This is a genomic window from Streptomyces sp. NPDC030814, from assembly GCF_055572155.1.
The window spans coordinates 176569-232515 of sequence record NZ_JBVIDX010000010.1 but is presented as its reverse complement, the minus strand read 5'-3'; the positions used below and the strand labels follow the sequence as shown (position 1 = coordinate 232515).

At 71.5% G+C, this 55947-nt stretch carries 54 protein-coding genes, 1 tRNA gene and 1 pseudogene; 31 read left to right on the top strand and 25 right to left on the bottom strand.

Annotated features, from left to right (window positions below; genetic code table 11):
- Window positions 1-155 precede the first annotated feature (155 nt).
- The 3 genes from ACZ43N_RS22675 to ACZ43N_RS22665 all read left to right on the top strand — a co-directional run bounded on the left by ACZ43N_RS22675 (window position 156) and on the right by ACZ43N_RS22665 (window position 1966).
- Window positions 156-698: a sigma-70 family RNA polymerase sigma factor gene (locus tag ACZ43N_RS22675; protein ID WP_468099816.1), complete on the top strand. Its 543-nt coding sequence runs from the start codon at window positions 156-158 to the stop codon at window positions 696-698.
- Window positions 699-780: 82 nt separating this feature from the next.
- Window positions 781-1584 (top strand): anti-sigma factor, encoded by an 804-nt coding sequence (locus ACZ43N_RS22670; RefSeq protein WP_468099814.1) that lies wholly within the window; start codon window positions 781-783, stop codon window positions 1582-1584.
- Window positions 1585-1699: 115 nt separating this feature from the next.
- Entirely contained in the window at window positions 1700-1966 is a 267-nt protein-coding gene (locus tag ACZ43N_RS22665) for a hypothetical protein (protein ID WP_468099812.1), read from the top strand.
- Between the two features lie 30 nt (window positions 1967-1996).
- Here ACZ43N_RS22665 and ACZ43N_RS22660 read toward each other — a convergent pair whose 3' ends face one another.
- The 3 genes from ACZ43N_RS22660 to ACZ43N_RS22650 form a co-directional block, all read right to left on the bottom strand.
- Window positions 1997-3220 (bottom strand): CaiB/BaiF CoA transferase family protein, encoded by a 1224-nt coding sequence (locus ACZ43N_RS22660; RefSeq protein WP_468099810.1) that lies wholly within the window; start codon window positions 3218-3220, stop codon window positions 1997-1999.
- 98 nt (window positions 3221-3318) lie between these two features.
- Entirely contained in the window at window positions 3319-4101 is a 783-nt protein-coding gene (locus ACZ43N_RS22655; RefSeq protein WP_468099809.1) for an ABC transporter permease, read from the bottom strand.
- The gene (locus ACZ43N_RS22650) at window positions 4098-5066 is read right to left on the bottom strand and encodes an ATP-binding cassette domain-containing protein (RefSeq protein WP_468099807.1); all 969 of its coding nucleotides are present in this window, start codon (window positions 5064-5066) and stop codon (window positions 4098-4100) included. The genes ACZ43N_RS22655 and ACZ43N_RS22650 overlap by 4 nt, the downstream gene beginning before the upstream one ends.
- Before the next feature lie 63 nt (window positions 5067-5129).
- On the opposite strand from ACZ43N_RS22650, the gene ACZ43N_RS22645 reads away from it, so the two are divergent.
- Complete coding sequence (locus ACZ43N_RS22645; RefSeq protein ID WP_468099805.1) at window positions 5130-5837, top strand: TetR/AcrR family transcriptional regulator; 708 nt, start codon at window positions 5130-5132, stop codon at window positions 5835-5837.
- A 12-nt stretch (window positions 5838-5849) separates the two neighbouring features.
- Here ACZ43N_RS22645 and ACZ43N_RS22640 read toward each other — a convergent pair whose 3' ends face one another.
- From ACZ43N_RS22640 to hmgA, 3 genes are read right to left on the bottom strand one after another with little or no spacing between them, the layout of a single operon-like run.
- Window positions 5850-7043: a type ISP restriction/modification enzyme gene (locus tag ACZ43N_RS22640; RefSeq protein WP_468099804.1), complete on the bottom strand. Its 1194-nt coding sequence runs from the start codon at window positions 7041-7043 to the stop codon at window positions 5850-5852.
- Between the two features lie 33 nt (window positions 7044-7076).
- Window positions 7077-7826 carry a GntR family transcriptional regulator gene (locus ACZ43N_RS22635; protein WP_468099803.1) on the bottom strand — a complete coding sequence of 250 codons (750 nt, stop codon included), beginning with the start codon at window positions 7824-7826 and terminating at the stop codon, window positions 7077-7079.
- A gap of 28 nt (window positions 7827-7854) precedes the next feature.
- Window positions 7855-9180, bottom strand: a complete 1326-nt coding sequence (gene hmgA / locus ACZ43N_RS22630) for a homogentisate 1,2-dioxygenase (protein ID WP_468099802.1) — start codon at window positions 9178-9180, stop codon at window positions 7855-7857.
- A gap of 303 nt (window positions 9181-9483) precedes the next feature.
- Here hmgA and ACZ43N_RS22625 point away from each other — a divergent pair, with 303 nt between their 5' ends.
- The 10 genes from ACZ43N_RS22625 (at window position 9484) to ACZ43N_RS22580 (ending at window position 22056) form a co-directional block, all read left to right on the top strand.
- Window positions 9484-10101: a TetR/AcrR family transcriptional regulator gene (locus ACZ43N_RS22625; RefSeq protein WP_468099800.1), complete on the top strand. Its 618-nt coding sequence runs from the start codon at window positions 9484-9486 to the stop codon at window positions 10099-10101.
- Between the two features lie 131 nt (window positions 10102-10232).
- Window positions 10233-12488, top strand: coding sequence for a molybdopterin oxidoreductase family protein (locus ACZ43N_RS22620; protein ID WP_468099799.1), 2256 nt, complete (start codon window positions 10233-10235; stop codon window positions 12486-12488).
- A gap of 121 nt (window positions 12489-12609) precedes the next feature.
- Window positions 12610-14070 (top strand): CitMHS family transporter, encoded by a 1461-nt coding sequence (locus tag ACZ43N_RS22615; RefSeq protein WP_468099797.1) that lies wholly within the window; start codon window positions 12610-12612, stop codon window positions 14068-14070.
- A gap of 19 nt (window positions 14071-14089) precedes the next feature.
- On the top strand, window positions 14090-15343 hold the full coding sequence (locus ACZ43N_RS22610) for an MFS transporter (RefSeq protein WP_468099795.1): 1254 nt from the start codon (window positions 14090-14092) through the stop codon (window positions 15341-15343).
- 100 nt (window positions 15344-15443) lie between these two features.
- Window positions 15444-16034, top strand: a complete 591-nt coding sequence (locus ACZ43N_RS22605) for a hypothetical protein (RefSeq protein WP_468099794.1) — start codon at window positions 15444-15446, stop codon at window positions 16032-16034.
- On the top strand, window positions 16021-17004 hold the full coding sequence (locus tag ACZ43N_RS22600) for a class F sortase (RefSeq protein WP_468099793.1): 984 nt from the start codon (window positions 16021-16023) through the stop codon (window positions 17002-17004). The genes ACZ43N_RS22605 and ACZ43N_RS22600 overlap by 14 nt, the downstream gene beginning before the upstream one ends.
- 121 nt (window positions 17005-17125) lie before the next feature.
- Window positions 17126-17608: a DUF3574 domain-containing protein gene (locus tag ACZ43N_RS22595; protein ID WP_468099792.1), complete on the top strand. Its 483-nt coding sequence runs from the start codon at window positions 17126-17128 to the stop codon at window positions 17606-17608.
- A gap of 147 nt (window positions 17609-17755) precedes the next feature.
- On the top strand, window positions 17756-19144 hold the full coding sequence (locus ACZ43N_RS22590) for an aldehyde dehydrogenase family protein (protein WP_468099791.1): 1389 nt from the start codon (window positions 17756-17758) through the stop codon (window positions 19142-19144).
- Window positions 19145-19254: 110 nt separating this feature from the next.
- A complete protein-coding gene (locus tag ACZ43N_RS22585; protein WP_468099789.1) occupies window positions 19255-20340 on the top strand; it encodes a Zn-dependent alcohol dehydrogenase in 1086 nt (361 codons plus the stop codon).
- 360 nt (window positions 20341-20700) lie between these two features.
- On the top strand, window positions 20701-22056 hold the full coding sequence (locus tag ACZ43N_RS22580) for an MFS transporter (RefSeq protein WP_468099787.1): 1356 nt from the start codon (window positions 20701-20703) through the stop codon (window positions 22054-22056).
- 93 nt (window positions 22057-22149) lie between these two features.
- On the opposite strand, the gene ACZ43N_RS22575 is transcribed toward ACZ43N_RS22580, so the two are convergent.
- Entirely contained in the window at window positions 22150-23169 is a 1020-nt protein-coding gene (locus tag ACZ43N_RS22575; RefSeq protein ID WP_468099785.1) for a DMT family transporter, read from the bottom strand.
- 113 nt (window positions 23170-23282) lie between these two features.
- Window positions 23283-23927, bottom strand: a complete 645-nt coding sequence (locus ACZ43N_RS22570; protein ID WP_468099783.1) for a TetR/AcrR family transcriptional regulator — start codon at window positions 23925-23927, stop codon at window positions 23283-23285.
- Window positions 23928-23989: 62 nt separating this feature from the next.
- On the opposite strand from ACZ43N_RS22570, the gene ACZ43N_RS22565 reads away from it, so the two are divergent.
- The 5 genes from ACZ43N_RS22565 to ACZ43N_RS22545 all read left to right on the top strand — a co-directional run bounded on the left by ACZ43N_RS22565 (window position 23990) and on the right by ACZ43N_RS22545 (window position 28107).
- Entirely contained in the window at window positions 23990-25141 is a 1152-nt protein-coding gene (locus ACZ43N_RS22565; RefSeq protein ID WP_468099782.1) for an acyl-CoA dehydrogenase family protein, read from the top strand.
- A gap of 72 nt (window positions 25142-25213) precedes the next feature.
- Window positions 25214-25501 carry a YiaA/YiaB family inner membrane protein gene (locus tag ACZ43N_RS22560; RefSeq protein WP_055521519.1) on the top strand — a complete coding sequence of 96 codons (288 nt, stop codon included), beginning with the start codon at window positions 25214-25216 and terminating at the stop codon, window positions 25499-25501.
- Between the two features lie 161 nt (window positions 25502-25662).
- Window positions 25663-26289 carry a TetR/AcrR family transcriptional regulator gene (locus ACZ43N_RS22555; protein ID WP_468099781.1) on the top strand — a complete coding sequence of 209 codons (627 nt, stop codon included), beginning with the start codon at window positions 25663-25665 and terminating at the stop codon, window positions 26287-26289.
- 424 nt (window positions 26290-26713) lie between these two features.
- Window positions 26714-27409, top strand: a complete 696-nt coding sequence (locus tag ACZ43N_RS22550) for a glycoside hydrolase family 11 protein (protein WP_468099779.1) — start codon at window positions 26714-26716, stop codon at window positions 27407-27409.
- A complete protein-coding gene (locus ACZ43N_RS22545) occupies window positions 27406-28107 on the top strand; it encodes a polysaccharide deacetylase family protein (RefSeq protein ID WP_468099778.1) in 702 nt (233 codons plus the stop codon). The genes ACZ43N_RS22550 and ACZ43N_RS22545 overlap by 4 nt, the downstream gene beginning before the upstream one ends.
- Window positions 28108-28210: 103 nt before the next feature.
- On the opposite strand, the gene ACZ43N_RS22540 is transcribed toward ACZ43N_RS22545, so the two are convergent.
- Window positions 28211-28672 carry a MaoC family dehydratase gene (locus ACZ43N_RS22540; RefSeq protein WP_468099776.1) on the bottom strand — a complete coding sequence of 154 codons (462 nt, stop codon included), beginning with the start codon at window positions 28670-28672 and terminating at the stop codon, window positions 28211-28213.
- A gap of 140 nt (window positions 28673-28812) precedes the next feature.
- Between ACZ43N_RS22540 and soxR the strand changes: the two genes are divergently transcribed.
- Entirely contained in the window at window positions 28813-29313 is a 501-nt protein-coding gene (gene soxR / locus ACZ43N_RS22535; RefSeq protein WP_468099774.1) for a redox-sensitive transcriptional activator SoxR, read from the top strand.
- Between the two features lie 125 nt (window positions 29314-29438).
- On the opposite strand, the gene ACZ43N_RS22530 is transcribed toward soxR, so the two are convergent.
- A complete protein-coding gene (locus tag ACZ43N_RS22530; RefSeq protein ID WP_468099772.1) occupies window positions 29439-30515 on the bottom strand; it encodes an RNA ligase (ATP) in 1077 nt (358 codons plus the stop codon).
- Window positions 30516-30650: 135 nt separating this feature from the next.
- Here ACZ43N_RS22530 and ACZ43N_RS22525 point away from each other — a divergent pair, with 135 nt between their 5' ends.
- The gene (locus ACZ43N_RS22525; protein WP_468099770.1) at window positions 30651-31172 is read left to right on the top strand and encodes a hypothetical protein; all 522 of its coding nucleotides are present in this window, start codon (window positions 30651-30653) and stop codon (window positions 31170-31172) included.
- Between the two features lie 110 nt (window positions 31173-31282).
- On the opposite strand, the gene ACZ43N_RS22520 is transcribed toward ACZ43N_RS22525, so the two are convergent.
- On the bottom strand, window positions 31283-31885 hold the full coding sequence (locus tag ACZ43N_RS22520; RefSeq protein ID WP_468099768.1) for a hypothetical protein: 603 nt from the start codon (window positions 31883-31885) through the stop codon (window positions 31283-31285).
- Between the two features lie 344 nt (window positions 31886-32229).
- On the opposite strand from ACZ43N_RS22520, the gene ACZ43N_RS22515 reads away from it, so the two are divergent.
- Complete coding sequence (locus tag ACZ43N_RS22515; RefSeq protein WP_468099766.1) at window positions 32230-35085, top strand: penicillin acylase family protein; 2856 nt, start codon at window positions 32230-32232, stop codon at window positions 35083-35085.
- 42 nt (window positions 35086-35127) lie between these two features.
- On the opposite strand, the gene ACZ43N_RS22510 is transcribed toward ACZ43N_RS22515, so the two are convergent.
- Both ACZ43N_RS22510 and ACZ43N_RS22505 read right to left on the bottom strand, forming a co-directional pair.
- Window positions 35128-36474: a serine-threonine protein kinase gene (locus ACZ43N_RS22510; RefSeq protein ID WP_468099765.1), complete on the bottom strand. Its 1347-nt coding sequence runs from the start codon at window positions 36472-36474 to the stop codon at window positions 35128-35130.
- A 130-nt stretch (window positions 36475-36604) separates the two neighbouring features.
- Window positions 36605-37867: an exo-beta-N-acetylmuramidase NamZ family protein gene (locus ACZ43N_RS22505; protein WP_468099764.1), complete on the bottom strand. Its 1263-nt coding sequence runs from the start codon at window positions 37865-37867 to the stop codon at window positions 36605-36607.
- Between the two features lie 264 nt (window positions 37868-38131).
- Between ACZ43N_RS22505 and ACZ43N_RS22500 the strand changes: the two genes are divergently transcribed.
- Both ACZ43N_RS22500 and ACZ43N_RS22495 read left to right on the top strand, forming a co-directional pair.
- Window positions 38132-38893, top strand: a complete 762-nt coding sequence (locus ACZ43N_RS22500; protein ID WP_468099763.1) for an SDR family oxidoreductase — start codon at window positions 38132-38134, stop codon at window positions 38891-38893.
- Between the two features lie 140 nt (window positions 38894-39033).
- Entirely contained in the window at window positions 39034-39627 is a 594-nt protein-coding gene (locus ACZ43N_RS22495; protein ID WP_468099761.1) for a TetR/AcrR family transcriptional regulator, read from the top strand.
- Between the two features lie 243 nt (window positions 39628-39870).
- Here ACZ43N_RS22495 and ACZ43N_RS22490 read toward each other — a convergent pair whose 3' ends face one another.
- From ACZ43N_RS22490 to ACZ43N_RS22455, 8 genes and pseudogenes are all read right to left on the bottom strand, one after another.
- Window positions 39871-41085 carry an acyl-CoA dehydrogenase family protein gene (locus ACZ43N_RS22490; protein ID WP_468099760.1) on the bottom strand — a complete coding sequence of 405 codons (1215 nt, stop codon included), beginning with the start codon at window positions 41083-41085 and terminating at the stop codon, window positions 39871-39873.
- 6 nt (window positions 41086-41091) lie between these two features.
- Window positions 41092-42132, bottom strand: a complete 1041-nt coding sequence (locus tag ACZ43N_RS22485) for a phosphotransferase family protein (RefSeq protein ID WP_468099954.1) — start codon at window positions 42130-42132, stop codon at window positions 41092-41094.
- A gap of 187 nt (window positions 42133-42319) precedes the next feature.
- Complete coding sequence (locus tag ACZ43N_RS22480; protein ID WP_468099758.1) at window positions 42320-43231, bottom strand: MBL fold metallo-hydrolase; 912 nt, start codon at window positions 43229-43231, stop codon at window positions 42320-42322.
- Window positions 43232-43385: 154 nt separating this feature from the next.
- Window positions 43386-43705: pseudogene (locus ACZ43N_RS22475) on the bottom strand (hypothetical protein); the annotation flags it as partial.
- Between the two features lie 135 nt (window positions 43706-43840).
- On the bottom strand, window positions 43841-44164 hold the full coding sequence (locus ACZ43N_RS22470; protein WP_468099757.1) for a DUF202 domain-containing protein: 324 nt from the start codon (window positions 44162-44164) through the stop codon (window positions 43841-43843).
- A complete protein-coding gene (locus ACZ43N_RS22465; RefSeq protein WP_468099755.1) occupies window positions 44161-44553 on the bottom strand; it encodes a YidH family protein in 393 nt (130 codons plus the stop codon). Before ACZ43N_RS22465 ends, ACZ43N_RS22470 begins: the two co-directional genes overlap by 4 nt.
- A gap of 10 nt (window positions 44554-44563) precedes the next feature.
- Window positions 44564-45109 carry an NUDIX domain-containing protein gene (locus ACZ43N_RS22460; RefSeq protein WP_468099754.1) on the bottom strand — a complete coding sequence of 182 codons (546 nt, stop codon included), beginning with the start codon at window positions 45107-45109 and terminating at the stop codon, window positions 44564-44566.
- 55 nt (window positions 45110-45164) lie between these two features.
- The gene (locus tag ACZ43N_RS22455) at window positions 45165-46058 is read right to left on the bottom strand and encodes a DMT family transporter (protein ID WP_468099752.1); all 894 of its coding nucleotides are present in this window, start codon (window positions 46056-46058) and stop codon (window positions 45165-45167) included.
- 305 nt (window positions 46059-46363) lie between these two features.
- On the opposite strand from ACZ43N_RS22455, the gene ACZ43N_RS22450 reads away from it, so the two are divergent.
- The 3 genes from ACZ43N_RS22450 (at window position 46364) to ACZ43N_RS22440 (ending at window position 49641) form a co-directional block, all read left to right on the top strand.
- Window positions 46364-48019, top strand: coding sequence for an FAD-binding dehydrogenase (locus ACZ43N_RS22450; RefSeq protein WP_468099750.1), 1656 nt, complete (start codon window positions 46364-46366; stop codon window positions 48017-48019).
- A 205-nt stretch (window positions 48020-48224) separates the two neighbouring features.
- Entirely contained in the window at window positions 48225-49010 is a 786-nt protein-coding gene (locus ACZ43N_RS22445) for a molybdopterin-dependent oxidoreductase (protein ID WP_468099749.1), read from the top strand.
- Window positions 48994-49641 carry a cytochrome b/b6 domain-containing protein gene (locus ACZ43N_RS22440; protein ID WP_468099747.1) on the top strand — a complete coding sequence of 216 codons (648 nt, stop codon included), beginning with the start codon at window positions 48994-48996 and terminating at the stop codon, window positions 49639-49641. The genes ACZ43N_RS22445 and ACZ43N_RS22440 overlap by 17 nt, the downstream gene beginning before the upstream one ends.
- A 199-nt stretch (window positions 49642-49840) precedes the next feature.
- Here the strand turns inward: ACZ43N_RS22440 and ACZ43N_RS22435 are convergent, their stop codons facing one another.
- A complete protein-coding gene (locus ACZ43N_RS22435; protein ID WP_468099745.1) occupies window positions 49841-51238 on the bottom strand; it encodes a GntP family permease in 1398 nt (465 codons plus the stop codon).
- A 151-nt stretch (window positions 51239-51389) separates the two neighbouring features.
- Entirely contained in the window at window positions 51390-51908 is a 519-nt protein-coding gene (locus ACZ43N_RS22430; RefSeq protein WP_468099744.1) for a gluconokinase, read from the bottom strand.
- 143 nt (window positions 51909-52051) lie between these two features.
- Between ACZ43N_RS22430 and ACZ43N_RS22425 the strand changes: the two genes are divergently transcribed.
- On the top strand, window positions 52052-52777 hold the full coding sequence (locus tag ACZ43N_RS22425) for a FadR/GntR family transcriptional regulator (RefSeq protein WP_468099743.1): 726 nt from the start codon (window positions 52052-52054) through the stop codon (window positions 52775-52777).
- 14 nt (window positions 52778-52791) lie between these two features.
- Here ACZ43N_RS22425 and ACZ43N_RS22420 read toward each other — a convergent pair whose 3' ends face one another.
- On the bottom strand, window positions 52792-53256 hold the full coding sequence (locus ACZ43N_RS22420; RefSeq protein ID WP_468099742.1) for a YchJ family protein: 465 nt from the start codon (window positions 53254-53256) through the stop codon (window positions 52792-52794).
- 234 nt (window positions 53257-53490) lie between these two features.
- A tRNA-Leu gene (locus ACZ43N_RS22415) sits at window positions 53491-53575 on the bottom strand.
- Between the two features lie 199 nt (window positions 53576-53774).
- On the opposite strand from ACZ43N_RS22415, the gene ACZ43N_RS22410 reads away from it, so the two are divergent.
- From ACZ43N_RS22410 to ACZ43N_RS22400, 3 genes are all read left to right on the top strand, one after another.
- Window positions 53775-55100, top strand: a complete 1326-nt coding sequence (locus ACZ43N_RS22410; protein ID WP_468099740.1) for a M20/M25/M40 family metallo-hydrolase — start codon at window positions 53775-53777, stop codon at window positions 55098-55100.
- A 203-nt stretch (window positions 55101-55303) separates the two neighbouring features.
- Window positions 55304-55537, top strand: a complete 234-nt coding sequence (locus tag ACZ43N_RS22405) for a chaplin (RefSeq protein ID WP_468099738.1) — start codon at window positions 55304-55306, stop codon at window positions 55535-55537.
- Between the two features lie 130 nt (window positions 55538-55667).
- Window positions 55668-55947: chaplin (locus tag ACZ43N_RS22400; RefSeq protein ID WP_468099737.1), on the top strand; the 280-nt coding region annotated here is incomplete at its 3' end.

Sequence of the window (55947 nt, the reverse complement as noted above, 5' to 3'; positions counted from 1 at the left end):
CCGTCAGGACCCGATCCGGCCGGATCCGATCGGATTCGTCGACGCGGGACCCGCGTTTTGGGCACGCTGATCCGTAACCCCATCCGGAGGTGGGGCGGTTGCGAATGCCTTACGCGCGGGGATGGCCGTGCTCGGCCGGAGACGAGGGGGAGCGAGTGGAGGCGGACAAACTTCTGGTCCGTGTGGCCGGAGGTGACCAGCGGGCCTTCGAGGAGCTGTACGCCCTGGTGTCCGGCCCGGTGTTCGGTCTGGTGCGCCGGGTCGTACGCGATCCCGCGCAGTCGGAGGAGGTGTCCCAGGAGGTGCTGCTCGAACTCTGGCGCTGCGCCGCCCGCTTCGACCCCGCCCGGGGCAGCGCCCTGTCCTGGATCCTCACGCTCGCGCACCGGCGCGCGGTGGACCGGGTGCGCAGCGCCCGCGCGGCCACCGAACGCGAGCAGCGCGAGGGGCGGCGCGCCCACGACACCGCTTTCGACCAGGTCGCCGAGGAGGTCGAGGCGGGACTCGAACGCCAGTGGGTTCGCCACTGCCTGGATCGGCTCACCACTCTCCAGCGCGAGTCGGTCACCCTCGCCTACTACGACGGCTACACCTACCGTGAAGTGGCCGAGCGGCTCTCGCTGCCCCTCGGCACGGTCAAGACCCGTATGCGCGACGGACTCACACGGCTGCGCGAATGCCTGGGAGGAGTCGCATGAGCGCCCTGATCGGCCTCGTGGCACACGAGGTCCCGTTCGGTTCCACCGCGTCCCGCGCCCGGGTGCCCGAGGGAGGCGCGGCATGAGCCTGTTCCGCCGCGAGGACCTCCACTCGCTCGCCGCCCCCTACGCGCTCGACGCCCTGGAACCCGATGAGCGCCGCCGCTTCGAGAAGCACCTGGAACGCTGCGACCGCTGCCCCGCCGAGGTGCGCGCCCTGGCGGAGGACGCGGTCCGCCTCGCCTGGTCGACGGCCGTCCCCGCGCCGGCCGCGATGCGCGACCGGGTCCTCGCCGCGGTACGGAGCACGCCCCAGGAGGCCCCGGCGCAGGCGCGGCCCCAGCAGCATCTGCCCGCGCATGTCTGGGGCACCGAGCCGCCGCCGAAGGCGCGCGCCCGTGCGCCCCGGATGCGCCCTTTGTTCGTGCCGCTGGCCACCGCGACGGCCGCCGCCGCGCTCGTCGTGGCGTCGCTCTTCGCCGTCCAGGTGAACCGGACGCAGGAACAGCTGGACGCGGAACGCGCGCAGTCACGTGAGATCGCCCACGTTCTCACCGCGCCGGACGCCCGTGCGACCAGTGAACGGGACGCGGACGGCAGGGGAATCGGAGTAATCGCTTCCGCCGAGGAGGGGAGTGCGATCGTCACCCTCACCGGATTCGAGGACCTCCCGCGCGATCGGGTGCATCAGCTCTGGCTCATGCGCCCCGACGTGCAACCACGCTCCCTGGGCCTCTTCGACGGCGACACGCCCTTGGTCACCAGCGGATTGGACACCGATGCGATGTCACTCGCCGTGACCGTCGAACCCGATGGGGGGTCATCGCAACCCACCAGCCAGCCAATTGTCCAACTCGCCCTGGAATCAGTCGGATTCGGAGAGTAATCGACAACGCCCTTACGGGGTAGGTGTTTACCGGGACCATGATTCCCGAGTGCTCGGATGGGGCGATATGGTTACGCTGCCCGGGCCGGGTGGACTCGTACGGGTGGGGAGTGACATGGAACAGATAACAGTCCGCAGGGCGCGAGTCCCTGCGATCACCTGCGGGAGCAGTGCGACCAGTTCGCGCCTCGACCGCCATCTCTCGGTGCTGAGCGGCCCCGCCGTGCCGCAGCGTGAGGCGGCAGAGGCGACCTCGCTGATGCGTGAGATAACGGCGCGGTCCCCACACGAGAAGCGTGCCGCCAGGGACACACGCGTCGGCCGGGTCTCGCTGTTCGCACCCCTGCGGCGGTTGCGCCGCTCGCTCTTCGGCAGCCGCTAGTACCGATCAATCTCAGCAGGAAGCCCGCGCTCAGGCGATCACACCGTCCCGGCGCAGCGCTGCGATCTCGTCGCCCGTCATCCCCACGGCGCGCAGCAGTGACTCGGTGTGTTCCCCGAGCGCGGGTACCGCTCCCATCCGTGCCTCGTCCCCGCCCGGCAGTGTGATGGGCGGCAACAGCGCCCTGAGCGGCCCCACGGGCGACCCCACCTCCCGCCACCGGTCCCGGGCCGCCAGCTGCGGATGCTGCGCCAGCTCGTGCACGTCCCGCAGGCGCGCGCACGCGATCCCGGCCGCCTCCAGCCGCGCCATCGCCTCGTCCGCGGCCAGCACGCCCAGGGCCTTCGCGACCGCCTCGTCCGTGCGCTCCCGGTGCGCGACCCGGGCCGGATTCGTCGCGAACGCCGGATCGTCCGCCAACTCCGGTCGCCCCAGCACCTGTTCGGCGAGCCGCCGCCATTCCCGGTCGTTCTGCACCGACAGCAGTACCCGGCCGCCGTCCGCCGTCGGATAGGCGTCGTAGGGCGCGATCACCGCGTGCGCGAGGCTCGTCCGCACCGGCGGTGTGCCGTCGTGCAGGGTGTGGTGCAGCGGGTGTCCCATCCACTCGGCGAGCGCCTCCAGCATCGACACCTCCACCGGCCCGCCGCGCCCGGTGGTGCCCCGGCGGACGAGCGCCGCCAGCACCCCCGAGAACGCGTACATCCCGGCGGCGATGTCCGCCGCCGGGACACCCGCCTTCACCGGCTGTTCCGGGGTGCCCGTCACCGACACCAGCCCGGCCTCGCACTGGACGAGCATGTCGTACGCCCGCTTGCCCGCGTACGGCCCCGACGCCCCGTAACCGGAGATGTCCACTGCGATCAGCCGGGGGTGCGCGGCACACAGCGTGACGGCGTCCAGGCCGAGCCGGACCGCCGCCCCGTGCGCGAGGTTCTGTACGAACACGTCCGCGTCCGCCACCAGCCGTCGTACGACGTCCAGGCCGCGCGGGTCCTTCAGATCGAGGGCGAGGGACTCCTTGCCCCGGTTGCACCACACGAAATGGGAGGCCAGCCCCCGGGCAGCGGTGTCGTAGCCGCGCGCGAAGTCACCGCCGTCCACCCGCTCGACCTTGATCACGCGGGCGCCGAGGTCGGCGAGCTGCCGGGTGGCGAAGGGCGCCGCCACGGCCTGCTCGACGGCGACGACGGTGATGCCGTCGAGGGGCAGGGGATCACCGGTGCCGGTCAGTGAGCGCATGCCGTGGATCATGTCCCCGGCGGGGCGCCGTTGTCAGCAGGGCGTGCCGAGTGTCACGTGCCCCGCACCGCCGTGACCGGGTCCGGCCCGTCCCCCGAACGGGCCGGAGGTCACCTGGGGCCGGCCGCGTAGGTGCGCACCGCGAGCGGCACGAACACCGCGAGCAGGACGGCGCACCAGGCCAGCGAACCGGCGACCGGATGGGCCACCGGCCAGGCGGCGCCGTCCGGTACGGGCGCGTTCCCGAACAGATCGCGCAGGGCCGTGCTGACCGCGCTGATCGGATTCCATTCGGCGGTGGTGCGCAGCCAGCCCGGCAGGCCGGCGGTCGGGATGTACGCGCTGGACAGCAGCGGCAGCAGAAAGGTGGCACCGCCCAACTGGCCTGCCGCGTCCTCGCTCCGGGTGAGCAGGCCGAGGAAGACGCCGATCCACACGGCCGTGAACCGGAACAGCAGCAACAGCCCGAACGCGCCGGCCGCCGCGAGCGCGCCGCCCTCGATCCGCCAGCCCACCGCCAGCCCCACCAGCAGGAACGGCACCGTCCCCGCCGCCGTGAGCACCACGTCCGCAGTCACCTGCCCGAGCGGTACGGCGGCCCGGCTCATCGGCAGGGTGCGGAAGCGGTCCATGACGCCCCGGTGGGTGTCCTGAGCGGCCTGGAACATGCCGGTCATGATCCCGCCGGCCGCTGTCGCCACCAGCAGACCGGGCACCAGGAACCGCCGGTACTCCTCGCCCGGCACCGCGAGGGCGCTGCCGAAGACGTACCCGAAGAACAGCAGCATCGAGATCGGCATCGTCTGGGTGAGGATCAGCAGCCCCGGGTTGTTCCGGGCCCGCCGCAGCTGACGGCCGAGCATCGCCGCGCCGTCGTACGCCAACGCGCTCATGCGGCACGCTCCTTGAGGCCCGTGAGGTCGGTCGCGGGCGCCTCGGTGAGGCGGAGGAACACATCGTCGAGGGTCGGCGGGCGCAGGCTCGCGTCGATCAACGGCACGCCGGCCGCGTCGAGTTCGCGGACGAGACGGGGGAGCGTCAGCGTCGGGTCGAGGGTGACCGCGCCGACCGCGTGCCGGTCGTGGTCGAAGGACGGCTCCGCTCCCGTGAGGTGGTCGAGGACGCCCGCCGCCTCGACCATCGCGTCGGCGTGCGCGACCACGACCTCCGCGTACCAGCCGATGAGCGCCTTGAGCTGGGGCGGCGAGCCGCTGTGCGCGATGCGGCCCCGGTCCATCAGCACGATCTCGTCGGCGAGCCGGTCCGCCTCCTCCAGGTACTGCGTCGTCAGCAGCACGGTCGTCCCCTCCGTCTTGAGGGCGCCCACGGCGTCCCAGATCTGGTTGCGGCTGACCGGGTCGAGCCCGGTGGTCGGTTCGTCGAGGAAGAGCACCGCCGGGTGCCGTATCAGGCTCGCCGCCAGGTCGAGCCGGCGGCGCATCCCGCCGGAGTAGGTGGAGACCGGCCGGTCGGCGGCCTCGGCCAGGCCGAAGCGGTCGAGGAGTTCGCCGGCGCGGGCGGTCGCGTCCCGGACGCGGTGCAGCCGCGCGAACAGCCGCAGGTTCTGCCGCCCGGTGAGGTCCTCGTCCACCGACGCGTACTGCCCGGTCACGCCGATCGCCCGCCGGACCGCGTCCGGCTCCCGTACGACGTCGTGCCCCGCGATCCGCGCCGAGCCCGCGTCCGGCCGCAGCAGCGTCGTCAGCAGCCGCACGGCCGTGGTCTTGCCCGCCCCGTTCCGGCCGAGCATCCCGACCACCGACCCCTCCGCCACGGCCAGATCCAGGCCCCGGACGGCATGGACGTCACCGAAACGCTTCTCCAGACCCTCACTAAGTACAGCGTACGTAGTAGTCATGGGTTGACCATAGCGCATTACGTACGCTGTACGTAACTAGGATGGTGGCCGAGGTGATGATCCATGGCTGGCCGACCGGCCGTACCCCAAGTGATCTGGGCGCGCCCCGAGCGCACCGGCCGAGGTCCCAGGCCCGCGTTCAGCCGCGCGGACATCGCCGCGGTGGCGGTGCGGCTCGCCGACGAGGGCGGGCTCGACGCCGTGTCGATGCGGCATGTCGCGGCCGGGCTGGGCTGCGGCACCATGTCGCTCTACAACTACGTGCCGCGCAAGGAGGACCTGTACGAGCTGATGGTCGACGCCGCCGGCGGCGAGCACGAGCTGTGGGAGCCGAGCGGGGACTGGCGGGCCGACCTGCGACGGGTGGCTCACCAGACGCGTGAGCTGATGCGCCGGCATCCGTGGCTGCCGCGGCTGATGTCACCGGTGTACGGGTTCAGCCCGAACGCGTTGCGGTTCCTGGAGCACTGTCTGGTCTGCATGGATCCGCTCGACGCGCCGTACGGCACCAAGCTGCAGCTCCTGGCGCTGCTCAACGGGTGCGTGACGACCTATGTCGCGAACGAGCTGGCGACGGCGGAGCGGACGCGGGCGCTGCCCTGGTCCGAGGAGCAGGAGAACCAGGCGCGGATCGCCTACCTGGGCGGTCAGATCGCTTCCGGCGCGTATCCGCGGATGGCGGCGGCGTTCATGGAGGACGCGGGGCCGATCGATCTGGAGGCCGTGTTCGAGTGGATGCTGGACAGGGTGCTGGACTCGTTCTCGCCGTAGGGGCGGGTCCGCTCACAGCAGGGTGAACTGGCCCTCCGGGCCCTCCTCGTCGTGGTCCAGCACCGAGGCCGGTTTGCGCGCCGCCGCCGTGACCGGGATGACGCCCGCCGTGCGCAGCTCCTCCGTGGTGAGGTGATCTTCCATCGGCAAGTCGGCCTGCAGCGGGCGCAGTTCGGCGAGGAGCGCCAGGACCGTGATCAGCTCCAGAAGTTCCGATGTCCAGGCCTGGGGCCAGGTCGAGGGGCGTACGGCCTCCAGCGAGCCCGGTTCCGCCGGCTCCGTGCGGCGGGCGAACCACGCGTCGAGGACGCGGACGCCGCCGACGTGGAAGTCCCAGGCCTCGGCGGGCACCGGCGAGATGCGGCCCTCGTCGAGCAGCAGGGCCTCCTCGGCCGGGTCGTAGCGGAGCTCCCCCGGGCGGGCCGGGAGCGGGGCGCGGACGTAGGGGCGGCGGCCGCCGGGGAGTTTGGGGCGGTCGCCGTCGCGGCGCATCAGCCAGAGGGCGCGACGGCCCAGTTCGACGCCGCGGGACCAGGTGCCGGGGTCCGGGGTGAGCGGGACCTCGATGCCTCGGGGGCCCGGGCGCGCGGTCACCAGGATCCACCCGAGGACGTCCAGGGGGTCGACGTGGTCGGCGCCGACACGGTCGGCGAGGTGCTCCGTCAGGCCCGGGGCGAGGTTCGGTTCCCGTGCGCCGGGCCGCCGGTACAGGGGGCGGACCCTGCCGACGCGCGGGCCGTGCGCGGGCGTCAGGGGCAGCACGGAGGTGGCGATGAGCACCGGCCCCGACGGTTCGGGCGCCGCCGTCTGCTCGACCACGAACACCTGGTGCTCGTCCGTGACCCGCCACAGCTCGGGGCGGGCCGCGTCGATGAGGCGGTGGTCGGGGATCAGCCACTGTTCGTCGAAGGGGGCGGCGAGGACCCGTACGGGCTCGGGGCAGGGGCCGGACTCGCGGACCAGCCGGCCGGTGCCGCCGGACCGGCCCGGCAGCCGGGGGACCGCGGAGGTGAGGGTGCGGGACCGGGTGAGGCCGAACAGGGCCGCACGGTCCGGGCCCTCCGCCTTCATCAGGGCGTCCCAGCGGGCCTTCAGGGAAGCCGCGTCGGGAGCCGCCGGCCACCCCCGGCCCAGCCGCGGCGGTGCGACGGACCACGGCATGAGGTCCGCGAGCAGCGGAGCGTCGTCGTGCGTCACGCGGGGCATGGTACGGCCTCGGGGATGGGGCGGGGGCCCCGGTCAGTGCGCATCGAGGGTGACCGTGAAGGAGAAGCGGTCGCCGCGGTAGTGGATGACCGCGACGTCCAGGACGCGGCCCGACTCGTCATAGGTGACGCCCGTGTAGTGCAGGATCGGGCTGAGCAGGGGGATCCGGAGCAGGCGGGCCGTCTCCGGGTCCGCGAGGCGGGCCTCGACGGTGTCGGTGATCCGGCTGATGGCCACACCGACGGCGTCCCGGAGCACCTTGGTCATCGGCCAGCGGAGCAGGTCCTCCCGGTCGATGCGTTCGGCCAGCTCGGGGCGGACGAAGTTGCGGGCGTGGTTGGTGGGCTCTGCCGTCTTCTCGTCGCCGCGCAGCCGGTGGTAGGTGGCCACCTCCGTCAAGTCCGGGAAGTACTCCGCAAGTTCACCCGACAGGGGGGTGATGCCCTCCTCCAGCAGCTCGGTCGTCATGCCCGACTGCTGGGCCACGATCGCGTCCACCGAGCCGAGCAGCCGCACGGGGGCGCCCCGTTGTGCGCCCGGCTCGATGAACGTGCCACGCCGCCGGTGCCGGCTGATCAGCCCCTCCTCCTCCAGTTCCTTCAGCGCCTGCCGCATGGTCAGCACGCTCACCCCGTAGTGCCCGGCCAACTGCTCCTCGGTGGGCAGGCGCAGCGGGTCATGGGGTGAGCGGCCCAGTATCGAGGCGCGCAGGGACTGCGAGACCTGATACCAGAGGGGCAGCTTGCGGTTCAGGACGATCGAGTCCGGGGCGAAGGAGGTCACGACGCTATCCGTACCCGGCCCGGCACGTTCAGTGCAACGGACCGAAGTGGCGCTGCAGGCCCGACCACACGGCGTCGTACCCCTGCTGGAGATGCTCCGCCGCTGCGGCCTGCGCCGTCGTCAGGATCGGCCACCGGGTCTCGAACATGAAGGCAAGCCCGTCGTCGACCTTCTGCGGCACCAGCTCGGCGGCGCTCGCCCGGTCGAAGGTCTCCCGGTCGGGGCCGTGCGCGGACATCATGGTGTGCAGGGAGCCGCCGCCGGGCACGAAGCCCCCTTCTCCGGCGGCCTTCGCGTCGTACGCGCCCTCGATGAGACCCATGTACTCGCTCATCACGTTCCGGTGGAAGTACGGCGGCCGGAAGGTGTCCTCACCCACCAGCCAGCGCGGCGCGAACACGACGAAGTCCACCCCGGCCACGCCCGGGGTGTCCGACGGCGAGGTCAGCACCGTGAAGATCGACGGGTCCGGGTGGTCGTAGGAGATGGAGCCGATGACGTTGAACCGGCGCAGGTCGTAGACGTACGGCGTGCAGTTGCCGTGCCAGGCGACCACGTCGAGCGGTGAGTGGTCGTAGACGGCGGTCCAGAGGTTCCCGCAGAACTTGTTCACCACCTCCACCGGGCCCTCCACGTCCTCGTACGCGGCCACCGGCGCCCGGAAGTCACGGGCGTTCGCGAGGCCGTTGGCGCCGATCGGGCCGAGGTCGGGCAGACGGAAGGGGGCGCCGTAGTTCTCGCAGACATAGCCGCGGGCGGTGGCGTCGAGGAGTTCGACGCGGAAGCGGACGCCACGCGGGACCAGGGCGACCTCGCCGGGCTCCGCGTGCAGGAGGCCGAACTCGGTGCGCAGGAGGAGACCGCCCCGCTCGGGGACGATCAGCAGCTCGCCGTCGGCGTTGCCGAGGACTCGGTCCATGGAGGAGGTGGCGTGGTAGAGGTGAACGGCCATGCCCGTGCGCTGGGCCGCGTCGCCGTTGCCGCCGAGCGTCCACAGGCCGGCGAGGAAGTCGGTGCCCGCCGGGGGCTCCGGGAGGGGGTTCCAACGCAGGCGGTTGGGGTCGGGGACGGTCTCGGTGAAGGGGCCCGTGCGCAGCGTGCCGTTGTCCGTGCGGGAGAAGGCGGGGTGCGCGGCCGACGGGCGGATGCGGTAGAGCCAGGAGCGGCGGTTGTGCGCCCTCGGCTCGGTGAACGCGCTGCCGCTGAGCTGCTCCGCGTAGAGGCCGAGAGGGGCGCGCTGGGGGGAGTTGCGGCCCTGCGGCAGCGCGCCCGGTACCGCCTCCGAGGCGTGCTCGTTGCCGAAACCGGAGAGGTACTCCAGCCCCTCGGCCGTCTTCCTCGCGTCCCCGCTCATGATCGCTCCCTCGCGCTCCTGATTCCTATGCATCACCGTAGGATTCGAGTCGGGCGGGCGCAAGAGGGCCGCCGGCCGGATCGCGGCAGGCCGTGGCGCCCCCTTTGGTCTCATCGGGTGTCATCGGGTGCGGCGGAGAACCGGACCCGAGAGGGATCCGTCTTGTCAGTGCGGTGCTCTACGCTCCCGGCAGGCCCAGGACGTGCGGATGTTCGTCGTTCGCCGTGTTCGACCGCTGCGGGGGAGTGGCGGTACCGGCCGTACCTGTATCGGAAGCTCATCGGACCTCGGCGGAAAGGCATCATGAAGCCCGTGTCCCAGGCGACCTCCCTGCGCCGCGCACCCGTGCAGCGGCGCAGTGCCGAACGACTGACCAGGATCCTCGACGCCTGCGCCGATCTCCTCGACGAGGTGGGTTACGACGCGCTGAGCACCCGTGCCGTGGCGTCGCGCGCGGGTGTGCCCATCGGCTCCGTCTACCGCTTCTTCGGCAACAAACGCGCGATGGCCGACGCGCTCGCCGAACGCAACCTCGACCGTTTCACCGAGCGGGTCGGACGCCGTCTGGAGGGCACCGACGACCGGGACTGGCGCACCGCCATGGACGCCGTCCTCGACGAGTACCTCGACATGAAGCGCCACGCCCCCGGCTTCGCCCTCATCGACTTCGGCAACCAGATCCCCGTCGGCGGCAGCCGGCAGGAACCCAACACCCGCGTCGCCGACCGTCTCTCCGAGCTGCTCTCCGCCTTTATCGGCCGCACGCCCGACGAGGACCTGCGCCGCACCTTCCTCATCGCCGTGGAGACCGCTGACACCCTCGTCCACCTCGCCTTCCGGGTCTCCCCCGAGGGGGACGCGCGGATCATCGAGGAGATGCGGGAGCTGCTGCGGGCCTATCTCGCACGCGTCCTGGACTGATCGATCCGCCCCCGGCCCCGCTCGCCCCTCCCGCTGATGCATACCGGTCGGTATGCTCGGCTGCGGCGCCGCGCCTCCCCTGCGCGCGGCGCCCGTCCGAGCGCCATCGCCGTCGCCCTCCGGGAGGACCCGTGTCCACCACCACCGACTCCCGCACCGCCCTGCGGGTCTGCCCCCTCTGCGAGGCCACCTGCGGGCTCACCCTCACCATCGAGGGCACCCGGGTCACCAAGGCCCGCGGCGACCGGGACGACGTGTTCAGCAAGGGGTTCATCTGCCCGAAGGGCGCCTCGTTCGGCGCGGCCGACGGCGACCCCGACCGGCTGCGCACCCCGCTTGTCCGCAAGGACGGGGAACTGCGAGAGGCCACCTGGGCGGAGGCCTTCGACGCCGTCGCCGCCGGACTGCGGCCGGTCGTCGAGGCGCACGGCCCGAACGCCGTCGGCGTCGTCCTCGGCAACCCGAACGTGCACACCATGGCGGGCGCCCTCTACCCGCCCGTCCTCCTCGCCAGGCTCGGCACCCGCAGCCTGTTCACCGCCTCCACGGTCGACCAGATGCCCAAGCACGTCTCCAGCGGACTTCTCTACGGCGACGCCCACGCCATCCCCGTACCGGACCTCGACCGAACCGACCATCTTCTCCTCCTCGGCGCCAACCCGCTGGAGTCCAACGGCAGTCTGTGCACCGCCCCCGACTTCCCCGGCAAGCTCAAGGCCCTCAAGTCCCGCGGCGGCACCCTCACCGTCGTCGACCCGCGCCTGACCCGCACGGCCAAGCTCGCCGACCGGCATGTGGCGATCCGCCCCGGCACGGACGCGCTGCTCCTCGCGGCGATGGCGCACGTCCTCTTCGAGGAGGACCTCGTCGGCCTCGGGGACCTCGCCCCGCATGTCCTGGGCATCGAGCAACTCGCAGATTCCGTAAGGGAGTTCACCCCCGAGGCCGTCGCGGAGGCGTGCGACGTCGACGCCGGCACGATCCGTACCATGGCACGCGAACTGGCCGCCGCGCCCACCGCCGCCGTCTACGGCCGCATCGGCAGCTGCACCGTCCCGCACGGCACCCTCGCCAGCTGGCTGGTCGACGTCCTCAACATCCTCACCGGCAACCTCGACCGGCCCGGCGGCGCCCTGTTCCCCCTCGCCGCCACGGACAAGACGCCCCGGCCCGCCGGCCCCGGCCGCGGCTTCGCCCTCGGGCGGTGGCACAGCCGGGTGAGCGGCCACCCCGAGGCCAAGGGCGAGCTGCCGCTGTCCGCGCTCGCCGAGGAGATCGACACCGCCACACCCGAGGGCACCCCCATCCGCGCTCTCGTCACCGTCGCCGCCAACCCCGTGCTCTCCGCGCCCGACGGCGACCGTCTCGACAAGGCGCTCGACTCGCTGGACTTCATGGTCAGCGTCGACCCCTACCTGGGCGAGACCGCCCGCCACGCCGACGTCGTCCTGCCGCCGCCCCCGCCCTCGCAGGCGCCCCACTTCGACTTCGCGTTCAACGCGTTCGCCGTCCGCAACCAGGTCCGCTACAACCGTGCCGCGGTGCCCCTGGAGGACGACCGCATGGCGGAGACCGAGATCCTGGCGCGCCTGACCCTCGCCGCCACCGGCATGCACGGCGCCGACCCCTCGGCCGTGGACGACCAGGTCATCGGCCAGACACTCGGCAGGGCGGTCAAGGAGGCCCACTCACCGGTCCACGGCCGGGACCCGAAGGAACTGGCCGCCCTCCTCACGGGCGACAGCGGCCCCGAACGGCGGCTCGACATGATGCTGCGCCTCGGCCCGTACGGCGACGGCTTCGGCGCCCGCCCCGACGGCCTGAACCTGGAGAAGCTGCTCGCCCACCCGCACGGCATCGACCTCGGACCGCTGCAGCCCCGGCTGCCCCAGCCGCTCAAGACGGTCAGCGGCAGGATCGAACTGCTGCCAGGGCCGATCGCCGACGATCTGCCGAGGCTCCGCGCGGCCCTCGGGGAGCGCACGGACGGACTGGTCCTCATCGGCCGCCGTCATCTGCGGTCCAACAACAGCTGGCTGCACAACATCCCCGCCCTCACCGGCGGCACCAACCGCTGCACGCTGCACATCCACCCCGAGGACGCCGCACGCCTCGACATCACCGACGGGGACGCCGTCAGGATCAAGGGCGCCGGGGGAGAGGTCACCGCCCCCGCCGAGGTCACCGACGGCGTACGCCGGGGCGTCGTGAGCCTTCCGCACGGCTGGGGACACGACCGGCCGGGCACCCGGATGAGCCACGCCGCGCTCGACCCCGGGGTCAACGTCAACCAGCTCCTCGACGGCTCGCTCCTTGATCCACTGTCGGGCAACGCGGTCCTCAACGGGGTGCCCGTGGAGGTCGCCCGAGCAGACGCAACGCTGTGACCTGGAGTTCTGCGCTTATTGCTCGCATGTCAACGTCTTGTTAACGCTTGTGGAGCCGCCCTAACGTCGTCGCACCGCCGGTGCCCTGGTGGGAGTTCAAGGGCGAACGTTAGGTATCCACATGTTGACCATCCTCGGCTTCGCCATGATCGCGACCTTCCTGGTCCTGATCATGATGAAGAAGATGTCGCCGATCGCGGCGCTCGTGCTGATCCCCGCTCTCTTCTGCGTGTTCGTAGGGAAGGGCGCCAAGCTCGGCGACTACGTCATCGAGGGGGTGGGCAACCTCGCGCCCACCGCCGCGATGCTCATGTTCGCCATCGTCTACTTCGGCCTCATGATCGACGTCGGCCTCTTCGACCCGATCGTCCGAGGCATCCTGAAGTTCTGCAAGGCCGACCCGCTGCGCATCGTCATCGGCACGGCGCTGCTCGCCGCGATCGTCTCGCTCGACGGCGACGGCTCCACGACCTTCATGATCACCGTCTCGGCGATGTACCCGCTGTACAAGCGCCTGAAGATGAGCCTGGTCGTGATGACCGGTGTCGCCGCCACCGCCAACGGCGTGATGAACACGCTGCCCTGGGGCGGTCCGACCGCCCGCGCCGCCACCGCGCTCAAGCTCGACGCGGGCGACATCTTCGTCCCGATGATCCCGGCGCTCGCCGTCGGCCTCCTCTTCGTCTTCGTCCTCGCCTACTTCCTCGGTCTGCGGGAGCGCAAGCGCCTCGGTGTGCTGAGCCTCGACGAGGTCCTGGAGCAGGACAAGATCGTCAAGGACGAGGAGAAGGAGCAGTCCGAGGAGACCGTCCTGGTCGGCGCGGGCGCCTCCGTCGCCGCCGGCTCCGGTGACGACAAGGCCCGTACGACGAAGACCACCGGCGGCGCCGGCTCCGGCACCGGCGCCGACCCCGAGGACGACGACGTCGAGGACGTCCGCCTCCAGGGCCTGGACCCCAACCGCCCGACGCTGCGCCCCAAGCTGTACTGGTTCAACGCGCTGCTCACGGTCACGCTGCTCACCGCCATGATCATGGAGTGGCTGCCGATTCCCGTGCTGTTCATCCTCGGCGCCGCGCTCGCCCTGACGGTCAACTTCCCGCACATCCCCGACCAGAAGGCCCGGCTCGCCGCCCACGCCGACAACGTCCTCAACGTCTCCGGCATGGTCTTCGCCGCCGCCGTCTTCACCGGCGTCCTCCAGGGCACCGGCATGGTCGACTCCATGGCCAAGTGGATCGTCGACGGCATCCCGGAGGGCATGGGCCCGCACATGGCCCTCGTCACCGGCTTTCTGAGCCTGCCGCTCACCTACTTCATGTCCAACGACGGTTTCTACTTCGGCGTCCTGCCGGTCCTCGCCGAGGCCGGTGCCGCCCACGGTGTCTCGCCCCTGGAGATCGCCCGCGCCTCCCTCGTCGGCCAGCCGCTGCACATGTCCAGCCCGCTCGTGCCCGCCGTCTACGTCCTCGTGGGCATGGCGAAGGTGGAGTTCGGCGACCACACGAGGTTCGTGGTGAAGTGGGCGGCGCTCACCTCGCTGGTGATCCTGGGGGCCGGAATCCTCATGGGCATCATCTGAGTCGAGGAGAACCATCGTCATGAGGCCCGGCAGGAACCGCGGCTGGCTGCTCCGTCTCGTCATCGCCTTCAGCTTCGCGCAGGGGGCGGTGTCGATGGCGCGGCCCGCCGTCTCCTACCGGGCCCTCGCGCTGGGCGCCGACGAGCGGGCGATCGGTGTGATCGCGGGGGTCTACGCCCTGCTCCCGCTGTTCGCCGCCGTCCCGCTCGGCCGCAGGACCGACCAGGGGCGGTGCGCGCCCCTGCTGCCCGTCGGCGTCGTCCTCATCGCCGGCGGCTGCGCCATGAGCGGTCTGGCGAACTCCCTGGTGGCGATGGCCGTATGGAGCGGTGTGATGGGTCTGGGCCATCTCTCCTTCGTCATCGGCGCCCAGTCGCTGGTCGCCCGGCAGTCCGCGCCGCAGGAACACGACCGCAACTTCGGCCACTTCACCATCGGCGCCTCCCTCGGCCAGCTGATCGGCCCGATGGCCGCGGGCGCCCTGATCGGCGGCCCGGACATGGCGCGTACCAGCGCCCTGGCGCTGGTGGTCGCGGGCGCGGTCGCGGCGGTCGCGTTCACCTCGCTGTGGCGCATCGAGCGCCCGGCCGATCCCACGTCCCCCACGGAGCAGGGCAAGCGGGTCCCCGTGCACCGCATTCTGCGGACCAGGGGAGTGCCCGGCGGCATCTTCATCAGCCTCGCCGTGCTGTCGGCGACCGACATCCTCACCGCGTATCTCCCGGTCGTCGGAGAGGACCGGGGCATCGCGCCGTCCGTCATCGGCGCGCTGCTGAGCCTGCGCGCGGCGGCCACCATCGCCTGCCGCCTGGTGATGACGCCCATGCTGCGCCTGCTCGGCCGCACCGCTCTGCTCACGGTGACCTGTGTGCTCGGGGCCCTGCTGTGCGCCGGGATCGCGGTGCCGGTACCGGTGTGGGCGCTGGCCGTGATGCTGGGCGCGCTCGGCTTCTGCCTGGGGGTCGGACAGCCGTTGTCCATGACGACGGTCGTGCAGGCCGCTCCGGACGACGCCCGTTCCACCGCCCTCGCCCTGCGGCTGACGGGCAACCGGCTCGGGCAGGTCGCGGCGCCCGCCGCCGCGGGTCTGATCGCCGGTGTGGCGGGCGTGGCCGCGCCGTTCGTGATGCTCGGCGTGCTGCTGCTGCTCTCGTCGGGGACAGCCCTGCGCTCGCCGGCCGGGCCGGGGCGGGGGAGCAGCGGGAGGGACGACGCCGTCGAACTGGGCGGATCCGGCCCCGGGGCGGCCCTGGGCCGGAAGAGGGACATCTGACGGGGTGTGAGGCGCGGCGCCCGCCGTCTCCCCGGGGTCATGACAGAGAGTCAGAGCAAAGCGTGATTTGTATGACAATCACCTGACTCGGAGGTCTCGCATGTCCCCCTCGCCACGCCCCCGCCGCGCCGGAGCGCGCGCGAGTGCCGCCGTCCTCGCGACACTCACCGCCGTGGGAGTCCCCCTGATCGCGGCGCCGGCCGCCGTCGCGGCGCCCGGCGACCCCGACGTCAAGATCCACAAGGTGGGCTTTCCGTTCAGCAGCCAGCGCAACCAGCCGGTCGTCTGCGACTTCTACCTCGCCGCCTTCAACTTCCGTCCGACACAGAGCATCGCCTGGTCGATCCAGGGGCTGCCGCTGGTCCCGGGTGCCGAGCCCGTCGCCGAGGGTGCCATCGTGCCGTCCGCCGACGGCAGCGGGCACACCCCGCCGGTGTTGCCCGACGGCGGGGTGCGGTTGCCGACGGGGGACTACCGGCTCACCTGGCGCATCATCGGCGACCCGGCCGCGCCCCGGACGAGGGACTTCACCGTCAGCTGCCCGCTCGGCGGTCCTCCGGCCGGTGGCGGCGGTCTCGCCATGACCCAGGACTTCTCGTCGGCCGCCGGCGCGGCGACCGTGGGACTCTCCGCGGCCGGTGGGGCGGCCTATCTGCGGCTGCGCCGTCGTCGCGCCGATGGCGCCGCGTAGGCGCACCCCGAGGCCCTGGTACCGGACGCGCGCCTACCGCCTCACACGAACGATCGTGCTGACCGTCGTGCTGGTGGTGAGCGTCGCGAACTGGGCGACGGACGAGGAGCGGGTCGCCTCCACCGGCGCCGGCCTCGCCGGGGCCCAGCCCGGGGCGCGCGATGCGGGGGCATCGCGCGCCCCGGAGCCCCGGTACTACACACCGCCGCGCTCCACGCCACCGTCGCCCGCGGCGCGCCCGAAGCGGGCGACCACGTCGCGCACACCGCCGGTAGCGACCACCGCACCCGGGGCTCCTTCGGGCGTGGCGCCCCCGTCCGCAGGGGGCGCCAAGGCCGTCGGCCGGTCCGGCCGGTCCGGCCGGTCCGGTGGCCCCGGTGGGTCCGGCGGGGTGTCTGGGGGCGCGGTCACCGGGCGCCCGAAAGGCGCCGGGCCCGCCCGCCCCACCCCCACGAGGCCGGGGAAGCCGCGCACGCCCGCGCGGCCCCTTACGCTCCCGCGCTCACCGGCGAAGACCCTCACCATCCCCTACCTCGGTCTCAAGGCCCCGGTCATGGGACTCCGGCTCGACCGGGAGGGGCGGCTGCCCGCGCCACCGGACGACAGGCCGAAACTGGTCGGCTGGTACGCGGCGGGCCCCGCGCCCGGCGGCCCCGGCACGGCGGTCGTGGTCGGCCACCGCGACACCCGGACGGGACCCGCCGTGTTCGCCGCGCTGGAGATGGTCCGACGTGGCCGCGTCGTCGAGGTCCTGCGCGCCGACGGCCGTACCGCCGTCTACACGGTGGACGCCGTGAAGACGTACGAGAAGGCCCGCTTCCCCAACGACCTGGTCTACGGCACCCGGAACCGCCCCGAGCTGCGCCTGATCACCTGCGGCGGGGCCTACGACCGGAGGAAGGGCTACGCGAGCAACGTGGTCGTCTTCGCCCACCTCACAGACGTCCGGGGCCCCGCGCGGAGGGGGTGAACCGGCGCGCGGGGGGCGGTGACCGGCTCCTCGGCGGCTCCGGGGGCGTACGGGCGCATGTGCGGCCCGGACCCGGCGCGGCCGACGCCCCGGAGCCGGTGATTCCGTTAGAGGTGTGGGCATGACCACGCACTCCGCTCGTACCCGGCATCTCACCCGCACCCGTGTCGCCCTCGCGGTGGCCGCCTGTCTGCTCGCCGTCGGGGCCCCGGCGGCGTACGCCACCCTCGCCGACGACGTCTCCTCCGGTCCCGTGGTCGCGCCCGGACGAGAGGCGCCGTACATCGAGACCCGGCTGTTCTTCGGCACGGAGCGGCCTGAGGGCGGACCGGCCGTCACCGACGAGGAGTTCATGGACTTCGTCGACCAGGAGGTCACACCCGGCTTCCCCGACGGGCTCACCGTGCAGCAGGGGCGCGGGCAGTGGCGGGACGCGAGCGGGGCCGTCGAGAGGGAGCGGTCGTACGAGCTGATGCTGCTGTATCCGGTGTCGGCGGCCGTCGCGAGCGACCGGAAGATCGAGGAGATCCGCAGCGACTACCGGAAGACGTTCGCCCAGGAGGCGGTGGCCAGGGTGGACGACCGCGCCGGGGTCGACTTCTGAGGCGGTCACCTCCCGCGAAGGGTGCCGCCGCGGCACCGGAGCCCCGGTGGACGGGGCGGTCGTCACAGCTCCCCGCTCTGGTGCCGGAAAACTATCAGAGCTAGTTTTTGGTGCGGACCACTCGGCGGCACATCGGAAGGCACCACCGTGAAGGCACACGACGGCATGTACATCGGCGGAGACTGGCGGCCCGCCTGCGGCACCGACACCATCGACGTGGTGAACCCGGTCGACGAACAGGTGATCGGCCGGGTGCCGGCCGGCACCGCCGAGGATGTCGACGCCGCCGTACGCGCCGCACGGGCCGCCCTGCCGGGCTGGGCCGCGACGCCGCCGGCCGAGCGCGGCGCGGTGATCGGCGCGCTGCGGGACGCGCTCGCCGCGCGCCGGGAGGAGATCGCCAAGACGGTGACGGCGGAGCTCGGCTCGCCGCTGTCGTTCTCCCAGAAGGTGCACGCCGACCTGCCGATCACGGTCGCCGGCTCGTACGCCGAGCTGGCCGCGAGACACGCCTTCGAGGAGAAGGTCGGGAACTCGACCGTGCTGCACGAACCCATCGGCGTGGTCGGCGCGATCACCCCCTGGAACTACCCGCTGCACCAGATCGTCGCCAAGGTCGCCCCGGCGCTCGCGGCGGGCTGCACGGTCGTCCTGAAGCCCGCCGAGGACACCCCGCTCGTCGCCCGGCTCTTCGCACAGGCCGCGCACGAGGCGGGGGTGCCCGCAGGGGTGTTCAACCTGGTCACCGGTCTCGGCCCGGTCGCCGGGCAGGCCCTCGCCGCGCACGACGGCATCGACATGGTGTCCTTCACCGGCTCGACGGCGGTCGGCCGCGGCATCGGCGCGACCGCGGGCGCGGCCGTCAAGAGGGTGGCGCTGGAACTCGGCGGCAAGTCGGCCAACGTCATCCTGCCGAGCGCCGACCTCGCCAAGGCGGTCGGTGCCGGCGTCGCCAACGTCATGTCCAACTCCGGGCAGACCTGCAGCGCCTGGACGCGGATGCTGGTGCACACCTCCCAGTACGAGCAGGCGGTCGAGCTGGCCGCGACCGCCGCCGCGAAGTACGGCGAGCGCATCGGCCCGCTGGTCAACGCCAAGCAGCGGGACCGGGTGCGCGGGTACATCGAGAAGGGTGTCGCCGAGGGTGCCCGACTGGTCGCAGGAGGTCCTGAATCCCCGTACGAGAAGGGCTACTTCGTGAGCCCGACCGTCCTGGCCGACGTGACCCCCGGGATGACCGTCGCCCAGGAGGAGATCTTCGGCCCCGTGCTGTCCGTCCTGCGCTACGAGGACGAGGAGGACGCCCTGCGTATCGCCAACGGCACGGTGTACGGGCTCGCCGGTGCCGTCTGGGCCGCCGACGAGGCCGAGGCGGTCGCCTTCGCCCGCCGCATGGACACCGGCCAGGTCGACATCAACGGCGGCCGCTTCAACCCGCGGGCGCCCTTCGGCGGTTACAAGCAGTCGGGGGTGGGCCGCGAGCTGGGGGCCCACGGTCTGGCCGAGTACCTCCAGACCAAGTCGCTCCAGTTCTAGTTCCATTGCCCGTTCCGGTGCCCGAGCCCGTTCCGGTGCCCGTGCCCCTTGCCCGTGCCCTGTGCCCCGTGCCTTGCCCGTTGTCGTAGTCGTAGGAGAGCCGTTCCGTCATGACCGTTCGAGCCGCCGTACTGCCCGCTGTCGGGGCGCCGTTGGAGATCGCCGAGATCGAGCTGCCGGAGCCCGGGCCCGGCCAGGTCCGGGTGCGGCTCGCCGCGGCCGGGGTCTGCCACTCCGACCTGTCGCTGTCCGACGGGACGATGCGGGTGCCGGTGCCCGCCGTGCTGGGGCACGAGGGGGCGGGGACGGTGCTGGCCGTCGGGGAGGGCGTCACCCATGTCTCGCCCGGTGCCGGCGTCGTCCTCAACTGGGCTCCGTCCTGCGGCGGTTGCCACGCCTGCTCGCTCGGTGAGGTGTGGCTGTGCGCCAACGCGCTGACGGGCGTGGGGAACGTGTACGCCCGGCGCGCGTCCGACGGCACGGACCTCCACCCCGGCCTGAACGTGGCCGCGTTCGCGGAGGAGACGGTGGTCGCCGCCGGGTGCGTACTCCCCGCCCCGGACGGCATTCCGCTCACCGAGGCGGCCCTCCTCGGCTGTGCCGTCCTGACCGGGTACGGGGCGGTCCACCACTCGGCGCGGGTGCGGACGGGCGAGACCGTCGCGGTGTTCGGGGTCGGCGGGGTGGGCCTCGCGGCGCTCCAGGCGGCGCGGATCGCGGGGGCGTCGCGGGTCGTGGCGGTGGATGTCTCCCCGGCGAAGGAGGAACTGGCGCGGGCGGCCGGGGCCACGGAGTTCGTCGTCGCCTCCGAGGACACCGCCCGCGAGATCCGCGCGCTGACCGGGAAACAGGGGGTCGATGTCGCCGTGGAGTGCGTGGGACGGGCGGTGACGATCCGCACGGCCTGGGAGTCCACGCGGCGGGGCGGCCGTACGACGGTCGTCGGGATCGGCGGCAAGGAGCAGCAGGTCACGTTCAACGCACTGGAGATCTTCCACTGGGGGCGCACTCTGTCCGGCTGCGTCTACGGGAACTCGGACCCGGCGCGTGATCTGCCGGTACTCGCCGACCATGTCAGGGCCGGCCGTCTCGACCTCGGTGCGCTGGTGACGGACCGCATCGCCCTGGACGACATCCCGGCGGCCTTCGACAACATGCGCGCGGGCAAGGGGGGCCGGGCGGTCGTGACGTTCTGACCCAGGGGGTCCCGCCCTGCCGCTCCCGCCCCCACGCCGCCGGTGGGTGAGGGGGCGGTTCGGGCTGTGTACGGACGTGCGGGTGCGTAGGGGCCGGTCACGCAGTTCCGCGCGCCCCTGGAACGCCCCTGCGGGCCGATGAGAAGCGCGGGGCGCAGCCCCCGCTGTCAGGGGCGCAGGGAACTGTGCGAGACCCCCCCACACGCCCGCAGCCGCCGACGAACCGCGCGCCCCCGAGCCATCAGGCGCACCCCCAGCCACCCACCATCCCGAATCCACTCGTGCAGAACCGTTGACCCGCATACCGTCCGGTCAGTACGTTCCCCCGCAACGTCCCCGCACCCACCGGAGTGTGCACGCATGGACAGCGCTCCTTCCCCTCGTCCCCAGCAGCCCGACGCCCGCCACCGCCGCAAGGTCGCCACGGCCGCGGCACTCGCCTCAGCCGTCGAGTGGTACGACTACTTCGTCTTCGGCATAGCCGCAGCCCTCGTCCTGGGCGACCTGTACTTCCCCGCAGGCAGCTCCTCCGCGGGAGTCCTCGCGGCGTTCGCCACCTTCGCCGTCGGCTTCCTCGCCCGCCCCCTCGGCGGAGTGGTCGCCGGTCACCTCGGCGACAAACGCGGCCGCAAGCCGATGCTGGTCCTGGCGCTCACCCTGATGGGCCTCGCCACCACCGGCATCGGCCTCCTCCCCACGTACGAGACGATCGGGATCGCCGCTCCGGTCCTGCTCGTCCTCCTCCGTGTCGCCCAGGGCGTCGCCGTCGGCGCCCAGTGGGGCGGTGCGATGCTGCTCGCCACCGAGTACGCCCCCGAGGGCAAGCGCGGGGTGTACGGCAGCTTCGTCCAGCTCGGCGTGCCGATCGGTGTGGTGAGCGCCAACTCCGTGTTCCTCGTCGTGGGCGCGGCCACCAGTGAGACCGCGTTCGCCGCGTGGGGCTGGCGCGTCCCCTTCCTGATCGGCCTGTTCGTCCTCGGCCTGGCCTGGTACATCCACCGGCGGGTCGAGGAGACCCCCGAGTTCCGGGCGGCGGAACGGGCGCTGGCGGAGAAGGAGAAGAGCGAGAAGAGCTCGCCGCTGCGGACGATCCTCCGCGGCCACCTCGGCACCGTCTTCCTCGCCGGCGGCTCCTTCGCGGTGAACACCGCGACGTTCTACATCCTCATCACCGGTGTACTCGACTACACCACCCGCGAGCTCGACATGAAGCGCGGCGCCGTCCTCGCCGTCTCGCTCTGTGTCAGTCTCACCCAGCTCGTCCTGATCCCCGCCGCCGCGGCCCTCTCCGACCGGGTCGGCCGTATCCGGATCTACGCGTTCGGTGCGGTCGGCATCGCGCTGTGGGCCGTGCCCCTCTTCCTGCTCATCGACACCGGGTCCCTGGTGTGGCTGGCCGTCGGCACCTTCGTCGCCAGCTGCTTCCTCAGCATCATGTACGGGCCCCAGGCCGCCCTGTTCGCCGAACTGTTCACGCCCGAGATGCGCTACACGGGTGCTTCGCTCGGCTACCAGATCGCGGCGGTGTTCGGCGGTGGACTCGCCCCGTTCCTGATGGTGCTGCTCCTGGAGGCCACGGGCACGTCCATGGCGGTGTCCGCGTACATCATCGTGCTCTCGGTGGTGGCGCTCCTGTCGATCAGGGTCCTCGCCCGCCGGGCGGGAGCGCGGACGGAAGCGGTGCCGCGGACGGAGCCGGCGGAACAGGTCGGCTGACCGCCGACACGTGTCAGCGAAATCCCGCCCTCTCCTGGTGCCTGGTGCCGTGACCGGCGTCGCGGGGCGGGCGGGAGTTCGCGGACACGGCCTCTAGGAGGTCTGCTCACGCTGCGGCCGTGGCTCCGGAACCGTGTCCGGAGCCACGGCCACTGCCACATCCGTCACCTCGGCCGCTCCGGTCACCCCCGCAGTGTCGGCCGCACCCCGCGCCCCCGCCCGCGGCCGGGATCGCGACACCGCCACGCCCGCCAGACACAGCGCACCACCGGCCAGGGTGAGCACCCCCGGAACCTCGTCCAGCGCCAGCCAGGACATCAGGACGACCAGCGCGGGCACGGCGTACGTGGTCGCACCCATCCGGCTCGCGGTCGTCCTGGCCAGGGCGTACGCCCAGGTCGTGAACGCCAGCGCGGTCGGGAACACGCCCAGGTAGACCATGTTGAGGGTCGCGGAGAGCGGCGCGTCGGCCGCCTCCCGCACCAGCTGTCCGGTGAACGGCAGGCACAGCACCGCGCCGGCGAGACAGCCGAAGGTGGTCACCTGGAGGGCGCTCGCCGAGCCCAGCGCGGGCTTCTGCGCGACCACGCCGCCCGCGTACGCCACCGCCGCGAGCACACACAGCACGACTCCCAGCACCGATGCCCCGCCCTCGCCGGACATCGAAAGCCCCACCGCGACCGCACCCGCGAACGACACCGCCATGCCCGCGAGCAGCCGGGGCGGCATCGGGTCGCCGAGCAGACGGGCGCCGAGCAGGGCGATGAGGAGCGGGCCGATGTTGACGACCAGCGCCGCCGTACCCGCGTCGACCTGCTGCTCTCCCCAGTTCAGGGCGACCATGTAGAACCCGAACCAGAGCACCCCGGACACGGCGATTCCCCGCCACGCGGCCCGCGGCGGCCATCCCTCCCGCCGCGCCGCCCAGATCAGCCCGAGCGTCACCGCCCCGGCCGCCAGCCGTCCCAGCGCCAACGCCCCCGGCGAGTACGCCTGCCCGGCACTGCGAATGGACACGAAGGCCGACGCCCACAACACAACGGTCACGAGAGCGGCCCCACCGGCGAGCAGCTCCGCTCGGCGGGCGGGACGGACCGGGGAGTTCTCTGCCATGCCCCCGAGGTTAGGTGTGCTGCCCGCGCGGGAGCTCGCGAATTTCCGACGTCCAGTTCCCCGAGGGCAGGGCCTCAGGGGAGCTTTTCTGACTCGTACCGCCGTTCGATCGCCTAGGACTCCCGCCCCACGACCCTCTCGTACTGAGCCGCCAGCCCCTCCAGCAACGCGTTCAGGCCCGCTTCGAACGCCCGCTCGTCCACCTTCTGCTGCTGGTCGGCCAGTAGATGCGCCTGACCGAGGTGTGGATAGTCCGCCGGGTCGTAGGCGCTCTCGTCGTCCACGAAACCCCCGGCGAACGACCCGAGGGCGGACCCCATGATGAAGTACCGCATCAGCGCCCCGATGGACGTGGCCTGCGCCGCGGGCCACCCCGCGTCGACCATGGCGCCGAAGACCGCGTCCGCGACCCGCAGCCCGGCGGGCCGTCGTCCGGGCCCGCGCGCGAGGACGGGCACGATGTTCGGATGGTCGCGCAGGGCACTCCGGTAGGAGACCGCCCAGTCGTGCAGCGCGGTACGCCAGTCGCGTCCGTCCTCGAACATCGACAGATCGACCTGGGCGCTCACCGAGTCGGCGACTGCCTCCAGGATCTGGTCCTTGGTGCGGAAGTGGTTGTAGAGAGACGGTCCGCTCACCCCCAGCTCGGCGGCGAGCCGCCGGGTGGAGAGGGCCGCCAGCCCCTCCGCGTCGAGCAGTTGCCGTGCCGTCTCCACGATGCGGTCGGTGCTCAGCAGGGGCTTGTGCGGTCGGGCCATGGCGCACATAGTAGGGGTGCGCCATTAAACTAGCAGTGATAATTAAAGGAGGGTGAGCCGCCGTGAACCTGGAGCTCAGTGAGGAGCAGACCGCCGTCCGCCGACTCGCCCGGGACTTCGTGGAGCGCGAGATCGCCCCGCACGTCGTGGAGTGGGACCGCGCCGAGAACGTCGACCGGTCGATCGTGAAGAAGCTGGGCGAGGTCGGCTTCCTGGGTCTCACCGTCGACGAGGAATACGGCGGCTCCGGCGGCGACCACCTCGCGTACTGCCTGGTCACCGAGGAACTCGGCCGCGGTGACTCCTCCGTGCGCGGCATCGTCTCCGTCTCCCTCGGCCTGGTCGCGAAGACGATCGCGGCCTGGGGGAGCGAGGAGCAGAAGGGGCGCTGGCTGCCCGGGCTGACGGCGGGGGAGTACGTCGGCTGTTTCGGCCTCACCGAGCCGGGCACCGGCTCCGACGCCGGCAATCTGACCACCCGCGCGGTCCGCGACGGCGACGACTATGTCCTCGACGGCACCAAGATGTTCATCACCAACGGCACCTGGGCCGATGTCGTCCTTCTGTTCGCCCGCTCCACCGACGCCCCCGGCCACCAGGGCGTCACCGCCTTCCTCGTCCCCGCCGACGCCCCCGGCCTGACCCGCCGCACCATCCACGGCAAGCTGGGCCTGCGCGGCCAGGCCACCGCCGAACTGGTCCTGGAGGGTGTCCGCGTCCCTGCCTCCGCGAGGCTCGGCCCCGAGGGCAAGGGCTTCTCCGTCGCCATGTCGGCGCTCGCCAAGGGGCGGATGTCGGTCGCGGCGGGCTGCGTCGGCATCGCCCAGGCCGCACTGGACGCGGCGGTCCGGTACGCCGGCGAGCGCGAGCAGTTCGGCCGGCCGATCGCCCATCACCAGCTCGTCCAGGAACTCCTCAGCGACATCGCGGTCGACGTGGACGCCGCCCGGCTGCTGACCTGGCGCGTCGCCGACCTCGTCGACCGGGGCCTGCCCTTCGCCACCGAGGCGAGCAAGGCCAAGCTCTTCGCCTCCGAGGCCGCCGTCCGCGCCGCGAACAACGCCCTCCAGGTCTTCGGCGGCTACGGCTACATCGACGAGTACCCGGTCGGCAAACTCCTGCGCGACGCCCGCGTGATGACCCTGTACGAGGGCACCAGCCAGATACAGAAGCTCCTCATCGGGCGGGCGCTGACCGGGGTGTCGGCCTTCTGAGTACCCGGGGCGGTCCCCGACTGAGTATCCGCACGGATGTGGCACGCCCCACATCCGGCGACCCTGGTCCCCATGAGTGAGACACCGGTCAAGCAGCAGAACACGGCCGCCTTCTACGGGCAGGCCGTGGCGTCGTTCGCCGTCGCCATGGCGGCCACCGGCGTCGGCATCTACAACCTGGACGCCGACGTCTGGGTGCGCGCCTTCCTGGCCATCGCGGTCCTGTACCTCGTGACCTCGGCTTTCACCCTGTCCAAGGTGATCCGCGACCGGCAGGAGGCCGGGCAGATCGTCAGCCGGGTCGACCAGGCGAGGCTGGAAAAGCTCCTCGCCGAGCACGACCCCTTCGAGAAGCTCTGACGGCCCTCCGGGGTGCGAGGCGGGGCGCGCCCGGCCCACCGGCCTCGAACGGCAGCGCACTCCACGCGTCCGCCCGCTCACCCCGCTGAGCGGGCACTCTAAGCGCTCGCTCACCTTCGGCGGTATGGTGGTGCCCGGCCACGGGAAGGGGCGAACGATCGATGAGTACGGCGGAGGAGACGGCCGGCGGCGAACCGCAGCCGTGGGGTGAGGTCAGCCCGGACGCGGCCCGACGGCTGCTGGTGGCGGCCGTGGAGGCCTTCGCCGAGCGCGGCTACCACGCCACGACGACCCGTGACATCGCGGGCCGCGCGGGTATGAGCCCGGCCGCGCTCTACATCCATTACAAGACGAAGGAAGAGCTGCTCCACCGGATCAGCCGCATCGGCCACGAGAAGGCCCTGGACGTCCTGCGCACCGCCGCCGACTCCGAGGGCACCCCGGCCGAACGCCTCGCCGAGGCCGTCCGCTCCTTCGTCCGCTGGCACGCCGGGCAGCACACCGTCGCGCGGGTCGTCCAGTACGAACTCGACGCGCTGGGCCCCGACGCCCGCGCCGAGATCGTCGCCCTGCGCCGCCAGAACGACGCGGCCGTCCGCGGCATCATCGAGGATGGAGTCGCCGCCGGCGACTTCGACGTCCCCGACGTCAAGGGCACCACCGTGGCCGTCCTCTCCCTCTGCATCGACGTGGCCCGCTGGTTCAAGGTCAACGGCCCGCGCACCCCCGACGAGGTGGGCGCGCTCTACGCCGACCTCGTCCTGCGCATGGTGGGCGCCACGAAGTAGGGGCGCCGCCACGAAGCAGGGCGCCCCCGAAGGGGCCGCCCGTCGCCGCACGGCCGTGAACGCGTCCATTGCACGGCCCTGTGGCCCCCGTGCCCGCCCCTTCCACCCGGCGGGCACGGCTCGGCCCTGCCCGGCCCGCCCGGGCTTCGCGCGCTCGGCGCATCGGGAGTCCCCGGCATGGTTCGGGGCGGTCTTCGAAACATTCGGTGACTTGCTCTCGTCTTTGGATCTTCATCCTCCCGGCGCGTGCCGACGGGTTTTCCGCGCTTCGCTGATCAATCCGTCTGTGCAGGTAAAACGGCCTCTGACTACCCCGTATGGCTGGGCGAATGTTTCGGGATCACTGCCGAAACTATTGACAGTTGACAGGGGCAGTTCAACACTCCCCGTGACAGGGCCTCACGAGAGGGAGGAAGCAAGCCACATGAACGACGCACCCGCACCCGCGCCCGGCAACCCCAGCCGCAGGCTGTTCCTCGGCGGCGTCGGCGCCACCGCGCTGGCCGCCGCGACCACGCTCACACTGCCCGGCACCGCCCACGCCGACACGGTCGTCACCAGCAACCAGACCGGTACGAACGGCGGCTTCTACTACTCGTTCTGGACCGATGCGCCGGGAACCGTCTCCATGACACTGGCCAATGGTGGCGCCTACCGGACCTCCTGGCGCAACACCGGCAACTTCGTCTGCGGCAAGGGCTGGAGCAACGGCTCCCGCAGGACGGTGACCTACTCGGGCAGCTTCAACCCGTCGGGCAACGCGTACCTGTGCCTCTACGGCTGGACGTCGAACCCGCTCGTCGAGTACTACATCGTCGACAACTGGGGCACCTACCGGCCCACCGGGAACTACCGGGGCACGGTCACCAGCGACGGCGGCACCTACGACATTTACCGGACCACCCGGTACAACGCCCCGTCCGTCGAGGGCAATCGCACCTTCGACCAGTACTGGAGCGTCCGTCAGTCGAGGCGGACCGGCGGCAGCATCACCACCGGCAACCACTTCGACGCCTGGGGCCGCGCCGGAATGCCCCTCGGCAGCTTCCGCTACTACATGATCATGGCGACGGAGGGTTACCAGAGCAGCGGGAACTCCAGCATCACGGTCGGCGGATGACGATGAACGTCCCGTTCCCGGCTCGTCTGTCGGCACGTTCCCTGGTGGCGTTCCCGGTCGCCGTCGTGATGGCCGCCGTTGGTGTCCTCACCGCCGGCTCCGTCGCGCCCGCACGGGCCGCCGCGTGCAACGGGTACGTCGGGCTCACCTTCGACGACGGCCCGACCGGCAACACCCCGGTCCTGCTCAACGCGTTGCGGCAGAGCGGGCTGCGGGCCACGATGTTCAACCAGGGCCAGAACGTCGCCGCCAACCCGGCCCAGGTCCGCGCCCAGGTCGCCGCCGGCATGTGGGTGGCCAACCACAGCTACACGCACCCGCACCTGACCCGGCTCTCCCAGGCGCAGATCGACTCGGAGATCTCCCGCACCCAACAGGCCGTCACGGGCGCGGGCGGCGGCACACCCCAGCTGTTCCGGCCGCCGTACGGGGAGACCAACGCGACGGTGAAATCGGTCGCGGCCAGGTACGGACTGACCGAGATCCTGTGGAACGTCGACTCGCAGGACTGGAACGGCGCCAGTGCGGACGCGATCGTGCAGGCCGCCGGCCGGCTCACCAACGGCCAGGTCATCCTCATGCACGACGGGCCCGCGAACACGCGCGCGGCGATCCCGCGCATCGCGCAGACGCTGGCCGCCCGCGGCCTGTGCGCCGGGCGCATCTCGCCCCAGACCGGACGCGCCGTGGCGCCCTGAGGCCCGGTGACGGGGGTCCGCCCCGGCGGGCGACGCCCGACCGGTGCGAAGGGCGGCACCCGTGGCGCGGCGGTCATCACCTCCGCCGCGCCACATCACCGGCTCAGAAGTAGTAACGCGACACGGACTCGGCCACGCACACCGGCTTGTCCCCGCCCTCGCGCTCCACGACCACCGCGGCGGTCACCTGGACACCGTCGCCGACCTCCGTGACGTCCTGGAGGGTCGCCGTGGCCCGCAGTCGTGAGCCCACGGGCACGGGTGCCGGGAACCGCACCTTGTTGGTGCCGTAGTTGACGCCCATCTTCACGTTGTCGACCTTGAGTACCTGGGGCACGAACAACGGGAGCAGGGACAGGGTCAGATATCCGTGGGCGATGGTCGTGCCGAAGGGGCCCGCGGCCGCCTTCTCCGGGTCGACGTGGATCCACTGGTGGTCGCCGGTGGCCTCCGCGAAGAGATCGATCCGCTTCTGGTCGACCTCCAGCCAGTCGCTGTACCCCAGCTGCTCGCCCACCGCCGCCTTCAGCTCCTCGGCGGACGTGAAGATCCTCGGCTCTGCCATGTCCCGGCCTCCCGCATCCCGGATGCCACCGCATCCGCGTCAACCCTGATCCATATGCCTAAGCAACTGCTTAGCATGGTCGGGCGGGCGACTCCTGTCAACGGACGGCGGCGACGCCCGGTGTGGGTAGGCTCGGAGAGGTGCCCCAGATTCCTGAGAAGATCCACGAGTTGACCGTCGGCCAGCTGTCCGCCCGTAGCGGTGCCGCCGTCTCGGCCCTGCACTTCTACGAGTCCAAGGGGCTGATCAGCAGCCGCCGCACCGCGGGAAACCAACGCCGCTACAGCCGTGACACCCTGCGCCGCGTCGCCTTCGTACGGGCCGCGCAGCGTGTCGGGATCCCGCTCGCCACGATCCGTGAGGCGCTCGCCGAGTTGCCCGAGGAGCGCACGCCCACCCGGGAGGACTGGGCGCAGCTGTCCGAGGCCTGGCGCTCCGAGCTCGACGAGCGGATCAAGCAGCTCAACAGGCTCCGCGACCACCTCACCGACTGCATCGGCTGCGGCTGTCTGTCGCTGGCCACCTGTGTGCTGTCCAACCCCGACGACGTCTTCGGTGAACGGCAGACCGGCTCCCGGCTCATGGTCGAGCACCGGACCGCCCCGGCGGCCGAGCCGCGGACCGGTACGGGTGCCGGGTAGCGACCCGTACGGCAGCCGGGTAGCGACCCGTACGGGTGCCGGAACGGCGAGAGCCCGGGAACGACCGGCGAGCGGCCGTTCCCGGGCCTCTGCCCACGGTCCCCCCGAAGATCCCGTGGGCCCTCTCATTCGTACTCGGTGCCGCCCTTGCGGGTGAGATACGCCGGGCTGACCGCTTTCGCGATGGCCCGTCCGCCCGTCACCGGGCTGTACCGCTCGACGGCCGGCCGGATCACCACGCCCTCACGCAGGTGCATCTCCCGCCCGGAGACCGTCTCCCGGCCCGTGGCGACCTCCAGCACGCGGTCGATGGCGTACGGGCCCTCGTAGAGCTTTGGTACGAGGGGCAGTTCACCGTCGAGCAGCTCGGTCAGCTCCGCGGTGTCCAGCCAGCGCACCCGGCCGTCGATCTCCGCGGAGACGTCGAACACGGCGTAGCCGAGGGTGTCGCGGCGGCCGTCGGCGCCGTACGTCAGGTCCTGCACCCCGGCGCCGTACACCTCGCCGAAGACGCCTACCCGGCGCGCGCCGAGCCGCTGAGCGAGCCGGGCGGCGACCTCCGGGACGCCGTGGCCGCGGACGGCCCGCCAGTACAGGTTGCGCGGATCCTCCTTCAGCGCGAGGGACTTGGCGCCGAAGCCCTTCGAGGAGACCTGGACGCGGCCGTCCTCGGCGAGATACGTCACCAGGCACGCCGAGCCGTGCAGCTTCTCGGTGAGGACCACCGGCTCGCCGGTCGTGAAGATGTCCGGGTAGCGCTGGATGTTCTCGATGTCGACCCAGGGAAGCAGATCCGGCGCCGACTCGACCTCGCCGCTCATCGTGGGCGGGATCGGCGGCACCCACTTCACGATGCCGAGCCGCTCCGCGAAGTCGGTGCCCTCGGCCACCGCCGCCGTCAGATCCACGTCGGCCAGCGCCTTGGGCCGGCACACGATGCCCTGCGACAGCTCGCCCCGCAGCCGTACGGCCTTGACCCGGTCGGACCTGGAGCCCGCCAGCCGTCCGGTGAGCCCCAGTTCCTCGACCAGCTCGGCCGGGAGCACGGACTGTTCCGGGATGTAGACGGCGGTGTCACCGGTGCGGAAGGCGCCCTTCGCCACGACGGCTCGATACAGGCCCACCTGGGCCAGCTCCAGCGCGTCGGCGTTGGGGTGTTCATGGATCGTCAGCACTTCGGCGGTGACGCGCAGCGTCGACATCGGGCACTCCTCGGGCGCTCAGCTCGGTTTCATCGCCCTCAACTGTCCTGGCGGGAAAGGGCTGGAGCGACTGGATTTGCGCCTGGTAAGGTCGCGCGCGCCGGAGCGCCGGGCCCGGCACGAAGAGGAACCTCGATGAGCGTCGTCGTTTGTTCGCTGAAGTGGGAGAGCGCGCGCTCGGGGGCGCAGCGGGTCAGTTATGACGCGGACGGCTACCACCTGGTGCGCTTCCCGTACGGGGTGACGGAGGAGTCGTACGACCCCTGGAACATGCACGACCCGGCGAACGGCGGTGACGCCCCCTCGGAGTTCCCCGACCCGCGTTCGGGCCTGATCTGGCCCAGCCACGACGGCTGGGGCGTGCTCTCCGCGATGGTGTTCTGGGAGGCGGACCCCCAGACGCTGGAGTACCGGGCCCGCTTCGTGCGCGACCCGCTGAACATGACCGAGAAGAGATACGACTCCACGGCCACCACCGACAGTGCGCTCACCCGGGGCGGGCAGTTCCGCACCTACCTGTGGCAGATGTTCGTGCGCAAGGGCACACCGATCGGCCTGAAGGTGTCGGCGCGTGGGCTGGGGGACACCAGACGGACCACGCCGCTCACCCTCGCCGAGTTCAAGCTCGCCATCCACACGGACGTGGAGGAGCCGTAACCGACGGCACCGGCCCGAGGAGACCGGAGTCCCCGGCGAGACCCCCAAGACGGTGGGCATCGCGCACTGCCTGCACGGGGGTGCGGCATCCCCGGCGCACCCCCGCCGTGCTACGCCGACACCAGCATCCTCACGCGCCTGGTCTCGGCCAGGGCCTCGGGTGTCAGTACCGGTCGTGGCACCACGATTCCGCACTCCGTGCAGACCGGGCCCGCGGACGGTTCATGGGCCAGGTCGTACTTCCAGACGAGGCGCTCGCCGTCGCACACCGGGCAGGTCGAGCCCGGTTCGCGCTCCAGCGCGGCGATGAGCCGGCGCAGCACCTCCGCGAGGGGTTCGGCGGGGTGGACCTTCGGGTCGTCGCACCAGGCGACGCCGAACCCGCCCCAGGTCAGCCGGTGCCAGTCGTCGACACTGCCCGGCCTGCGCAGCCCGTCGTGCTTCTCCTTCTTACGGCGCTGCGCGAACTGCACTTCGTAGTCGAGCCAGACGGAGCGGGCCTCCTCCAACTCGTCCAGTGCGGCCACGAGCCGCGCTGGATCGGGGTTGCGGTCCTCCGGACCGAACCCGGCCCGGGAGCACAAGTGGTCCCAGGTCGCCCGATGCCCGTAAGGGGCGAATCTCTCCAGGCACTTGCGCAGCGAATAACGCCGCAGTGCCAGGTCACACCGTGGATCGCGCACCTGTCTTGCCAGACTCCGGAAACCGGCCATCGCCCTGCACCTCCGTCACACCTGCACCTGCACTTCGGTCACTTCGGCGTCGTCCTCGGAACGTCGCGCGACGTCGCCGAATAGACGTATCGACACGCGATTCGGCTCCATCCGATTTCCGATGTCCCCCATAAGCCGTCTACTGAGCCGTTCATGGACCGTTCCTGCCTATGTCTGACTGTTGTTGACTTCTTCTTCCTGCTTACGACTCCTTCTGAGTGCCTGTTCATGCTGTCAGCCACCTGTCCGGTGGCGGGGCTCCGAAAAAACGTGACGCATGTTCACTTTCGAAGCTGGGGATACCGGCGGTAACATCCGGCCCCACCCCCCTGGGAGGAGCTGCCATGCCCTGGCGTACCCCACGCATCTCACGCAACGCACCGGACAGAGTGAGAACTCCCCGTGCATTCCCGGAGTTCCTCAAGGCCGCCTCCGTATGCGCACTCGTAGCCGGTCTTTTGTCCCCTCTTTCCCCGGCTGCCCAGGCGGCGGCCGCCGACACCAAGGCCGTCGACATCAAGGCCGCCGACACCAAGGCCGTCGGCGCCAAGGCCGTCGCGGCCGCCGCGAACGACTACTGCGGCGGCCAGTGCTCGGACATCCTGCCGCCGGGCCAGAACGGCAACGCCACCCTCGCCCAGATCCTCCTCAACCAGGCCTTCGGCAGCATGCCGGAGAACGCGAGCAACCAGTTGGGGCCCTACAACAACCTCGCCAAGGGGTACACCGGGCTCACCAACGCCACGATCAACACCTTCTTCAACGACGCGTCCTTCGGCGTCGCCTCCGACCAGGTGGCCTCCACCCTCAAGCCCGCCGGACGCACCGACGTCACCATCGTCCGCGACAAGAAGACCGGTGTGCCGCACATCACGGGCACCACCCGCTACGGCACCGAGTTCGGCGCGGGCTACGCCGCCGCCCAGGACCGGCTGTGGCTGATGGACGTCTTCCGGCACGTCGGTCGCGGCAAGCTCACCCCGTTCGCCGGCGGCGCCCCCTCCAACCAGGGCCTGGAGCAGGAGTTCTGGCGGCACGCTCCGTACACCGAGGCCGATCTGCAGGCCCAGATCGACAACGCGGTCGCCGCCAACGGCGACCGCGGCCGGCAGGCCCTCGCCGACGTCAACGCCTACATCGACGGCATCAACGCCTACATCGACGCCTCCGACAGCGGCCGTTACTTCCCGGGCGAGTACGTCCTGACCGGCCACAAGGACTCCATCACCAACGCCGGCACCATCGAGAAGTTCAAGCCCACCGACCTGGTCGCCCTGGCCTCCGTCATCGGCGCCCTCTTCGGCTCGGGCGGCGGCGGCGAGGTCAACAACGCGCTCTCCCTGCTCGCCGCCCAGGAGAAGTACGGCGTCGCCGAGGGCACCAAGGTCTGGGAGTCCTTCCGCGAGCGCAACGACCCCGAGGCGGCCCTGACCGTCCACGACGGCAGCTTCCCGTACGCCACCAAGCCCGCCGACCCGCAGGGCATGGCCCTGCCCGACGACGGCGCCGTCACCGAGGAACCCCTGGTGTACGACCGCACCGGCAGCGCGGCCGGCACCACCTCCAAGGGCGTCTCCTCCAAGGCCACCGACAGCGCCCTCAGCTCCGCCCGGCGCGGTATGTCCAACGCGCTCGTCGTCAGCGGCAAGCACACCGCGAGCGGCCACCCCGTCGCCGTCTTCGGTCCGCAGACCGGCTACTTCGCCCCGCAGCTGCTGATGCTCCAGGAGATACAGGGCCCCGGTCTCAGCGCCCGCGGCGCCTCCTTCGCCGGCCTGAGCATGTACGTCGAACTCGGCCGCGGCCAGGACTACGCCTGGAGCGCCACCACCTCCGGCCAGGACATCATCGACGCGTACGCCGTCGAGCTGTGCCAGGACGACGTCCACTACCTGTACCACGGCACCTGCACGCCGATGGAGAAGGTCGAGCAGACCAACGCCTGGAAGCCCACCACCGCCGACTCCACCGCGGCCGGCTCGTACCGCATGCAGGTCTGGCGCACCAAGTACGGCCCGGTCACCCACCGCGCCACGATTGGCGGCAAGAAGGTCGCCTACACCACCCTGCGCTCCTCGTACATGAACGAGGCCGAGTCGATCATCGGCTTCCAGATGCTGAACGACCCGGACTACGTCAAGGGCCCCGAGACCTTCCAGAAGGCCGTCCAGAACATCAACTACACCTTCAACTGGTTCTACGCGGACTCCCAGCACACCGCGTACTACAACAGCGGCGACAACCCGGTGCGCGCCGCCGGTGTCGACGCGGAGTTCCCGGCCTGGGCGCGGGCCCCCTACGAATGGCGCAACTGGAACCCGGCCACGAACGTCGCCGACTACACCCCGCCCTCCGAGCACCCCAACTCCATCGACCAGGACTACTACATCTCCTGGAACAACAAACAGGCCAAGGACTATCCCGCCGCCCCCTGGGGCAACGGTTCCGTCCACCGCGGCAATCTGCTGGACGACCGGGTCAAGCGGCTCGTCGCGGCCGGCGGGGTCACCAGGGCCTCCCTGACCAAGGCCATGGCCGAGGCGGCCCTCGTCGACCTGCGCGCCGAGGACGTCGTCCCCGACCTGCTGAAGGTCATCAACAGCAGCACGGTCACCGACTCCGCCGCCGCGGCGGCGGTCAGCAAGCTCCAGGCCTGGGTCACCTCGGGCTCGAAGCGCACGGAGACCTCCGCCGGTTCGAAGACCTATGCCGACGCCGAGGCGATCCGCATCCTGGACGCCTGGTGGCCGCTGCTGGTGAAGGCCGAGTTCGAACCCGGTCTCGGTACGAAGCTGTACAACGCGATGACCGCCAACCTCCCCCTCGACGAGTCCCCGTCGGCCGCGCACGGCCCGACCGGCTCCCACGCCGGCAGCTCCTTCCAGTACGGCTGGTGGAGCTACGTCGACAAGGACATCCGCTCGGTGCTCGCTGAGTCGGTCAAGGGTCCGCTCGCCCGGACGTACTGCGGCGGCGGCACCCTCAGCGCCTGCCGCACCCTCCTGATCAACACCCTCAAGGAGGCGGCCGGCAAGACCGCCGCCCAGGTCTACCCCGGTGACGCCTCGTGCTCGGCGGGCGACCAGTGGTGCGCCGACGCGATCATCCACCGGACCCTGGGAGGCATCAAGCACGGCAAGATCAGCTGGCAGAACCGGCCGACCTTCCAGCAGGTCGTGGAGTTCACCTCGCACCGGTGACAACCGGCCGCGACGGGTGACTCCCGTGCGGCGGCGGGCCGTTCACATGACACGGCCCGCCGCCAGCACGATCCGCGCCAGCTCCTGGTGACAGATGTCGCTGTGCGCGCCGGACGGCGCACCACCGCGCCGGACGACCGCCGACGCGTCGACGTTCACGCAACCGGACACCGGCAGCCGTCCGTTGAGCGCGTCGGAGAGTGAGATCGAGCGGGTTCCCCGCACCGCCTGGATCCCGCCGTACCCGAGCGCGCCCCATTTCGCGCCCAGGAGGGTGTTCACGCCGAGGCCCCGCACCGTCCGTGCGTCGCCCGCCATCCGGGACGCCAGCGGATAGATCGTGCCGAGCGCCGAGTCGTGCCGGGAGTGACAGCACACCAACGGCCCGTCGATCCGCTTCTGCCGGCCGCTCAGCACCCCGCTCGCCCGCGGGTCGTGCGGCAGCCGCGCCGCGAACGCGTAGTGCGAGAACGCCGCCTGGAGGAGCGTCACCGACTTCACCGCGCGCACCCCGAGCGGCAGCCCCCGCAGCGCGAACGACACCAGACGCGCGCCGAAGCTGTGCCCCACGAGATGGATCCGTACGTCCTGCGCCTCGCCCGCCAGCTGCCCGAGCAGCCGCCCGAGCCCACGCTCCCCGACCGTCCCGGCCCGCCGCTTCATCGCGAAGTACGTGGCCTGACGCAGCAGTTCATGGGCGCCGTCCCAGACCTGCGGCCCCGGCACGGCGGCACCGGTCATGACGGCCGAGGGGCCGGTGGCGGGCGCTCCGGCCGCCGCCTCGACCTCGGCCAGCGCCGCCGCGAACTCCGCGCACACCCGCACCGTGTCCCCGCGCAGCATCCCGGGCGTGCCCTCCGGCACCCCCTCCGCCCGCGTGTCCGCCGTGAACGCGCCCTGCGGCCCCTGCGGCGGCACCTCCACCAGCAGCCGTACGATCCGGCCGAACTCCTCCAAGGAGGCCGCCTCGTCCGGCCGCTGCTCCAGCAGCCGCGCGAGCTGTTCCACGAGGGCGGCCCGACCCGGGAACACCTCCAGCAGCGCGTGCCGGGTGCGCTTGTCGAGCGCGGGACGGGCGGCGGTCAGGGCCGGCGCCGGCCTGAAGTCAGGGATCGGCTCGTCGGAGAACCGCATCGAGGGCCACAACACCCCGACGTACCCGAGCCGTGCCCGCGGGGCGAGCGTCGGGAACGGGGCGAAGAACCTGCTGTACATGCCGGTGGCGCCGGAACGGTCGTTGTTCCAGCCGTGGGCGAAGACGACCAGGTCCACCACCCCGCTCCGCACCACCCCGTCGAGCAACCGGTCCCGCTGACCGGTGTCCACGTCACCGTCCGCGTCGAAGGTCACTTCCCAGTAGGGAGTGACGCTCATGTCCGCAACCGCCATGACGAGCCCCCTTCGGCCCCGTTGGTGCGCTCAGGCGCATGGTCCTGCCAACGGCGAAAGAAGGCCATACGTCACGTACGGCCATGTGCGGCTGTCAGTGAACCGGGCACCGCCCGGCGCCCCGGTCCGGTCACCGGTAGAGCAGATACTCCGCGCGCGTCTTCCGGAACGCCGCGAGCTCCTCCCGCCAGCCCGCCACGACCTCGTCGGTGCCCGCCCCGGCGTCGATCATCGTGCGCACCCGCGTCGACCCGGTCAGCTTGTCGATCCAGTTGTCCGGACGCCAGGCGAAACCGCTCCACACCTTCTTCGCGGTCACGAGCAGACCGATCCCGGTGCGCACGGGGTCGTAGGCCGCCCGGTCGTGGACATGGATCTGTACGCCGCCGACGGTTTTCCCCTGGAACTTGGAGAACGTGGGCGCGAAGTACGCCTCCCTGAAGTGGGCCCCCGGCAGCCCCAGCTCGTTCGCGGCGGCGGCCCACCGCCGGTCGATGCCCTCCGCGCCCAGCAGCTCGAACGGTCGGGTGGTGCCCCGCCCCTCCGAGAGGTTCGTCCCCTCGAAGAGTCCTGTCCCCGCGTACACGAGTGCCGTGTCCGGGGTCGGCATGTTCGGGCTCGGCGGCACCCAGGGCAGCCCCGAGGAGTCGTAGAACCGCGACCGCTTCCATCCGGACATCAGCACCGTCTCCAGCGGGACGGGCTCGTCCAGGAACTCCCCGTTGAACAGCCGCGCCAGCTCCGCGACCGTCATCCCGTGCGCCTGCGAGATCGGCTGACGCCCGACGAACGTCGCGAACTCCCTGTGCAGGACGGGCCCCCGCGCGGACCGACCGGTCACCGGGTTGGGCCGGTCGAGCACGACGAAGCGTTTTCCCGCGAGCCCGGCCGCCTCCATGCAGTCGTACAGCGTCCAGATGTAGGTGTAGAAGCGGGCGCCCACGTCCTGGATGTCGAAGACGACCGTGTCCACCCCGGAGGCGGTGAAGATGTCCGCGAGGGCGCGCCCGCTCTTCTGGTACGTGTCGTGGACGGGCAGCCCCGTCGCCGGGTCGTCGTGGCGGCCCTCGGAGCCGCCGGCCTGGGCGGTGCCGCGGAAACCGTGCTCAGGGCCGAAGACGGCTCTCAGGTCCACGCGGTCGTCGGCGTGCATGACGTCGACGATGTGCCGGGCGTCGCGGGTGACGCCCGTGGGGTTGGTGACGATGCCGGCCTTCTGACCGTCGAGGGCCTTGTAGCCGTTGGCCGCCAGGCGCTCGAAGCCGGTGCGCAGCCGTTGCCCCTGGCGGGCGGCCCCGGCCGACGGGGCGGTGGCCAGGTGGCCGGCCGTGGCGGCCGACGAGGCGGTGGCCGCGGTCGAGGCTGCGAGGAAGGTGCGGCGGGAGAGGCGCATGGGGGTGACCTCCGGGGTCGCGGTCGCGGAAAGCGGCGTCCCTGCGAGCTAAGGGGTCCTTTCACTATGCCCGCCCGGGTCGCGGGTGGTGCGTAGCCCGCGGACCCGTTGTTGCCGCTCACGCGGTTCCCCGCGTCCCTCGGCGGCGGCTCCGGTGGGAGACGGCTGACGGTGCCTCTTCTCTGGCACATACCGACCGGTTAGTCTGGTGGCTGAAGGTGAGCCGTTCTTGGGTACGTCGTGGCCTCGGGTAAGGAGACGGGTGTGGGTGTCGTGCAGGGTGCGGGAGTGGTGGTCACGGGGGCCGGAGGCGGGATCGGGGCCGCGCTGGCCCGGCGGTTCGCGGCGGAGGGCGCCCGGGTCGTCGTGAACGATCTCGACGGGGACCGGGCGAAGGCGGTCGCCGACGAGATCGGCGGGATCGCCGTGCCCGGGGACGCGTCGGAGATCGTCGGCCCGGCGCGGGAGGCGCTCGGCGGCACGGTCGACGTGTACTGCGCCAACGCGGGACTCGCCTCGGGCGGCACGGAAGCGGCCGACGAGAAGGTCTGGGCGCTCGCCTGGGACGTGAACGTGATGGCGCACGTCCGCGCGGCCCACGAGTTGCTCCCGCAGTGGCTGGAGCGCGGCAGCGGGCGTTTCGTCTCGACCGTCTCGGCGGCCGGGCTGCTCACGATGATCGGGGCTGCGCCCTACAGCGTCACCAAGCACGGCGCGTACGCTTTCGCCGAGTGGCTGTCCCTCACCTACCGGCACCGGGGGCTCAAGGTGCACGCGATCTGCCCCCAGGGGGTGCGCACCGACATGCTGACGGCGTCCGGCAGTGCGGGCGACCTCGTGCTCGCGCCGACGGCGATCGAGCCGGAGGACGTCGCCGACGCGCTCTTCGACGGCATTGAGAAGGACCGCTTCCTGATCCTGCCGCATCCCGAGGTGGCTGACTTCTACCGGGCGCGGGCGACCGACCCGGAGCGCTGGCTGACGAACATGAACCACATCCAGCAGAAGTGGGAGACCACGGGCTGACCCACCTGCCCGGCGGAACGGGAGCCGGGAGTGGGATGATCCTGCGACGGGATCGTCCCCTTCCGGCAGGTCGGGAACCGTTCGACGGCCGTGGGACGACCAGTAGGCGACGACAGAACTTCGAAAGGCAGGTGGCGGAAGTGCCCAGGACGACGGACGGAGACGGTACCCCCGTCCCGCAGCGGCTGCTGGCCGCCGCCACCCGGCTCTTCGCCGAGCAGGGCTACGACCGCACGTCCGTGCAGGAGATCGTCGAGGCGGCGGGCGTCACCAAGGGCGCGCTGTACCACTACTTCGGTTCCAAGGACGACCTGCTGCACGAGGTGTACGCCCGCGTGCTGCGGATCCAGCAGGAGCGGCTCGACGCGTTCGCGGGGGCCGACGCGCCGGTGGAGGAGCGGCTGAGGGGTGCCGCCGCCGATGTCGTCGTCACCACCATCGACAACCTCGACGACGCGATGATCTTCTTCCGCTCGATGCACCACCTGAGCCCCGAGAAGAACAAGCAGGTCCGTGCCGAGCGCCGCCGCTACCACGAGCGCTTCCGCGCGCTGATCGAGGAGGGCCAGGAGTCGGGCGTCTTCTCCAAGGCCACCCCCGCGGACCTGGTCGTCGACTACCACTTCGGCTCGGTCCACCACCTGTCCACGTGGTACCGGCCCGACGGCCCGATGGGCCCGCAGGAGGTGGCCGACCACCTGGCCGACCTGCTGCTGCGCGCGCTGCGGCCGTGACACCGGGCGCCTCGTGACTCGGGGCCGGGGGCGTTGGAGGGTGCGGGCGCGTGGGGCTGGTCGCGCAGTTCCCCGCACCCCTGAAAAGCACCTGAAAAGCGACCGGGGCCGCACTCCGTGCTTCTCAGGACCAGGGGCGGGCCGCAGGCCCAGCCCTTCAGGGGCGCGGGGAACGGCGCGAGAAACAACAACGCACCCGACCGCCATAACCACCCGCACCCCCAGCCCACCAGGCGCCCGGCGTCACACGTACCGCTTCAGCTCCCGCCGCGCCAGCGACCGCTGATGCACCTCGTCCGGCCCGTCCGCGATCATCAGCGTCCGCGCCCCCGCGTACAGCTCGGCCAGCGGGAAGTCCTGGCTGACACCACCCGCTCCGTGCAGCTGGATCGCCCGGTCGATGATGTCGACGACGGTCCGTGGGGTCGCGATCTTGATTGCCTGGATCTCGGTGTGCGCTCCCCGGTTCCCGACCGTGTCCATCATCCACGCGGTCTTCAGCACCAGCAGCCGCAGCTGTTCGACCGCGACCCGCGCGTCCGCGATCCAGTTGTGCACGACGCCCTGCTGGGCCAGCGCCTTGCCGAACGCCTCGCGGGCCACCGCCCGCCGGCACATCAGCTCGATCGCCCGCTCCGCCATCCCGATGAGCCGCATGCAGTGGTGGATACGGCCGGGGCCGAGCCGGGCCTGGGCGATGGCGAAGCCGCCGCCCTCCTCGCCGATCAGGTTCGACACCGGCACACGCGCACGGTCGAAGATCACTTCGGCGTGGCCGCCGTGGTAGTGGTCCTCGTACCCGAAGACCTGCATGGCGCGCTTCACCGTGACACCCGGGGTGTCCCGGGGCACCAGCACCATCGACTGCTGGCGGCGGATGTCGGCCCCGTCCGGGTCCGTCTTGCCCATCACGATGAAGATCTTGCAGTCGGGGTTCATCGCCCCGGAGATGTACCACTTGCGCCCGCTGACGACGTAGTCGTCGCCGTCCCGTTCGATGAGAGTGGTGATGTTGGTGGCGTCGGACGAGGCCACCTCCGGCTCGGTCATCGCGAAGGCCGATCGGATCTCACCGGCGAGCAGCGGCTCCAGCCACTGCTTCTTCTGCGTCTCGTCGCCGAACTGCGTCAGCACCTCCATGTTGCCCGTGTCCGGCGCCGCGCAGTTCAACGCGGTCGGCGCCAGCTGCGGCGAACGCCCGGTGATCTCGGCGAGCGGCGCGTACTGGAGGTTGGTGAGACCGGCCCCGTACTCGGAGTCGGGCAGGAAGAGGTTCCACAGGCCCTGCCTGCGCGCCTCGGCCTTCAGTTCCTCCACCACGGCCGGGGTGTCCCACGGCGAGGACAGCGCCGCCCGCTGCTCCTCGGCGACGGCCTCGGCCGGGTACACGTACTCGTCCATGAAGGCGAGAAGCTTGGCGCGCAGCTCCTCCGTACGGGCGTCGAATGCGAAGTCCATGGTGGATCAGCCCTCCTGGGAGACGGAGCCGGTACGAAGAGTCGTCAGGCCGTGTTCGATGAAGACGGGAACCAGATCGCCGATGCGGTCGAAACCACGGCCGACCGTCTGGCCGAGGGTGTACCGGTAGTGGATGCCCTCCAGGATCACGGCGAGCTTGAACCACGCGAACGCCGTGTACCAGGCCACGGACGACACGTCCCGGCCCGAACGCTCGGCGTAGCGGGCCACGATCTCGGCCGGGTCCGGGTGCCCGGCGGCCGTCGCGGTCGTCGAGACGGGTGAGTCGGGCAGCCCGAGCGGCACGCTGTACATCACCAGCAGACCCAGGTCGGTCAGCGGATCGCCGAGCGTGGACATCTCCCAGTCGAGGATCGCCCTGATCCGGTCGTCCTCGCCCAGCAGGACGTTGTCCAGCCGGTAGTCGCCGTGCACGATCGCCGGGGCGGAAGAGTGGGGGAGCTGCCGGCCGAGGGCCGCGTGCAGTTCGTCGATGCCGGCCAGCTCGCGGTTGCGGGACGCGTCGAGCTGCTTGCCCCAGCGCCGCAGCTGCCGGTCCAGGAAGCCCTCCGGGCGCCCGAAGTCGGCGAGGCCCACCTCGGCCGGGTCCACCCCGTGCAGCTCCACGAGGGTGTCGACCAGGCTCAGCACGGCGGCCCGGGTGCGCTCGGCGCCGAGGGGCGCGAGCTGCTCGGCGGTGCGGTACGGGGTGCCCTCGACGAAGTCCATGACGTAGAAGGGCGCGCCGAGTACCTCCTCGTCCTCGCACAGCAGCACGGGGCGCGGCACGGGGACGTCCGTCGGGTGCAGCGCGCTGATCACGCGGTGCTCGCGCTTCATGTCGTGCGCGGTCGCCAGGACGTGGCCGAGCGGCGGACGTCGGACGACCCACTTCGCGACCCCGTCGGTGACCTCGTACGTCAGGTTCGACCGCCCGCCCTCGATCAGCCGGCCGGTGAGCGGACCGGCCACCAGCCCGGGCCGCTCGGCGTCGAGCAGGGCGCGGAGCCGGTCGGGGTCGAGACCTGGCGGGTGGTCTGGGCGCATCATTGCTCCTATACGCGGGGACAACGGAACCAGACTTATGATGCCGACCGGTCGGTATGTCGTCCAGTGGGCAGGGCGAAAGTGATCGGAGTCTCGACGGGATCCGGCCGCGCGGGGCCGGATCCCGTAACCGATGGAGTCACCCGAGGGTCCGGTCGCCGAAACCGTCGCCGGGCCGTCCGGGGCGTCAGGCGTGGCAGGTCATCATCTCCCCGCCGTTGATGCTCGCCATGTCCATGAATCCGGCGAACGGGTCCACGCCCTCGCCCTCGGCCAGCCCGTCCAGTTCGGCGTAGGCCCGGTGCAGATTGGCCACCAGCCGCTCGCTCTCGGGGAGCGCGGCGTACTCGCCGAGATCCGTGGACCTCGCCGCCTCCAGAGGAGTGAGTCCCGCCGCGTGGGACTTCTCGGCGACCTCAGCCACGAACCGCATGTACCGCTCGGCCCGGTCGAACGCCGACGGGTCCGTGACCGGCCCGTGCCCCGGGACGACGGTCTCGGCGCCCAGCTCCCGCATCAGCGCGAGAGCCCGCAGCGAGCCGCTCAGCGAGCCCATCAGGAAGAACGGCGTACCGCCCTCGAACACCAGGTCACCCGCGAACAGGATCTTCCGGTGCGGCAGCCAGACGAGCGAGTCGCCGACCGTGTGCGAGATGCCGGGGTGGATGATCCGGGCCTCGATGTCCCCGACGTGCACGGTCATCCGGTCGTCGTACGTCAGGTCCGCGCCCTTGATGCTGATGTCGCCGAAGTCGGTCCGGGGCCACAGGAGATGCAGGTGCTGCCCGCTGGCCAGGGCCTCCCGACGGCAGGCGGAGTGCGAGACGAGCGTGGCTGCCGGTGTGAAGAAGCCGTTTCCGTAGGTGTGGTCGCCGTGGTGATGGGTGTTGACCAGGAAGCGCGGAGCGGGGACACCGGTCGCGTCGAGCGCGGCGCCCAGCGCCCGGGTCCGGCGCTCCGTCGCGGCGGTGTCCACCAGCAGGGTGGTCGTCCCGTCGCTCACGAACCCGGAGTTGTTGAGACACCATCCGCCGTCCGGCTGCACATAGGCGTACACGTCGCTCGCCAACGCGACGGTGTACGGCTCTGCTGCGGTCATAGTGATCCCCTTCATCCCCCCGAATCGTCGCCAACCGGTGCTCAGAGCCTGCCAGTCGGCGACGAACCACCGAAATCCGGGGTACCGGGACCGCGCGGGTGACCGTCCGGGGTGCCGGCCGACGAGCGGCACCCCGGACGCCGTCACAGCACTGGTGGTAGTCCCAGTGACCGTCGTGCGCCGCGTGGCGGTGACCGCCTCGTGCGCCCCGTGGCGGTGACCGCCGTGCACATGGTCCGCGTGGTCCCCGTGCGTCACCGTCCGGTGCCCTCACCCGTCACCGTGCTCATGGGCGTGCCCGTCGTGCTCCGTGTGCCCGCTCGGCTCGCACTCGTCCCCGTGTCCGGCGTGTTCGCGGTGCAGATGCCCGTCGTGGGCGTAGTCGGTGTGACCGCCGTGCGGCACAGCCGTGTGTCCGCCCCCGTCGCCGTGCTCGTGGTCATGGACAGGGTGTTCCTGGTGGACGGTGGTCATGGTGCTGCTCACCTTCAGCGGTGCGGAGGTGACCTCACCAAGGCAGGCGCAGAAGTCCCACTTCTTCCTTTGCGAAACCTCATGCGCTCCCCGAGCCTCGGCCACGGTTCGCCCACCCCCGGGGCGGAACCGCGGTCAGAGCACCAGGGCCGCACCGCACACGGCGAGGGCGACCGTGCACAGCACGGCGGTGACGGCCACTCGCGGCGCGAGAGCCGCCGGCCGGGGGCCGACGAGGGCGCCGATCCGGCGGTGGGCGAGCCCCAGGAGACCCAGCCACAGCGCCGCGCACAGGGCGGCCGCCACCACCCCGGGCGCCGAGGCGCCGCCGTGCAGCGCGGACTTCACGGCGAGCACGGCGATCACGGCGCCCGTCAGGGTCGTGCGGCGCCACGCCAGCCGGGTGCGCTCCGGCTGGAGCCCGGGATCCCGCTCGGCAGCCTCCCGGAGGGGGGTCATCCCTCCCACCCGAGCAGGACGACGACCACCATGGTGATCGCGACGACGGCGACCACGACGCCCAGCGCGGCCGGGAAGCGGGAAACGGGCAGATCCTCGCCGCGCCGCATCGCCCGTTCGCACCGCACCCAGTGGTTCACCGCCCGCAGAGCACACAGCACCCCGGCAGCGAGCAGGGCGAGCGCGAGTCCCACGCGCCACCCCCAGCGCAGGTCCGGCAGGAACTGGTCCACCGCGAAGCCACCGCCGATGAGGGCCAGCGCGGTGCGCAGCCACGCCAGGAACGTCCGCTCGTTCGCCAGTGAGAACCGGTAGTCCGGTGTCCCGCCCTCCTCCCGGATCTCCTCCGGAGCGAACCAGAGCCGGACGTTCCGCACGAATTCGATCACTTGAGGGACCCTACCCGCCGCCCCCGGCGGCCCCGGCCCCCGCCCCCGAGCCCCCGAACTCCCGCAGTCGCTCCCACGCGGCCAGCCCGTCCGGCACCCACTCCCACTCGCCGAGCCGCCGCTCGACCTCCGTCTCCGGCAGGAAGCCGTACCAGTCGACCTCCTCGACCTGCGGGTCGACAGGCAGTACGCAGCGCACCTCGTACACGGCCGACCACCAGCTGCGCCCGTCCCCGTCGTCATACAGGAACTTGAACAGCGGTACCGGCCGGGGCAGCCCCGAGACCCCCAGCTCCTCCTCCGCCTCGCGCAGCGCCGCCTCGTCGTAGGACTCGCCCGCGCCGACCACCCCGCCCACGAACATGTCGTACAGGGAGGGGAAGACCAGCTTCGTGGCCGTCCGGCGATGGACGAAGATCCGCCCCTCGGCGTCCCGGGCCCGCACGAACACCGCCCGGTGCCGCATCCCGCGCGCGTACACCTCCCCGCGCGGGGCCTGTCCGATGACCTGGTCGTTCTCGTCCACGATGTCGAGGATCTCGTCGGCGGCGCTCATGCCCTCATCCAACCAGGCGAGGCCTCGCCTGCCGAGGCGAGCGGTCCCGACGCGGTCAGCTCCGCTGGAGCTCCCGCACCCGCGCGCTCCCGGAGTGGTTGCACGGCATCGCCGGATGCATCCCGAGCAGCACGACCCCGACGACGATGCCGACGAGCCCGGCCGCCTCCCAGGCGAGGGCCCCCGCGTCGGTGCGCAGCCGGTCCCCGAGGAAGCCCACCCCGCAGGCGATCCCCGCGAGGGGCTGCGCGGCGGTGAGCGCGGGCAGCGACATCCGCAGCGGCGCCGCCTCGAAGGCGCTCTGCACCAGCAGCAGCCCGGTCACCCCGAGCAGCAGCACCCCGTACGGCTCCCAGGTGGTGAGCAGCCCGCCCCAGCCGCCCTCGGTGAACAACTGCCCGCTGACCCGGGTGAGCGCGTCCTGGACGCCGTAGAGGAGCCCGGCGGCGACGCCGAGCAGGATGGGTGCGGCACTGAGCCGGGACCGCTTGGCGGTCGCCGTGAGGAGCAGGGCGGCCCCCACCATGACGCCGATGATCAGCCACTGCCGCAGGGCCCCGCCGACGGCTGCGCCGCCCTGCGGCTGACCGGCCACGATGAACGCCGTCACCCCGCCCGCGAGCAGCGCGAGCCCCGCCCAGCCCTGGCGGCCCAGCGGCTGCCGGTTCCGGCGGCGGGAGAGGGCGAGGGCGAAGAGCAGATTGGTCGCGAGGAGGGGTTCCACCAGTGTGACCTCGCCCTGGCCGAGCGCGACCGCGCCGAGCGCCATACCGCAGACCATCAGCCCGATCCCGCCGAGCCAGCGGGGCACGCGGACCAGATCGAGGAGCAGCCGGGGGGAGAGGAAGTCGCCGATCGGCGCGTGCGCGGCGGCCTGCTGCTGGAGCACGAAGCCGAAGCCCAGACAGCAGGCGGCACACACGGAGAGGAGAAGAACGAGAACCGACACGCGGGGTACCTAGGGTCGTCGGACGGGCCGCTGCGGCCGACCCGCAGGATCTGGCCGCTCGGATTCCCCGGGGAGGGCGATTTATGCCTCAACGGGTGGCCCGATACGTATTGAGACGACTGTAGCCGCCGCGCTGTGGGCCGTGCGTAAGGGGAGACACATCCGGACAGTTGACTAGGTCACGTCCTCTGCCGAAGGATCAGTCCCCAAAAGCTGCTGACCGGCCAGTAACAAGGCGTCGGGCGGCAGCCGGCCCGGCACGCCCGCCCCCGCCCGACCGCTCCGTTCCCGAGAGGACCTCCTCCATGTCGTACGACGCAGATGTGATCGTGATCGGGGCGGGCCTCGCCGGGCTCGCGGCGACCGCGGAGCTCGTCGACGCGGGTCGCAAGGTGATCCTCCTCGACCAGGAGCCGGAGCAGTCCATCGGCGGGCAGGCGCACTGGTCCTTCGGCGGTCTCTTCCTCGTCGACTCGCCCGAGCAGCGCCGCCTGCGGATCAGGGACAGCCACGCCCTCGCCCTCCAGGACTGGATGGGCACGGCCGCCTTCGACCGCGAGGAGGACCACTGGCCCCGCAGGTGGGCGGAGGCGTACGTCGACTTCGCGGCTGGCGAGAAGCGCGCCTGGCTGCACCGGCAGGGCGTCCGCTTCTTCCCCGTGGTCGGCTGGGCCGAGCGCGGCGGCTACGACGCGAACGGCCACGGCAACTCCGTCCCCCGCTTCCACATCACCTGGGGCACCGGCCCCGGCCTCGTGGCGCCCTTCGAGCGGCGGGTCCGGGAGGGCGTGGCCCGGGGGCTGGTCCAGCTGAAGTTCCGGCACCGGGTCACCGGGCTCGCGCGCAGCGCGGGCGCCGTGGACACCGTCACCGGCGAGATCCTCGAACCGTCCACGATCGAGCGCGGGCAGCCCAGCACCCGGACCGTCACCGGTGCCTTCGAGTTCAAGGCCCAGGCCGTGATCGTCACCTCCGGCGGCATCGGCGGCAACCACGACCTCGTCCGCGCCAACTGGCCGAAGCGCCTCGGCAACCCCCCGGAGAAGATGATCTCCGGCGTGCCCGCGCACGTCGACGGCAGGATGCTGGCCATCGCCGAGGAGGCGGGCGCCCGCCTGATCAACCGCGACCGCATGTGGCACTACACCGAGGGCATCCAGAACTGGAACCCCATCTGGGACAACCACGGCATCCGCATCCTGCCCGGGCCTTCGTCGCTGTGGCTGGACGCACGCGGCAAGCGCCTGCCCGTGCCGCTGTTCCCCGGCTTCGACACCCTCGGCACGCTCGAACACATCATGAAGACCGGCTACGACTACACGTGGTTCGTGCTCGACCAGAAGATCATCGGCAAGGAGTTCGCGCTCTCCGGCTCCGAGCAGAACCCCGACCTCACCGGCAAGTCGATCAAGGACGTCTTCGTCCGGGCCCGCGCGGACGTCCCCGGCCCGGTCAAGGCCTTCATGGACCACGGCGTCGACTTCGTGGTGGAGAAGGACCTCGGCTCACTGGTCCGCGGCATGAACGCGCTCACCAAGGACCCCCTCATCGACGAGGCAGAGCTGCGCCGCGAGATCGTGGCCCGCGACCGCGAGATCGCCAACCCGTTCACCAAGGATCTCCAGGTCACGGCGATCCGCGGCGCCCGCAACTACCTCGGCGACAAGCTGATCCGCACCGCGACCCCGCACCGCATCCTCGACCCCAAGGCGGGCCCGCTGATCGCCGTCCGCCTGAACATCCTCACCCGCAAGACCCTCGGCGGCCTGGAGACGGACCTGTCGTCCCGCGTCCTCACCGAGGGCGGCGACCCGCTGGAGGGCGTGTACGCGGCGGGGGAGGCCGCCGGCTTCGGCGGCGGCGGGGTGCACGGCTACCGCTCCCTGGAGGGCACGTTCCTGGGCGGCTGCCTCTTCTCGGGCCGCACCGCGGGCCGCGCGGCGGCGAAGGCGACGTCCTGAGCCCCAAGCGGCCGTGACGCCTGAGCCCCTGATGGATGCGACGTCCTGAGCCTGTGATGGATGCGACGTCCTGAGCCTGTGACGGATGCGACGTCCTGAGCCTGTGACCGATGCGACGGCCTGAACCCTTGGCAGATGTGACGGAATTCTGACGGACCTCCGCCGTCGCTGGCCCGACGGGGGCGGCGGATGGTCGAATCGTTGTGTGAACCCTGAACATCCCGAGGCGCGGGAAGCGCCGACGGAGCACCCCGAAGAGCGTGAGGGCCACGGCGGCCGGGACACCGAGCAGGGCAAGCCCATCGGCCGCCGGATCCTCCTCGGCACCCTCGGCCTCGGCGCCCTGGGCGTGGCCTCCGCGCCCGTCCTCCAGCGCGGCCTGGAGGCGTTTCTCGGTGAGGCGGCCGAGAAGGACCCCACGGGCCTGACCGGTCTGCTCCCCAACGGCGGAGGTTTCCGCTACTACTCGGTGACGGCGTCCGTCCCGCGCAGGAACGCGAAGAACTACCGCCTCACCGTGGACGGCCTGGTCGACCGGCCCGCCTCCTACACCCTCGCCGATCTGCGGGCCCTGCCCCAGACCCGGATGGTGAAGGACGTCCAGTGCGTGACCGGCTGGCGGGTCCCGGACACCCCGTTCGAGGGCGTACGGCTCTCCGTGCTGCTGGACGCGGCCGGGGTGCGCTCCTCGGCCGGCGCGGTCCGTTTCACCTGCTTCGACGGGGCGTACAGCGAGAGCCTCACCCTGGAGCAGGCCCGCCGCGCGGACGTCCTCGTGGCGCTGCGCATGCAGGACAAGGACATCAGCCACAACCACGGCGGTCCGGTACGCCTGTACGTCGCCCCGATGTACTTCTACAAGTCGGCCAAGTGGCTCTCCGGCATCGAGGTCACGGAGGACGTCGAGCCGGGCTACTGGGAGCGGCGGGGCTACGACATCGACGCCTGGGTGGGCCGGTCGAACGGGCGGGACGATGAACCGACGACTTGAGACACCGTCCGCCGATGCCCCCGCCAAGGCCGACGCCGAGGCGCCCGCACGCGTCCGGCGCTTCACCCCCGCCGAACGCTGGATCCACCGCGCGACGGCCGCCCTGATGGGGGTCTGCGTGGTGACGGCGGCCTGTCTCTACCTCCCCGCCCTCGCCGAACTGGTGGGCCGCCGGGCCCTGGTCGTGACCGTGCACCAGTGGTCGGGCCTGCTCCTGCCGCTCCCGGTCCTCGCGGGCCTGGCCTCGCGCGCGTTCCGCGCCGACGTGGGCCGGCTGAACCGCTGGGGGCCGCACGACCGGGTCTGGCTGCGCGCCGTGCGCCGTCGTACGCCCGGCCCGCGGCCCGCCGCCAAGTTCAACGCCGGTCAGAAGGTCTACGCCGCCTGGATCGCCGGAGCCACGCTCGTCATGCTCGCCACCGGTCTGATCATGTGGTTCACCCACCTCACCCCCCTGGCATGGCGCACCGGCGCGACCTTCGTCCACGACTGGCTGGCCCTCACCATCGGCATCGTCCTGGCCGGCCACATCGGCATGGCCCTGGGAGACCCGGAGGCCCGCAAGGGCCTCCGCACGGGCCTGGTCACCAAGGAGTGGGCGGACCGGGAGCATCCCTTGTGGCGGCCGTAGGGAGGCAGCGCCCGCAGCGGGGCGCCTGCCTCCGGACCGGCGCCTGGTGCTGTGACCGGAAGGTTCACCGGCTCGCGGCGCCCGGCACGGCACTGGGTGATACTCCGCCTTGCGTTGCTCCACACTGCCTGAACGGCGTGGGAGGTGCCCCCAGCACCGGGCGCCGCGAGCTGTCCGGCAAACCGTTCCGGTCACAGCACTAGATCACCAGCGACAGCAACAGCACGAGCGCCCCCGCCACCACCGAGATGATTGTCTCCATGACCGACCAGCTCTTGATGGTCTGGCCGACGGTCATACCGAAGTACTCCTTGACCATCCAGAACCCGGCGTCGTTCACATGGCTGAAGAACAGGGAGCCGGCGCCGATGGCGAGGACGAGCAGCGCCGTGTGCGTCGTCGACATGTCGGCGGCCAGCGGTGCCACGAGCCCGGCCGCGGAGATGGTGGCGACGGTCGCCGACCCCGTCGCGAGCCGGATGCCCACCGCGATGAGCCAGGCCAGGACAAGTGCGGGGATGGACCAGTCCTCGGAGATCTCCAGGATCATCCGCCCCACCCCGGAGTCGATCAGTGTCTGCTTGAAGCCGCCACCGGCACCGACGATCAGCAGGATGCCGGCGATCGGTGCCAGGGACGTCTCCACGGTCGACGCCAGCCGCTCCTTGGTGAACCCGGCCGCCCGCCCCAGCGTGAACATGCCCACGAGCACGGCCGCGAGCAGCGCGATCAGCGGTGAGCCGACGACGTCGAAGACCCGCTGCACCATCTGCTCGGGGTCGTCGACCACGATGTCCACCAGGGCCTTGGCGAGCATGAGCACGACGGGCAGCAGCATGGTCGCGATGGTCGCCGCGAACCCGGGCCGCTTCTCCAGCTCCTCCGACGCCCGCGCGGGGATCATGCGCTCGGGCACCGGGACCTCCACCCAGCGCGCCGCGTACTTCGAGAACAGCGGCCCGGCGACGATCACGGTCGGCACGGCGACGAGCAGCCCCAGGGCCAGCGTGACCCCCAGGTCGGCCTTGACCGCGTCGATCGCCACCAGCGGCCCGGGGTGCGGCGGGATCAGCCCGTGCATGACGGAGAGGCCCGCGAGGGCGGGGACTCCGATACGCATCAGCGAGTAGCCGCCGCGCTTGGCGACCATCAGGACCACCGGGATGAGCAGCACGATCCCGACCTCGAAGAACAGCGGCAGTCCGATCACCGAGGCGATCAGGACCATCGCCCACGGCATGGCCCGCCCACCGGCCTTCGCCAGGATCGTGTCGACGATCCGGTCGGCGCCCCCGGAGTCGGCCAGCAGCTTGCCGAGGATCGCGCCCAGTGCGATGAGCACACCCACCCCGGCCACGGTCGTCCCGAGCCCGGTGGTGAAGCTGGCGATCGCCTTGTCCAGCGGTGCCCCGGCGCACGCGCCGAGCGTGAGCGAGCCGATGGTCAGGGCCAGGAAGGCGTGCACCTTGAACCTGGTGATGAGCAGGACGATGACGGCGATGCCTATCAGGACGGCGATGCCCAGCTGAGCGTGGCCGGCCGAGGTGATCGGCTCGACGGGCTCCGCTGCCAGCATCTCGACGCTGAGTCTGGTCACGGTGAATCCTTGAATGGAGGGGAAAGGGGAAAGGGGGAGAGGGAAGAGGCGGAGAGAGAAGCGAGGCGGAACGCGGTGGCGCCGGCCGACGCACGCAGGCCCCGGGGCCTGACGTCGGTGGGTCGCGAGGCAGCGGCCCCGGACCAGAGCCCTACGAGGACGACCGGTTGAGCCTCCGCAGCGCGGCGACCGCCCGCCCGGCGATCTCCTCGGGGTCGCCCGAGACATCGACCTCGACACCCGCTTCGTCCGCCCCCAGCGGTTGCAGCGTGGCGAACTGCGAGTCGAGCAGCGCGGTCGGCATGAAGTGCCCCCGCCGGTGCGCCATGCGGTCCTCGATCAGCGCCCGGTCACCCGCGAGGTGCACGAAGACCAGTCCCGGCGCGGCGGACCGCAGCCGGTCCCGGTAGGCGCGCTTCAGCGCCGAGCAGCTGACCACCCCGCCGAGCCCGGCCCGGCCGCGCGCCCAGTCGCCGATGGCGTCCAGCCACGGCCACCGGTCCGCGTCGTCCAGCGGTGTCCCGGCCGACATCTTCACGATGTTGGCCTCGGGGTGGAAGTCGTCGCCCTCGGCGTAGGGAACGCCGAGCCGGGCCGCGAGCAGGGGACCGATCGTCGTCTTTCCGGTCCCGGCCACGCCCATCACCACGACGACGGGAGGGGTACGCATCGTCACCTCGCTGTCCTCGTCGACCTCTGGGACGTCATCCGACGTCGACGACACTGAAGCCCAATAGGTACGACTAATTCAAGCCCTCGTCGCAAATAAACCTGACTTTTCCTTGGGTCCGCGCTCCTCGTACCCTGATCCCCATGACCACACCGGGCCGGGGGCTGCACGGCCGAGTACTGGACACGCTCGGCCCGGCGATCACGGCGGGCGAGTACCCGCCGGGCAGCGTCCTGCGCACCGACGAACTCGCCCAGCGGTTCGAGGTGTCGCGCTCCGTGATGCGCGAGGCGGTACGGGTGCTGGAGTCGATGCACCTGGTCGAGTCCCGCCGCCGCGTGGGTGTCATCGTGCGCCCGCCCGCCGCGTGGAACGTCTACGACCCGCAGGTGATCCGCTGGCGCCTCGCGGGCGCCGACCGCCCCCGCCAGCTGCGCTCGCTGACCGTCCTGAGGTCGGCGGTCGAACCGGTCGCGGCCGGCCTGGCCGCGACCAACGCCACCGCCGAGCAGTGCGCCGCGCTCACCGAGTGCGCGATCGGCATGGTCGCCAACTCACGTGGCCACAAACTGGAGGGCTACCTCTTCCACGACGTCGCCTTCCACCGGCTGATCCTCAAGGCGTCCGGCAACGAGATGTTCGCCCGCCTCGGTGACGTCGTCGAGGAGGTTCTCGCGGGCCGCACCCACCACGAGGTCATGTTCCACGACCCGGACCCCGCCGCCGTCACTCTGCACGTCCAGGTCGCCGAGGCCATCCGCGAGGGCGACGCCGCCCGCGCCGAACGCCTCACACGGGAGATCACCGAGGGCGCCCTCAAGGAACTCGACATCCTGGCCCCCAACGGCCGCCCCGCCACCACCGGTTGACCCGGGGACCGGGCCTACTCCAGGAACTCCCCGTCCACATACACCCACGCCCCGTCCACCCGCTCGAAGCGGCTGCGCTCGTGGAGTGAGCCGTCGCGGAACGAGGCGCGGAAGGTGACCGTACCGGCGGTGTGGAAGGGCGATCCCTCGCTCCTGTCGAGGATCTCCAGACCGGTCCAACGCAGGCCCGGATCGAAGTCGACGCGCGCAGGACGCGTGCGCGGGTGCCAGGTCCGCAGCAGGTACGCCTCGTCCTGCACGACGAACGCGCTGTACCGGGACCGCATCAGGGCCTCGGCGGTCGGCGCGACCACCGCGGGCCCGGCGTGGAAACGGCCGCAACAACCCTCGTACGTCACCGGAAGACCGCACGGGCACGGGCGGGCGGCGTTCGACGGCACCCCACCCGACGCCCCGGACCGGACGGCGGCCTTCGCCGAGTTCTTCGAACGGGCCTTGGAGCTGCGACGCGACGACATGACCGCCATTCTGCCCGCCCCGGCACACGACCCTGCGCGGAGCCCGCGGTCGTCGGCGGATACAGCGGCCGGGCCGGCATCGCGCCCGCCGCCGGCCAGCCTGCGGCAGCGGCGGCAACGCCGGCTCGTTACAGCCGGCCGTGGGGTTTTCCAGGGCGGACGAGACAGCCCCACAGATCGCCGCACCGCACGCACGAAGGCCGCGACCCTCAGGTCGCGGCCTTCGCCACTGTGTGTCCGAGGGGGGACTTGAACCCCCACGCCCGATAAAGGGCACTAGCACCTCAAGCTAGCGCGTCTGCCATTCCGCCACCCGGACAAGGTGTCTGTCGTGCGGGGTGTCCCCCGCGGCGACAGAGGAAACATTACCAGGCTTTCGGAGGCCCTCGATCACACCCCGTTCCATGGAGCGCCCGGCGTGAACGGCGTGTGACGGGCCGGTCCCGGTCTTGGGGCGGGAGCCCGGGCAGGAGGAGGATGAGGAGCAACCACCAGCAGCCACAGCGGGAGGAAGCAGCGTGAGCGAGACGGACACGGCCAGGCGCGTGACCGGCGAGGACGAGGTCGTGGACCTCTGCCGCGAGCTGATCCAGATCGACACCAGCAACTTCGGCGACCACTCGGGTCCGGGCGAGCGCAAGGCCGCCGAGTACGTCGCGGAGAAGCTCGCCGAGGTGGGTCTCGAACCGAAGATCTTCGAATCGCACCCGGGCCGCGCCTCCACGGTGGCCCGCATCGAGGGCGAGGACCCGTCCCGGCCCGCGCTGCTCATCCACGGCCACACCGACGTCGTACCGGCCAACGCCGCCGACTGGACCCACCACCCCTTCTCGGGCGAGGTCGCGGACGGCTGTGTGTGGGGCCGGGGCGCGGTCGACATGAAGGACATGGACGCAATGACCCTCGCGGTCGTCCGGGACCGGCTGCGCAGCGGCCGCAAGCCCCCGCGCGACATCGTCCTGGCCTTCCTCGCCGACGAGGAGGCCGGCGGCACCTACGGCGCGAAGTACCTGGTCAAGAACCATCCCGAACTCTTCGAAGGTGTCACCGAGGCGATCAGTGAGGTCGGCGGGTTCTCCTTCACCGTCAACGAGCAGCGGCGGCTCTACCTGATCCAGACGGCTGAGAAGGGCATGCACTGGATGAAGCTGACCGTGGCCGGCACGGCCGGGCACGGCTCGATGATCCACCGCGACAACGCCATCACCGAGCTGTCCGAGGCGGTCGCCCGCCTCGGCCGCCACACGTTCCCGGTGCGGGTCACCAAGACCACCCGCGCCTTCCTCGACGAACTCGGCGACGCGCTGGGCACCGAGCTCGACCCGGAGAACATGGAGGGCACCCTCGCCAGGCTCGGCGGCATCGCCAAGCTCATCGGCGCCACCCTCAGCAACACCGCCAACCCCACCCAGCTCGGTGCCGGCTACAAGGTCAACGTCATCCCCGGCGAGGCCACCGCCCATGTCGACGGACGGTTCCTGCCCGGCTTCGAGGAGGAGTTCCTCGCCGACCTCGACAAGATCCTCGGGCCCAGGGTCAGGCGTGAGGACGTCCACTCCGACAAGGCGCTGGAGACCACCTTCGACGGGGCGCTCGTGGACGCCATGCAGTCCGCGCTGCTCGCCGAGGACCCGGCCGCGAAGGCGGTCCCGTACATGCTCTCCGGCGGCACCGACGCCAAGTCCTTCGACGATCTCGGCATCCGCGGCTTCGGCTTCGCGCCGCTGAAGCTGCCGCCGGAGCTGGACTTCGCGGGAATGTTCCACGGCGTCGACGAACGGGTGCCGGTGGAGGGGCTGAAGTTCGGCGTCCGCGTGCTCGACCGTTTTATCGACGCGTCCTGAACTCCGTGATGGATCTGATGGGAGCTGAACGGGTTCTTTTCGCGTGAATTGCACGCTGAAGCCTGCTTGAATTATTCGTCAGCGCGTACGAAGGACGACCGAGTCGGGTGAATCGGACCATACGCTCGTAGCCCCGATCATTCCTCCTCGTTACAGGTGATGCGACTCGCTAGTCGGGGTCGCTTTGCCAACAAGGAGGAATAATGATCAAGAAGGTCGTCGCTGCTGCGGCTGCCACCGGTGGTCTGGTGCTCGCGGGTGCGGGTCTGGCTGTCGCCGACGCCGGTGCCCAGGGCCAGGCCTTGAACTCCCCGGGTGTCGCGTCCGGCAACGTCGTCCAGGCCCCCGTCCACATTCCGGTGAATGTGTGCGGCAACACGATCAACGTGATCGGGCTGCTGAACCCTGCCTTCGGCAATACCTGCATCAACCAGTGACGTTGTGCCTCACCCGGTGAGGGCCCGATAACCGTCGGCCCCGGAGTGCGTGCCATGCACTCCGGGGCCGATAAGTCTCTGGACATGCCGAAAAGATCAGAACTTAAGGCTAAGGCAGGTAATTCAGCAAATGCGACAGGTCACCCGCAAGCGCCTGATGACGATTGCGGCCGCGTCCGGCGTCCTCGCCGCGGCCAGCGGTTACGCGCACGCCGACACCGGCGCCCAGGGCTCCGCGACCAACTCACCCGGCGTCCTCTCCGGCAACAACGTCCAGGCGCCGGTCGAGGCAGAGATCGACGCCTGCGGCAACACCGTCAGCGTTGTCGGGCTGCTCAACTCCGCGTCCGGCAACGATTGTTCCAACAGCGGCGGCGGCTCGGCCCAGGTCGGGGGTTCCGAGGCGCAGG

Excerpts from the sequence above, each read along its gene's own strand:
- ACZ43N_RS22670 (WP_468099814.1), top strand. The coding sequence starts at position 781 with ATGAGCCTGTTCCGCCGCGAGGACCTCCACTCGCTCGCCGCCCCCTAC.
- ACZ43N_RS22665 (WP_468099812.1), top strand. The coding sequence starts at position 1,700 with ATGGAACAGATAACAGTCCGCAGGGCGCGAGTCCCTGCGATCACCTGC.
- ACZ43N_RS22660 (WP_468099810.1), bottom strand. The coding sequence starts at position 3,220 with ATGATCCACGGCATGCGCTCACTGACCGGCACCGGTGATCCCCTGCCC.
- ACZ43N_RS22655 (WP_468099809.1), bottom strand. The coding sequence starts at position 4,101 with ATGAGCGCGTTGGCGTACGACGGCGCGGCGATGCTCGGCCGTCAGCTG.
- ACZ43N_RS22650 (WP_468099807.1), bottom strand. The coding sequence starts at position 5,066 with ATGACTACTACGTACGCTGTACTTAGTGAGGGTCTGGAGAAGCGTTTC.
- ACZ43N_RS22645 (WP_468099805.1), top strand. The coding sequence starts at position 5,130 with ATGGCTGGCCGACCGGCCGTACCCCAAGTGATCTGGGCGCGCCCCGAG.
- ACZ43N_RS22640 (WP_468099804.1), bottom strand. The coding sequence starts at position 7,043 with ATGCCCCGCGTGACGCACGACGACGCTCCGCTGCTCGCGGACCTCATG.
- hmgA (WP_468099802.1), bottom strand. The coding sequence starts at position 9,180 with ATGAGCGGGGACGCGAGGAAGACGGCCGAGGGGCTGGAGTACCTCTCC.
- ACZ43N_RS22625 (WP_468099800.1), top strand. The coding sequence starts at position 9,484 with ATGAAGCCCGTGTCCCAGGCGACCTCCCTGCGCCGCGCACCCGTGCAG.
- ACZ43N_RS22615 (WP_468099797.1), top strand. The coding sequence starts at position 12,610 with ATGTTGACCATCCTCGGCTTCGCCATGATCGCGACCTTCCTGGTCCTG.
- ACZ43N_RS22610 (WP_468099795.1), top strand. The coding sequence starts at position 14,090 with ATGAGGCCCGGCAGGAACCGCGGCTGGCTGCTCCGTCTCGTCATCGCC.
- ACZ43N_RS22605 (WP_468099794.1), top strand. The coding sequence starts at position 15,444 with ATGTCCCCCTCGCCACGCCCCCGCCGCGCCGGAGCGCGCGCGAGTGCC.
- ACZ43N_RS22600 (WP_468099793.1), top strand. The coding sequence starts at position 16,021 with ATGGCGCCGCGTAGGCGCACCCCGAGGCCCTGGTACCGGACGCGCGCC.
- ACZ43N_RS22595 (WP_468099792.1), top strand. The coding sequence starts at position 17,126 with ATGACCACGCACTCCGCTCGTACCCGGCATCTCACCCGCACCCGTGTC.
- ACZ43N_RS22585 (WP_468099789.1), top strand. The coding sequence starts at position 19,255 with ATGACCGTTCGAGCCGCCGTACTGCCCGCTGTCGGGGCGCCGTTGGAG.
- ACZ43N_RS22580 (WP_468099787.1), top strand. The coding sequence starts at position 20,701 with ATGGACAGCGCTCCTTCCCCTCGTCCCCAGCAGCCCGACGCCCGCCAC.
- ACZ43N_RS22575 (WP_468099785.1), bottom strand. The coding sequence starts at position 23,169 with ATGGCAGAGAACTCCCCGGTCCGTCCCGCCCGCCGAGCGGAGCTGCTC.
- ACZ43N_RS22570 (WP_468099783.1), bottom strand. The coding sequence starts at position 23,927 with ATGGCCCGACCGCACAAGCCCCTGCTGAGCACCGACCGCATCGTGGAG.
- ACZ43N_RS22560 (WP_055521519.1), top strand. The coding sequence starts at position 25,214 with ATGAGTGAGACACCGGTCAAGCAGCAGAACACGGCCGCCTTCTACGGG.
- ACZ43N_RS22555 (WP_468099781.1), top strand. The coding sequence starts at position 25,663 with ATGAGTACGGCGGAGGAGACGGCCGGCGGCGAACCGCAGCCGTGGGGT.
- ACZ43N_RS22550 (WP_468099779.1), top strand. The coding sequence starts at position 26,714 with ATGAACGACGCACCCGCACCCGCGCCCGGCAACCCCAGCCGCAGGCTG.
- ACZ43N_RS22545 (WP_468099778.1), top strand. The coding sequence starts at position 27,406 with ATGACGATGAACGTCCCGTTCCCGGCTCGTCTGTCGGCACGTTCCCTG.
- ACZ43N_RS22540 (WP_468099776.1), bottom strand. The coding sequence starts at position 28,672 with ATGGCAGAGCCGAGGATCTTCACGTCCGCCGAGGAGCTGAAGGCGGCG.
- ACZ43N_RS22530 (WP_468099772.1), bottom strand. The coding sequence starts at position 30,515 with ATGTCGACGCTGCGCGTCACCGCCGAAGTGCTGACGATCCATGAACAC.
- ACZ43N_RS22525 (WP_468099770.1), top strand. The coding sequence starts at position 30,651 with ATGAGCGTCGTCGTTTGTTCGCTGAAGTGGGAGAGCGCGCGCTCGGGG.
- ACZ43N_RS22520 (WP_468099768.1), bottom strand. The coding sequence starts at position 31,885 with ATGGCCGGTTTCCGGAGTCTGGCAAGACAGGTGCGCGATCCACGGTGT.
- ACZ43N_RS22515 (WP_468099766.1), top strand. The coding sequence starts at position 32,230 with ATGCCCTGGCGTACCCCACGCATCTCACGCAACGCACCGGACAGAGTG.
- ACZ43N_RS22510 (WP_468099765.1), bottom strand. The coding sequence starts at position 36,474 with ATGGCGGTTGCGGACATGAGCGTCACTCCCTACTGGGAAGTGACCTTC.
- ACZ43N_RS22505 (WP_468099764.1), bottom strand. The coding sequence starts at position 37,867 with ATGCGCCTCTCCCGCCGCACCTTCCTCGCAGCCTCGACCGCGGCCACC.
- ACZ43N_RS22490 (WP_468099760.1), bottom strand. The coding sequence starts at position 41,085 with ATGGACTTCGCATTCGACGCCCGTACGGAGGAGCTGCGCGCCAAGCTT.
- ACZ43N_RS22485 (WP_468099954.1), bottom strand. The coding sequence starts at position 42,132 with ATGCGCCCAGACCACCCGCCAGGTCTCGACCCCGACCGGCTCCGCGCC.
- ACZ43N_RS22480 (WP_468099758.1), bottom strand. The coding sequence starts at position 43,231 with ATGACCGCAGCAGAGCCGTACACCGTCGCGTTGGCGAGCGACGTGTAC.
- ACZ43N_RS22470 (WP_468099757.1), bottom strand. The coding sequence starts at position 44,164 with ATGACCCCCCTCCGGGAGGCTGCCGAGCGGGATCCCGGGCTCCAGCCG.
- ACZ43N_RS22460 (WP_468099754.1), bottom strand. The coding sequence starts at position 45,109 with ATGAGCGCCGCCGACGAGATCCTCGACATCGTGGACGAGAACGACCAG.
- ACZ43N_RS22450 (WP_468099750.1), top strand. The coding sequence starts at position 46,364 with ATGTCGTACGACGCAGATGTGATCGTGATCGGGGCGGGCCTCGCCGGG.
- ACZ43N_RS22440 (WP_468099747.1), top strand. The coding sequence starts at position 48,994 with ATGAACCGACGACTTGAGACACCGTCCGCCGATGCCCCCGCCAAGGCC.
- ACZ43N_RS22430 (WP_468099744.1), bottom strand. The coding sequence starts at position 51,908 with ATGCGTACCCCTCCCGTCGTCGTGGTGATGGGCGTGGCCGGGACCGGA.
- ACZ43N_RS22425 (WP_468099743.1), top strand. The coding sequence starts at position 52,052 with ATGACCACACCGGGCCGGGGGCTGCACGGCCGAGTACTGGACACGCTC.
- ACZ43N_RS22420 (WP_468099742.1), bottom strand. The coding sequence starts at position 53,256 with ATGTCGTCGCGTCGCAGCTCCAAGGCCCGTTCGAAGAACTCGGCGAAG.
- ACZ43N_RS22405 (WP_468099738.1), top strand. The coding sequence starts at position 55,304 with ATGATCAAGAAGGTCGTCGCTGCTGCGGCTGCCACCGGTGGTCTGGTG.